At 68.2% G+C, this 57,671-nt stretch carries 39 protein-coding genes, 1 tRNA gene and 3 pseudogenes (2 of these 43 cut by a window edge); 25 read left to right on the top strand and 18 right to left on the bottom strand.

Going from position 1 to position 57,671, the window contains the following annotated elements; genetic code table 11:
• Both ACFVVU_RS26820 and ACFVVU_RS26815 read left to right on the top strand, forming a co-directional pair.
• Window positions 1-2,067 carry the 3' portion of a hypothetical protein gene (locus tag ACFVVU_RS26820; protein WP_387792686.1) on the top strand. It extends 51 nt beyond the left edge of the window, so 2,067 of the gene's 2,118 nt are visible here — the last part of the coding sequence; the start codon falls outside the window, past its left edge; it ends in the stop codon at window positions 2,065-2,067.
• A 547-nt stretch (window positions 2,068-2,614) separates the two neighbouring features.
• Window positions 2,615-2,848 carry a hypothetical protein gene (locus ACFVVU_RS26815; protein ID WP_387792685.1) on the top strand — a complete coding sequence of 78 codons (234 nt, stop codon included), beginning with the start codon at window positions 2,615-2,617 and terminating at the stop codon, window positions 2,846-2,848.
• A 252-nt stretch (window positions 2,849-3,100) separates the two neighbouring features.
• Here ACFVVU_RS26815 and ACFVVU_RS26810 read toward each other — a convergent pair whose 3' ends face one another.
• Window positions 3,101-4,402, bottom strand: coding sequence for a hypothetical protein (locus tag ACFVVU_RS26810; RefSeq protein WP_387792683.1), 1,302 nt, complete (start codon window positions 4,400-4,402; stop codon window positions 3,101-3,103).
• A 426-nt stretch (window positions 4,403-4,828) separates the two neighbouring features.
• Here ACFVVU_RS26810 and ACFVVU_RS26805 point away from each other — a divergent pair, with 426 nt between their 5' ends.
• Entirely contained in the window at window positions 4,829-5,737 is a 909-nt protein-coding gene (locus ACFVVU_RS26805; protein ID WP_387792681.1) for a hypothetical protein, read from the top strand.
• A 29-nt stretch (window positions 5,738-5,766) separates the two neighbouring features.
• Here the strand turns inward: ACFVVU_RS26805 and ACFVVU_RS26800 are convergent, their stop codons facing one another.
• A complete protein-coding gene (locus ACFVVU_RS26800; RefSeq protein ID WP_387792679.1) occupies window positions 5,767-6,129 on the bottom strand; it encodes a hypothetical protein in 363 nt (120 codons plus the stop codon).
• A 301-nt stretch (window positions 6,130-6,430) separates the two neighbouring features.
• Here ACFVVU_RS26800 and ACFVVU_RS26795 point away from each other — a divergent pair, with 301 nt between their 5' ends.
• The gene (locus ACFVVU_RS26795; protein ID WP_387792677.1) at window positions 6,431-7,282 is read left to right on the top strand and encodes a hypothetical protein; all 852 of its coding nucleotides are present in this window, start codon (window positions 6,431-6,433) and stop codon (window positions 7,280-7,282) included.
• Window positions 7,283-7,499: 217 nt separating this feature from the next.
• Here ACFVVU_RS26795 and ACFVVU_RS26790 read toward each other — a convergent pair whose 3' ends face one another.
• Entirely contained in the window at window positions 7,500-11,078 is a 3,579-nt protein-coding gene (locus ACFVVU_RS26790) for a ricin-type beta-trefoil lectin domain protein (protein ID WP_387792675.1), read from the bottom strand.
• A 618-nt stretch (window positions 11,079-11,696) separates the two neighbouring features.
• Here ACFVVU_RS26790 and ACFVVU_RS26785 point away from each other — a divergent pair.
• From ACFVVU_RS26785 to ACFVVU_RS26770, 4 genes are all read left to right on the top strand, one after another.
• Window positions 11,697-19,046 (top strand): RHS repeat-associated core domain-containing protein, encoded by a 7,350-nt coding sequence (locus tag ACFVVU_RS26785; protein WP_387792674.1) that lies wholly within the window; start codon window positions 11,697-11,699, stop codon window positions 19,044-19,046.
• Entirely contained in the window at window positions 19,046-19,606 is a 561-nt protein-coding gene (locus ACFVVU_RS26780; RefSeq protein WP_387792672.1) for a hypothetical protein, read from the top strand. Before ACFVVU_RS26785 ends, ACFVVU_RS26780 begins: the two co-directional genes overlap by 1 nt.
• Window positions 19,607-19,735: 129 nt before the next feature.
• Complete coding sequence (locus tag ACFVVU_RS26775; protein ID WP_387792765.1) at window positions 19,736-20,356, top strand: Hint domain-containing protein; 621 nt, start codon at window positions 19,736-19,738, stop codon at window positions 20,354-20,356.
• Entirely contained in the window at window positions 20,353-20,859 is a 507-nt protein-coding gene (locus tag ACFVVU_RS26770) for a hypothetical protein (RefSeq protein ID WP_387792771.1), read from the top strand. Before ACFVVU_RS26775 ends, ACFVVU_RS26770 begins: the two co-directional genes overlap by 4 nt.
• A 240-nt stretch (window positions 20,860-21,099) precedes the next feature.
• On the opposite strand, the pseudogene ACFVVU_RS26765 reads toward ACFVVU_RS26770, so the two are convergent.
• Window positions 21,100-21,399: pseudogene (locus ACFVVU_RS26765) on the bottom strand (ISL3 family transposase); the annotation flags it as partial.
• Here ACFVVU_RS26765 and ACFVVU_RS26760 point away from each other — a divergent pair.
• The 4 genes from ACFVVU_RS26760 to ACFVVU_RS26745 all read left to right on the top strand — a co-directional run bounded on the left by ACFVVU_RS26760 (window position 21,310) and on the right by ACFVVU_RS26745 (window position 25,355).
• Complete coding sequence (locus tag ACFVVU_RS26760) at window positions 21,310-21,777, top strand: hypothetical protein (protein WP_387792770.1); 468 nt, start codon at window positions 21,310-21,312, stop codon at window positions 21,775-21,777. The pseudogene ACFVVU_RS26765 and the gene ACFVVU_RS26760 overlap by 90 nt on opposite strands.
• Window positions 21,778-22,001: 224 nt before the next feature.
• Entirely contained in the window at window positions 22,002-23,006 is a 1,005-nt protein-coding gene (locus ACFVVU_RS26755; protein ID WP_387792671.1) for an SEC-C metal-binding domain-containing protein, read from the top strand.
• Between the two features lie 493 nt (window positions 23,007-23,499).
• Complete coding sequence (locus ACFVVU_RS26750) at window positions 23,500-24,945, top strand: hypothetical protein (RefSeq protein ID WP_387792669.1); 1,446 nt, start codon at window positions 23,500-23,502, stop codon at window positions 24,943-24,945.
• A gap of 113 nt (window positions 24,946-25,058) precedes the next feature.
• Window positions 25,059-25,355 carry a DUF2255 family protein gene (locus tag ACFVVU_RS26745; RefSeq protein ID WP_387792668.1) on the top strand — a complete coding sequence of 99 codons (297 nt, stop codon included), beginning with the start codon at window positions 25,059-25,061 and terminating at the stop codon, window positions 25,353-25,355.
• Here the strand turns inward: ACFVVU_RS26745 and ACFVVU_RS26740 are convergent.
• The 4 genes from ACFVVU_RS26740 to ACFVVU_RS26725 form a co-directional block, all read right to left on the bottom strand.
• A complete protein-coding gene (locus tag ACFVVU_RS26740) occupies window positions 25,318-26,919 on the bottom strand; it encodes a restriction endonuclease (protein ID WP_387792666.1) in 1,602 nt (533 codons plus the stop codon). The genes ACFVVU_RS26745 and ACFVVU_RS26740 overlap by 38 nt on opposite strands.
• Before the next feature lie 382 nt (window positions 26,920-27,301).
• A complete protein-coding gene (locus tag ACFVVU_RS26735; protein ID WP_387792664.1) occupies window positions 27,302-27,997 on the bottom strand; it encodes a restriction endonuclease in 696 nt (231 codons plus the stop codon).
• 222 nt (window positions 27,998-28,219) lie between these two features.
• On the bottom strand, window positions 28,220-28,669 hold the full coding sequence (locus ACFVVU_RS26730) for a hypothetical protein (protein WP_387792663.1): 450 nt from the start codon (window positions 28,667-28,669) through the stop codon (window positions 28,220-28,222).
• Window positions 28,670-28,722: 53 nt separating this feature from the next.
• Window positions 28,723-28,929: a hypothetical protein gene (locus tag ACFVVU_RS26725; RefSeq protein ID WP_355364130.1), complete on the bottom strand. Its 207-nt coding sequence runs from the start codon at window positions 28,927-28,929 to the stop codon at window positions 28,723-28,725.
• 512 nt (window positions 28,930-29,441) lie between these two features.
• Here ACFVVU_RS26725 and ACFVVU_RS26720 point away from each other — a divergent pair.
• From ACFVVU_RS26720 to ACFVVU_RS26700, 5 genes are all read left to right on the top strand, one after another.
• Window positions 29,442-30,263, top strand: a complete 822-nt coding sequence (locus ACFVVU_RS26720; protein ID WP_387792661.1) for a restriction endonuclease — start codon at window positions 29,442-29,444, stop codon at window positions 30,261-30,263.
• A 182-nt stretch (window positions 30,264-30,445) separates the two neighbouring features.
• Complete coding sequence (locus ACFVVU_RS26715; RefSeq protein ID WP_387792659.1) at window positions 30,446-31,024, top strand: DUF6932 family protein; 579 nt, start codon at window positions 30,446-30,448, stop codon at window positions 31,022-31,024.
• Between the two features lie 20 nt (window positions 31,025-31,044).
• On the top strand, window positions 31,045-31,926 hold the full coding sequence (locus tag ACFVVU_RS26710) for a hypothetical protein (RefSeq protein WP_355364138.1): 882 nt from the start codon (window positions 31,045-31,047) through the stop codon (window positions 31,924-31,926).
• 213 nt (window positions 31,927-32,139) lie between these two features.
• Window positions 32,140-33,498: an AAA family ATPase gene (locus ACFVVU_RS26705; protein ID WP_387792657.1), complete on the top strand. Its 1,359-nt coding sequence runs from the start codon at window positions 32,140-32,142 to the stop codon at window positions 33,496-33,498.
• Window positions 33,499-33,542: 44 nt separating this feature from the next.
• A complete protein-coding gene (locus tag ACFVVU_RS26700) occupies window positions 33,543-34,238 on the top strand; it encodes an HNH endonuclease (RefSeq protein ID WP_387792655.1) in 696 nt (231 codons plus the stop codon).
• A 258-nt stretch (window positions 34,239-34,496) separates the two neighbouring features.
• Here ACFVVU_RS26700 and ACFVVU_RS26695 read toward each other — a convergent pair whose 3' ends face one another.
• Genes ACFVVU_RS26695 through ACFVVU_RS26685 form a run of 3 tightly spaced genes read right to left on the bottom strand, consistent with a single transcriptional unit; the run spans window position 34,497 to window position 35,334 of the window.
• Entirely contained in the window at window positions 34,497-34,658 is a 162-nt protein-coding gene (locus tag ACFVVU_RS26695) for a restriction endonuclease (protein WP_387792763.1), read from the bottom strand.
• A gap of 7 nt (window positions 34,659-34,665) precedes the next feature.
• Window positions 34,666-34,917, bottom strand: coding sequence for a hypothetical protein (locus ACFVVU_RS26690; protein ID WP_387792654.1), 252 nt, complete (start codon window positions 34,915-34,917; stop codon window positions 34,666-34,668).
• A 6-nt stretch (window positions 34,918-34,923) separates the two neighbouring features.
• Window positions 34,924-35,334: a hypothetical protein gene (locus ACFVVU_RS26685; RefSeq protein ID WP_387792652.1), complete on the bottom strand. Its 411-nt coding sequence runs from the start codon at window positions 35,332-35,334 to the stop codon at window positions 34,924-34,926.
• 330 nt (window positions 35,335-35,664) lie between these two features.
• Here ACFVVU_RS26685 and ACFVVU_RS26680 point away from each other — a divergent pair, with 330 nt between their 5' ends.
• Window positions 35,665-37,899, top strand: coding sequence for a hypothetical protein (locus ACFVVU_RS26680; protein ID WP_387792651.1), 2,235 nt, complete (start codon window positions 35,665-35,667; stop codon window positions 37,897-37,899).
• Window positions 37,900-38,182: 283 nt separating this feature from the next.
• Here the strand turns inward: ACFVVU_RS26680 and ACFVVU_RS26675 are convergent, their stop codons facing one another.
• Window positions 38,183-38,947: a class I SAM-dependent methyltransferase gene (locus ACFVVU_RS26675; protein ID WP_387792650.1), complete on the bottom strand. Its 765-nt coding sequence runs from the start codon at window positions 38,945-38,947 to the stop codon at window positions 38,183-38,185.
• A 319-nt stretch (window positions 38,948-39,266) separates the two neighbouring features.
• On the opposite strand from ACFVVU_RS26675, the gene ACFVVU_RS26670 reads away from it, so the two are divergent.
• Window positions 39,267-40,058 carry an IS5 family transposase gene (locus ACFVVU_RS26670; protein WP_387792648.1) on the top strand — a complete coding sequence of 264 codons (792 nt, stop codon included), beginning with the start codon at window positions 39,267-39,269 and terminating at the stop codon, window positions 40,056-40,058.
• On the opposite strand, the gene ACFVVU_RS26665 is transcribed toward ACFVVU_RS26670, so the two are convergent.
• From ACFVVU_RS26665 to ACFVVU_RS26655, 3 genes and pseudogenes are all read right to left on the bottom strand, one after another.
• Window positions 40,015-40,560, bottom strand: a complete 546-nt coding sequence (locus ACFVVU_RS26665; protein ID WP_387792646.1) for a hypothetical protein — start codon at window positions 40,558-40,560, stop codon at window positions 40,015-40,017. The two genes, ACFVVU_RS26670 and ACFVVU_RS26665, sit on opposite strands and share 44 nt — an antisense overlap.
• 270 nt (window positions 40,561-40,830) lie before the next feature.
• Window positions 40,831-42,864 carry a hypothetical protein gene (locus tag ACFVVU_RS26660; protein WP_387792762.1) on the bottom strand — a complete coding sequence of 678 codons (2,034 nt, stop codon included), beginning with the start codon at window positions 42,862-42,864 and terminating at the stop codon, window positions 40,831-40,833.
• Window positions 42,865-42,873: 9 nt separating this feature from the next.
• A pseudogene (locus ACFVVU_RS26655) lies at window positions 42,874-42,999 on the bottom strand (Arm DNA-binding domain-containing protein); the annotation flags it as partial.
• A 543-nt stretch (window positions 43,000-43,542) separates the two neighbouring features.
• Here ACFVVU_RS26655 and ACFVVU_RS26650 point away from each other — a divergent pair.
• A tRNA-Pro gene (locus ACFVVU_RS26650) sits at window positions 43,543-43,654 on the top strand.
• Between the two features lie 394 nt (window positions 43,655-44,048).
• On the opposite strand, the gene ACFVVU_RS26645 is transcribed toward ACFVVU_RS26650, so the two are convergent.
• Together ACFVVU_RS26645 and ACFVVU_RS26640 are read right to left on the bottom strand one after the other, a co-directional pair.
• Window positions 44,049-44,234 carry a hypothetical protein gene (locus ACFVVU_RS26645; RefSeq protein WP_387792760.1) on the bottom strand — a complete coding sequence of 62 codons (186 nt, stop codon included), beginning with the start codon at window positions 44,232-44,234 and terminating at the stop codon, window positions 44,049-44,051.
• Window positions 44,231-45,235, bottom strand: a complete 1,005-nt coding sequence (locus ACFVVU_RS26640; protein WP_387792768.1) for a hypothetical protein — start codon at window positions 45,233-45,235, stop codon at window positions 44,231-44,233. The genes ACFVVU_RS26645 and ACFVVU_RS26640 overlap by 4 nt, the downstream gene beginning before the upstream one ends.
• A 52-nt stretch (window positions 45,236-45,287) precedes the next feature.
• On the opposite strand from ACFVVU_RS26640, the gene ACFVVU_RS26635 reads away from it, so the two are divergent.
• On the top strand, window positions 45,288-46,424 hold the full coding sequence (locus tag ACFVVU_RS26635) for a Fic family protein (RefSeq protein WP_387792644.1): 1,137 nt from the start codon (window positions 45,288-45,290) through the stop codon (window positions 46,422-46,424).
• A gap of 197 nt (window positions 46,425-46,621) precedes the next feature.
• Here ACFVVU_RS26635 and ACFVVU_RS26630 read toward each other — a convergent pair whose 3' ends face one another.
• Window positions 46,622-46,900: a hypothetical protein gene (locus ACFVVU_RS26630; RefSeq protein ID WP_387792642.1), complete on the bottom strand. Its 279-nt coding sequence runs from the start codon at window positions 46,898-46,900 to the stop codon at window positions 46,622-46,624.
• A 174-nt stretch (window positions 46,901-47,074) separates the two neighbouring features.
• Between ACFVVU_RS26630 and ACFVVU_RS26625 the strand changes: the two are divergent.
• The 4 genes and pseudogenes from ACFVVU_RS26625 to ACFVVU_RS26610 form a co-directional block, all read left to right on the top strand.
• Window positions 47,075-47,320, top strand: a pseudogene (locus ACFVVU_RS26625) (transposase); the annotation flags it as partial.
• 334 nt (window positions 47,321-47,654) lie between these two features.
• The gene (locus ACFVVU_RS26620) at window positions 47,655-49,031 is read left to right on the top strand and encodes a serine/threonine-protein kinase (RefSeq protein ID WP_387792640.1); all 1,377 of its coding nucleotides are present in this window, start codon (window positions 47,655-47,657) and stop codon (window positions 49,029-49,031) included.
• Between the two features lie 162 nt (window positions 49,032-49,193).
• Window positions 49,194-52,295 (top strand): helicase-related protein, encoded by a 3,102-nt coding sequence (locus ACFVVU_RS26615; RefSeq protein WP_387792639.1) that lies wholly within the window; start codon window positions 49,194-49,196, stop codon window positions 52,293-52,295.
• Between the two features lie 52 nt (window positions 52,296-52,347).
• A protein-coding gene (locus ACFVVU_RS26610; protein ID WP_387792637.1) for an Eco57I restriction-modification methylase domain-containing protein crosses the window boundary here: on the top strand, window positions 52,348-57,671 show its 5' portion. The gene runs 322 nt beyond the window's last position; only the first 5,324 of its 5,646 coding nucleotides appear in the window; it begins with the start codon at window positions 52,348-52,350; the stop codon falls past the right edge of the window.

Genomic DNA, 57,671 nt, shown 5'->3' with positions numbered 1-57,671 from the left:
GCCGCAGTCCAGGCGGGCCGCATCGACGGCGGAGTCCACATCCACCACGTGGCCTCGGAACCTCCCGCGCGCCCGGTGCCGCGCCAGCTGCGCCCCGTGCCGGCGACGTGGACCGACCGTGACCAGTCGATCGCGGACCTCGGCCAGGTGGTCGCTGCGAGTCCGGACTTCGCGTCTCCGCTTGCCGTGATCACCGGGCCCGGCGGGGCCGGGAAGCGGGCCCTCGCGCACCGCTGGGCCCACACCCTGACCGGCTCCTACCCCGGTGGGCAGCTGGTCACGGACCTGCGCGCGACCGCGCCCGGCGGCGCAGCCCCGACCACCGAGACGCTCCGTACCCTTCTGCGCGCCCTTGGGCACGGCACCGATGCCCACCTCCCGTGGCAGCAGGACGAGCTGGAAGCGATGCTGCGGTCGGAGGCGGCCGGGCGGCGGCTGCTGCTGGTGCTGGAGGACGCCGCGACCGCCGACCAGGTCACCCCCCTCCTGCCCGCCGGGCCCGACTGCCTGGTGATCGTGACCAGCCGTACCGCGCTGCCCGGCCTCACCGCCCACGGCGCCGTCCACCATCACCTCGCCCCGTTCGCCCCGCAGGCGTCCCGTGCCCTGCTCACGCGCATCCTCGGACCCGAACGTGCCGGAGAGGACCCTGACGCCCTCGACCGGATCGCCGATGCCTGCGGCCACCTGCCCCGACCGCTCGCCCTGGCAGCCGCCGACCTCGCCCACACCCCCCGCCGCCCTCTCCCCGCCGCCGCCCGGGCCGCCGCCGACCGAACGGACCGCACCGTGACCGCCGCCGCCACCGCCTACGGCGCCCTGCCGGACGGCGCCGCCCGCTTCTACCGCCTGATCGCCGCCGTCCCGGCCCCCGACCTCGACGCGTCCGCAACGGCCGCCGCCACCCGAATCAGCACCGGCGAGGCCCGCGCGCACCTGCGCCTCCTCGCGGACCGCGCCCTGCTGGAGCGGGCCGGCGACGTGCCGGGCCGCGGCGAGGTCTACCGGATGCCCCCCGAGATCCGCCGGCACGCCCGGCAGACGGCCGCCGCCGCCGACGGCCCCGCCGCAGCGGACACGGCGACGCTCTCCTACCTCGACCACCTCCTGCGCACCGCCACCCGAGCCGAACGCCTCCTCGCGCCCCACCACCGCGAACTGCCGCGCACCTACCACCACCCGCCCGCAGCAGAGGAGGTCGAGTTCGCCGACCCCGACGCGGCGCGGACCTGGCTGCGCGCGCACCTGCCCGCGCTCCAGCCCGCCAAGGACACCGCCCGGCGCCTGCGCGCGCACGCCTTCCGCTGGCAGATCACCCACGCCTTCTGGCCCCTGTGGCAGCTGGACCGACCCATCGACGCCTGGATCGTCCACCACGAGGACGGCTCCGAAGCCGCACGAAGGTGCGCCGACCCCCAGGCCCAACGGGAGATGGCCAGCTCCCTCGCGCTCGGACTGACCTACGCACAGCGGTACGACGACGCGCTGGAGCAGTACCGCCTCGCCCTCGCGCTCGCCCAGACAGCCGGCGACAGTGAAGGCATCGCGCAGTACACGGCCGGGCTCGGAGCCGTCCTGCACGACGCCGGCCGGCTCGTCCTCGCCGCGCCCTACCTCGACGCGGCCATCGACCTCTACGACGAACTCGGCCACCCCAGAGGCGCCGCCCTTGCCCGCACCATGGCCGGCTCGATCGCCGCCACCCGGCGCGACTTCACCACGGCGCACCAACTCCTCGACCGCGCCCGCCGCGACCTGCTCGCCCTACCCCACCCGGACCGCCGCAACGCCGCCCGCGCCCTCGCCCGCAGCGGCGAGACCCACTCCCTGCAAGGCGACCACGACCAGGCCCAACACCTGCTGTTCCAGGCCCGCGACGAGTTCACCACGATCCCCGACGCCCACTGGGCCGCCCGCGCCACCGAATACCTCGGACAGGCCGACGACCGCGCCGGCCACCACGACCAGGCCACCGCCCGCTACCGGGACAGCCTCGACCAGTACGAGGCCTTGGGCAGCACCCGCGACGTGGACCGCCTCCGCCACCACCTCCGGGCCAGGCCGTGAACCGGACCGCCCTCCACACCGCCCCCGAGGCCGCAGCCCGCCGCCTACGGGAGCAGCAACCCACGGCACCGAAGACGGCCCCGAGGAGGAGCTCTTGCTGGTGCACTCACAGTCGGTCCCCGGCCACGGAGTCGGGTGTGGACGTGACCCGGGGGAGGGGTCGGCCGTCGGTCACCGCGCGGAGAGGGCCGGGCATATCACGGCAGGCGACGGCGCGCCACGGAAACCGAGATCATTCGCTCATGTGATTGAACCCGCCCTGGTAGCTGAGGCAGGGAGGGGCCGGTTGTGGGCAGACTGCGGCGAGGTCGCTCGTCCGAGCGGCTAACCGTGCCCCGAGCAGGGCGGAACTAGTTTTTGCGGACGAGACCGACCTGCTCGGGGCCCAGCTCAGGAGAGCGACATGAACCGTCGTACCCCTGTCCACCTCGCCACTAACCCGGCGGGTGGTGAGCCGCGATCTCTCGCGGCCCGATCTGGAGACACGCCGCCCAGCAGCGGGAGGGAGCACCGGGGCCTGACCCGACTGATTGGGTACGGCAACGGGGTGGCCCTCACCGCGGTCGGCGTGGGGCAGGGCGGTCTGGTCATCGACGGCCCGCTCACGGTGTTCCTCACGTCCGCCGCCATCGGGGCGGCGGGAGAGCTGACGGCGTGGGGAAGCGCCGGCGCCCGGCGGCTCTTCGCCGATGTCGCCGAGTTCCGCAGGCTCCGCCGGCAGAGCGGACTGCTCCCCGGCGCCGAGGATTGGCCCGTGGGCGAGGACGAGCAGCGGAAGTGAGGCACAGCTCTCGTCCCTCCTAGGACTCGGGGTCCTCTGTCCAGCCGGGCGGAGGACCCCGTGGCAGTTGGCGCGCGCGGATGCCGGAGGTGGCTCTATCACCTCTGGCATCCTGCGCGGGAGTGAAGTGTGGCGATGGTGAGTTCGTGAGATGGCATGCGGACTTGGCCGACCTCGGACTTGTCGGCGTGATCGGACCAACGAAACGGTACGGAAGCGTGTTACCTCCGAACGTCTTTATCCGGGCGCGATTCATCCGTTCGAGTGAAACTGTGCAGGACCGTCTTGATTTCGCCTTGGATGGCTCGGGCTTCCTTGTGAAGCCCGGCGAACGGCCGGGATCGGGTGGCCGGGCGGTGTGCCTGCCCCGGCCAGCTCAGTTGAGCGGGTCGCCGTTGTTGACCAGGGCCTCATCGTGCAGGCTGGCGCTTGGGACCAGCTCGCCGACCAGCCGGACGACCTGTTCAAGGAACTGCTCGACCTCCAGTAGGACCGAACCATCCCGGCGCAGCGCACCGCCGCCGAGTAGCAGAAGTAGGGCGGGCACGGGCGGGTGCCCGCCCTACGAACCAGTGCTCTCCCCTGCGCACCCGCAGTACGGCCAGGGAAGCGCAGAGCGGGGCCAGGACAGGCGTGGAGCAGGACGGGCCCCTCGGCCTCGTCCCTGACGATCTCGGCACCATTGGCCCTGATGAACTGCCGCTCGAACTGGTGGATGCCGGTGCTGTTGAGGACAGGTAGGGCCGTGATATCGAGTCGATCCGGGGGGTCCGGCCACAGCCGTACGGCCAAGCCCGCCCGCTCGAAGGGGTGTGCCACGGTGGCCCGCGGGTGGTGCACGAGCTCCAGCAGCACCCGCAGAGGGGACGTCAGCAGGGTCGGGCCCGCGCCGATCGGCATCCCGCTGCCAGCTGGCCTGGTGCCGTAGTGGATCGTGGGGAGCAGGATCGGGCGGTGCTCCTCCAACGCATGCTGCCCGTCGGTCTCGTCGCCCACGGCGAGCCAGAGCGACAGGTCGGGGGGAAAGAGCTCCGGCGACCGCAGCAGCGGGAGGAGCGGGCGGTTACTGCCGGGCTCCGCTGGAAACGGCTGCTCCTCCCGCCCGTACCGCTTATCCCGCTCCTGCCGCTTCGCTTCCAGCCCGGGGAACGTGTGCTCGGTCAGAGGGTGGCTCGCGAGTAGCAAGGTCTTCACCCACCAGGCGGCGAAGGCGAAGACTTCCTTCCCGGAGAGGACCGCCTGCCGGCGCCACACGGCCTCGACGGCGGGCCGACCCGCGTCCTCGAAGATGGTGCCGAGCTTGCCGTTGCAGTTCTTGGAGCCTTCCCAGCTTCCGCAGACCTCGTAGAGCTTCACCGGCTGCAACTCGTCCAGCTCGCGGCGCCCGCCACCGTCCTTCGCTCGGCGTAGAAGGTACTCGTCGCCGACCTGCGCGGAGAACGGGCCGTCGCCGTTCTCCTGCCACATTTTGTTCCACCAGAGCGGATAGACGTGTTCCCCTGCGCCTTTGTTCGAGAACGGGCTTTCGCAGAAAACGCAGATCTTGGTCTTCACGGCCACCAGCATAGGCAGTTGGGGAATTCGGCTCGTTCGACTTCGCCCGGTCCGGTCCCCTGATAGGTGGCCGCAGGGGTCGTGCGGAGGGCACCTGTCGTGGGCTTTGGGGCCTCACCTGAACCACGGTCCGTGCAGCACCGCGTTCAGCACCGCTCCGGCCACGCCGGTGGAAACGACGCCGACCGTCGTGCGCAGCGCCAGGTCAACCAGTTCCCGGGGCCGACTCGTTCGCCGTACCGGCAGCACGGTAGGGCGCCGGCGGCGCGGCGTACGGGCACGGTGGTACATGAAGCCTCCAATGGTGAGTGTTCTGGCCTGCGCCGACTGGGAGTTCGGGCATCGCGGCCTTCTGTCCCCGTTGTCTCACAGCAGCCGTTTCTGATCCCAGCTCCTAGGTGCCGATCTCGGTGTAAGTTCCAGGGCGTGATGAATGGTCAGGCCAGCTGGGTATCCGGGACGGCGGAAGATCTGGTGGTCGACGCCCGCGAACTGGGCGTTCAGGCGAGCCCGAGGATGATCACGGACTACGTGGAGGTCGGGCTGCTCGCCCCTCCCCAATACCGCAAGACCACCCAGCGCGGCAGCGACCAAAGAGTCTTCCCACCCGAGCAGCGCCGCCTCTTCTACGAACTGTGCCGGGCAAAGCAACGGTCCACCCTGCCGCGGGTGCCGCACCGCACCATCATTCCGGTGGTGCTCTACATGTGGCTGACCGACGACACGGTCATCCCCGTCGAGCAGGCGAGCCGGGCCCTACGCACCCATGCCCTCGCCACAGGTATCAACGCCGAGGCCCGGCGCCGGCAGAGCGCGAACCAGGTCATCGAACAGTTCGCCCATCCGAGTGCCACCATGGCGCAGCGCCTGCGGGTGGCTCAGCTGATCCGCAGCGGCGAACAGACACAGCGCCCCGACTGGAACGCGCTCGCAGATGCCCTGGCCGTGCTGGCGAGCCCATGGCGCGTGGAAGGTCCGCCCGAGATCGTTCGTGGCCTCGGACCGCCTCGGATGCCGATCACTACCGACCACGTCATCGCGATGTGGGAGGCCCGGTGGGCGGTCACCCAGAAGCTGCGAACCGAATCCGTGCCCGCCGCCAAGCTTCTGACCGCACGAACTGCGGCACGGCAGAGCTGGGCCGAATACTGGGTCGACCGGCCGGCTCTGATGCGCGAAGCGGGCAACCTCGCACACATCTTCGATATTCCGGACGATCAGGAGCAACTGGCTCGCCAGCATGTCACCGGCTACCTCACTGTCCTCGGCGATGTCTTGGGGGAGCTGCGGCCAGCATTTGAGCGGGCCGCCCTGAGGATGCATGCACGCTCATGAGCTGCTTCTTCGAGTTGTGCCTACTCTCCTCATAGGAAACTGTCCGAATCGGGCGGTTCGGACAGTAGATCGGCCTCTGGGGGATCAGGGGAGCGGGTCTGCGTCGGAGTTGAGCCCGAGAACGGTCCACCAAGGCCGTTCGGGCTGCTCCTTCCATTCGTGCAGCCGATCGCGGTGGAGGACGGGGCCAGTTTCGTCAGCCCGGTCGCGGTGGCCGCGCGGGCGCAGGCAGCGGCCGAGGCCGGGCCCGGTGTGGGCTTCCGCCGGGCCTTGGTGCCCGCGTCGTAGTCGCTGTTCGGACCGATGGCGAAGGTGCTGATGCCGGGCAGGCCCGAGGTCATGGCGTCGGTGATCCACCCGGCGAGGCGTTCGCCTTCGAGGCGGGTGAGCATCTGGGCGAAGAAGGTGACCAGTCCGGAGGCGGTGTCGAGTCCGGCTGAGGGCGCCCTGGGCGACCGCAGGCTTCCGGAGAACCTGCACTGCCCACCGCCGGGCCCGCTCCGCGACTACCTCATGGCGGCCCGGAGACTGGAGGAGTACGCACCGACCGTGACGTCCAACTGTCCACAGCTGCATCGCGCGTTGCGTCGCCAGCGGCTCCTCGCCTTGGCGGTTCGGCGGAGGGTGTAGCGGTCGGGGACGGAAGACGGTTCGATCACGGGCCGGGTGATGTGTCAGGATTCCTCGTTCCCTTTGCTGCCCTGGGAGATGGTTCTGATCATGCGTCGCTCCACCGTGCTCGCCGTCGCCCTCGCGGCCGTCTCGATCGTCGGCCTGGTGGGCTGCGGGGAGGGCCCGGCACCGGCCGCCGTCTCGACCGCGAGCCCGGCCGCACCCGCCACCGCCGCACCGACGTTCGAGGCCTCGACCGCCGCCACGACGACGGCCTCGCCCACCGCTGCCACTACGGCGGGCGGGGAGATCGACCCGGCGCAGGCGCTCGTGTTGGCGGAGAAGACCCCGTACGCGGCCACCCAGGATTTCAAGTCCGAGGGCGCGGCGATGGCCACGGTCGTGAAGGGCCGGGTCAATCTCAACGGTCCGGTCCGCACCGGCGAACTCCACGAGACAGCGAAATCGGGTCCCGTCACCGTCCTGGGAGGCGACGGCGAGGACCCCAACATCATCGTCGCCGACAACGGCACAACCTATCGCAGGAGCGAGGACGGCTGGAGCGTCGACCCGCAGGGCGACCGGATCCCGGACTACCACAGCTACGCCAAGCTGCTCCTTTCCCTCGGCCCCTCGGCCTACAAGGGCGTGGAGAGCTGCGACGGCACGCCGTGTTTCCACCTCTCCGGCGCGGTGGATCTGGAGCGGATCAGGACGGTGGAGGTTTCGCTTTACCAGATACTAAAGGCCAAGCGCGCCACGGAATTCCAGCTCGACCAATGGATCGACGCCCAAGGTCGCACGGTCCGCTACGACCGGCTGGTCGAGTTCGAGGGTCTCCGGGTCCGCACTTCAGGCACATTCCGGAACTTCGGCCCGGCCGAGAAGGTCCACGTCCCGCCCCTGGGCGGAGCGGTCGGCCCGGGCGCCTAGTGTCCTGCGCCAGGAATTCGTTCAAGATATGACGTGATTCGTTCGAGGATTTCGTCGGCGGTCCTGTAGAGCTCGGCGTCGTGGCCGACGGGCCGCCCGCCCCTGCTGCCCTTCTGCGGCGGTGGCCGTGGGATCACTTTGGATGGTGCCGGGGCGTGAGAAGGGCCTGCCCGTCCGCGCTCTTCGGAGCGTGGACGGGCAGGCTTTCGGCAGGTGGTCAGATCTTGGGTTCGAGGTTCAGGGTCCACTGCTGGTTGGCCTGGAGGCCAGGGCAGTCCCAGATGCCGAGACGGGTGCCCTGGTTGGCGTTCCAGCCTGGGCGTTCCAGGCAGCGTGCGGTGGCACTGGCCGTGGCGGGGAGGTAGATCCGGCCGTCGGGAGTCGTCGCCCACTTCTGGCCCGGCTGGTTGTTGCAGATGCCGAGGATGACGTTGGTTCCGTTGGCGAGGGAGGGATCCTGTGCGGTCAGGCAGTAGCCGGCGGCGCGGATCGTGCCGTCGATGCCGAAAGTGACGCGCTGGTTGGGCGTGTCCCAGCAGTTCCAGACGGCGATCTGGGCGCCGTCGCGCGGGCCGCCCTCGGCGTCGACGCACTGCCAGGAGACCTGGTTGGAGTGCACTGAGACACTGGTGTTGGCGTATCCCATGAGGGAGTAGTTGGAGAAGCCGTCGACCTTGCCCGGGGTGCCGGTACCGTAGCCCGGGAAGATGGCGATGGCGGCCGTGTTGTCGATGACCCAGAGATCGGCGTAGCCGTCACCGTTGAAGTCGGCGGCGCCGATCTTGGGGTGGCTGTTGGCCGTGATGCCGGTGCCGAGGAGGATCGGCCGGCCGCTGTTGGGCTTGGTCAGTGCGCTGAAGTCGGACTTGCCGTCTGTGGCGCGGGTGATCGGGTACGCGAAGACGTCGCCGGTGGCGCGGTGTCGGGCCCACAGGGTGGCCTGGTTGGCGTCCTCGAAGCCGGGCGTCTTGGTCAGGCCGTTCGCGGCGCCGGGGTTGATGAGGTCGTAGTCGTCCCAGCTGCCGCTGTTGGGCGCGGTGGGGATGAGCAGGGCCGGAGAGTTGACGTCGTTCCACTTCAACTCGCTGGCGTCGTGCAGCCAGAGGCGGCCGCCTTCGACAGTGAGCACGGAGGTCTGGCTGATGATCTTGACCTTGGTCGGGTCGGTGGGAGCCTCCGGGTCGCCGCTGGTCAGTTCGCCGTCGGGGGTGCCGATGGCGACCATCTGGCTGATCTCGGACCAGTCGGTGGCGAATGGTCGGCTGGCCGGGCAGGTCAGGCCGGAGGCCGGGACGGCCGCGCAGGCGGTGGCCTTCTGCCGGGTCAGCGTGCTCTTCTGATAGATGTCGTACCGGCCGGTGCCGTCGTTGTCGATCAGGTAGAGGTACTTCTTCAGCTCGGTGTCGCGGGTGTTGTGCGCGATCAGTTGGTCCAGGTTGCCGGACTCGTTGAGCGTGCCGCGGTGGGTGACCTGGTAGTCGGCCCAGCTGGTGGTGGTGTCGTTGACGTCCTTGCGCGGTGCGCTGACGCCGGTGGCGGTGATCGCGCGCGCCGGGTCGTTGTTGCCGCTCAGGGTGCGCAGGTTGCCGGCAGCGTCGGGGATGACGATGTCGGGGATGCGGTCCCCGTCGGTGTCGCCGAAGGTCGGGACGGAGTTGGGCTTCCAGGGGGCGTAGAAGTTGTAGTCGGCACGCTGGCTGTAGTTGCCGGCGACGTCCATGGCCCACGCGTAGACGGTGTTGGTGCCCCAGCGGGTCGGCGTGAACTGGACCGGGGCGCCCGGGCCGTAGGTGCCGGACTGGCCGCACTGCCACCCGACGACCGGGGTCGGATCGCTGCTGAAGCGCACGCAGGCGATGCCGGAAGCTTGCAGGCCGGCACCGGGCGCCGGGTCCTCGGCGTTGACGTAGAAGGTGGCCGGATTGGTGTCGTTCGCGTAGCGGGTGGGGTGGTCGTTGGGCGTGCCGGACGGCGGGAAGTCGGTGGAGCTGATGCTGAGGCGGGGGTTGGTGCGGTCGACGCGGAAGTAGCACCCGGCGCTCATCGGAGAGGTGAGAGCGCCGTCAAAGGCCTCGGCGTACCAGCCGTACTGGTGGCCGTCGGCGAGCGAGCTCACTGGCAGGGTGTAGCCGGGGTCGTTGTAACTGCCACCCCAACCACCGTTGACGAGAGCAAAGTTGGAGTCGTTGTCGTCCCACATGTGAAAGCGCGTGTAGACGCTCTGCCCGGTGGGGGACCAGGTGTTGGCGATCAGGCTGATGTTCAGGTTGTTGCCCACCCAGCCCGGGTTGTCCCACGGCCGGACGCCGCCGCTGGTGCACTCGGCGGTGGTGCGGTCGTGGGCGAAGCCCGGCCCGGGGCTGGTGCGCGGGTACCAGACAGTGGGGGTGATGTCGTAGGTGCTGGCGATGCTGGGGTTGCTGGCGATCTTGTGGCGGTAGAGCTTCTCCCATTCGGTCGCCTGCGGGGCGATGCCGATGGTCCAGATCTGCCACTTCTCCGCGGCGGCCCGCTGTATCCATCCGGTGACGTCGACGGCCAGCGGTCCGGTTCCGGTGACGCGCTGGGTCCCGACGTAGTCGCAGCCCTCCATGACGATGTTGCCGTTGGTGCCGCACGGCTGGTTGTTCCAGTCGCTGGTCTCGCCGATGGTCCGGCTCTGCGGCGCGGAGTAGACGCCGAGGTCGGTGGGGGTGCCGGGGCTGGAAGCCTCGCTGACCTGGCCGTTGAGGGCGGCGGTGTAGATCGTGGGCGGGAACTGGGCTCCGTTGGGGGTGGTGGAGAGGATCGGGTTGATCCGGATCTTGAAGTACGCGCGCTCCCGGCCCTCGACATCGCAGTTCAACTGAGGGTTGCTGCTGTGGTAGCCGCAGTAGCCGGTGGCGAGGTTGGTCTTCTTGTCGTAGTTCCTGGCGGTCTTGTAGGCCTCCTGGACCTGGACCGAGCCCTCGGAGTAGCTGGCGGCGGCGGTGAAGGTGGGGTCGAGGTACCAGGGGCCGGTGCCGGAGCCCAGGGCGGCCTGGTCCGGGGTGAGCTCCAGGGCGCCGTTGGTGACGGCAGTGGTGATCGCGGCGACGTTGGCGCCGACGCCGGGGCCGTCGGCGGTGGAGGCGGGTGGTGGCGGGGGCGCGTCGGGGTCGTTGCGGGCGGCCGCCGAGCGGCCCGTCGCGGCCGACTTGGCCGGGGCCGCGGTCGGCGCGGGCCGGGAGGAGTCCCACTGCAGGGCGGGGGAGGAGTGGAAGCGGACGGTGCCCTGGTCGTCCTTGACCTCCACATCGCCGGAGTCGGTGGTGGAGACGTTCAGTCCCGCGGCTTTGATCGGGAAGCGCAGGGTCTTCAGGGCGGGACTGGCGGCGGCCTCGGTGGTGCGGACGACGATGACGTCGCGCCAGCCGCCGTCGGTCAGGGCGGTGAGCTGGAGGTCGACGCCCGGCAGGACGTCCGGGTAGGTGGCGGTGGCGCCGTTGAGGGTCGGCTTCGGGAGGGTGAACGGGGCATCGAAGGAGAGCTTCTTGCCGTCCTCGGTGGAGAGCGTGGCCATGGGGCCGCTGCCGCCGCCGGAGAAGGTGAGCGGGGTGGAGGAGACGGCCGGGGTGAGGGTGCCGTCGGGGTTCGCGCGCAGCGTGGCGTCGAGGTCGGCCCAGGTTCCGGACTTCTTGGTGCGGACGGGTGCGCTGTTGTCGGTGGTGGTGAGGGTGCCGTCCGGGTTGGCGACGGTCCGGGAGGTTTCGGTGGTCATCGCCTCGATGACCACGGGCTTGCCGGTGGACTTCGCGGTGGTGATGGCGTCGAGCATGGCCTGCTGCTCGGGGGTGCGGGCCGGCGGGGGGCTGATCGGTACGACCGTCGCCTCGGTTCCGCCGGCGGGAGCCGGCGCGGCCGCTGCCGTAGGGATGGCAGTCCCGGCCAGTAGCCCGAGGCCGAGCGCGAGGCTGGTGCCGAGTGCTGCGAGGACGCGGTTCGGTGACCTGCGAGGGCTGGTGCGAGGTATCCCGTTCGGCGGTGATTGGGTGTTTCTGATGGACGACATCGGTCCCCTCCGGTGAAGCCCGCCCCACCCGGGCGGCGCGTACGGAGACGAACGATGCTGGCTGGCCTGGGGGATCGTCAAACCCCCAGGCTGCTTTGTCACTACATGTCTCTTTGGTGCGACAGGCCCCTGGTAACAAAGGTATAAACCAATTCCGGTTCGCCCGATTCGTGGTGGCAGACCACGGTCGGTGATCACTAATGTCCGTGCCCGATCGGTTACGGAGGGGCGTGGTCCGGTCCTGAGGCTGCGTCATGCCCTCTGACGGAGGGGACAGAAGTGGAACTTCGTTATGCCCTGGGGCGGGACAGGGGAGCGAGGCGGCGCGGCCGTCGATCTCCCGGTCTAGCCGCCCTGCTCGCCCTGACTTTGACAGGAGTGGTGGTGCCGCCCGGTGTGGCCTGGGCGGCGGCACCCGAGTCGGAGGACCTGATCTGGTCCCCGGCGCAGACACCGCTCGGCGCTGACACGCCGTCGGTCGCGGGCCGCGACTACCTGCCGGACGGGAAGGGCGCCGCGTCGGCAGCGTCGCGCCCGGAGACCTGGACGCCGGCCGTGGCCGCGCCCGTGGTGCCCGGCAAGGCCACCGTCCGGCTGGGCGCCGACGGGACGGAGGCCAAGGCGGCCCGGGCCGCGACCGGCGGGGTCTCCCCGGCCTCGGGCGGCACCGGGCCGACCCGGGCCGGCACCCTGCCGGTGCTGCTCGCGCCCGTCGGCGACGGCACGGCGCCGACCGCGTCGCCGTCGGCCCGCGAGGCCGGCGCACCGCAGGCCACCGCGGTGTCCGTCGAGGTGACGGACACCGCCAAGGGCCGGGCCGCCGGCGCCGGCAGCGCGCTGGTCGCGCTGACCGACGTGGACGCCACGCCGTCCGCCGAGGGACGGCGGACCAAGGTCGTCCTGGATCTGAAGGGCCTTGAAGCCGCTGGCTGGTCCGACCGGGCCCGCCTGGTCGCCCTGCCGGCCTGTGCGCTGACCACCCCGGAGCGGGAGGAGTGCCGGACCAAGACGGCGGTGGAGTCCACCGTCGACGCGAGCGGCAAGCTCTCCGCCGACGTGGTCCTGCCGTCCTCCAGTACCACCGTGTCCGCGAAGTCGGCTGCTCCGGCGGCGGCCCCGATGGTCCTGTCCGCTGAGCCGACCCCGTCCGGGGCGGGCGGCAGCTACGCGGCGACTGCGCTGGCCCCGTCGATGGAGTGGAGCGCCGGCTCGAACGTCGGCAGCTTCACCTACAACTACACGATCCAGATCCCGCCGACCATCGGCGGCCTGGCACCGTCCGTGGTGCTCGGCTACAACTCCTCAGCCGTCGACGGCCTGACCTCGGCGACCAACTCCCAGTCCTCCTGGATCGGTGACGGCTGGTCGTACGAGCCCGGCTTCATTGAGCGCTCCTACCGCACCTGCGACAAGGGCGGCGACAAGGGCATCAAGGACTCCGGCGACCGCTGCTGGGGCGGGCAGAACGCCACCCTCTCGCTGGCCGGGCGCTCCGGCACCCTGGTCCGCGACGACACCACCGGCGTCTGGCACCTGCAGAGCGACGACGGCTCCAAGGTCGAGCAGCTGACCGGCGCCCCGCACGCCGCCGGCGAGCGCGAGTACAAGGACACCGAGTACTGGCGGATCACCACCCCGGACGGCACCGAGTACTACTTCGGCAGCAACCACCTGCCCGGCGGCGACGCCACCGACCCCGCCGCCCAGTCCGTGCTGACTAGCCCGGTCTACTCGCCCAACCCGGGCGACCCCTGCTACAGCGCGTCCACCGGCAAGGGCTCCTGGTGCCAGATGGCCTGGCGCTGGCAGCTCGACTACGTCGTCGACCCGCACAAGAACCTGATCACCTACCGCTACGCGCCGGAGACCAACCACTACAGCCGCGGCGGCGGGAAGAACAACGGCTCCGGCACCCTCACCTCCTACGAGCGCGCCACCACGCTGACACAGATCGCCTACAACCAGCGCTACGACGAGCAGAAGGCCGCCAAGGGCACCCTCACCCCGGGCGCCCTGGTGAAGTTCGACGCCACCGCCGAGCGCTGCAACCCCGGCGGGGCGATCACCTGCGCGGAGAGCCAGCGCACCACCGCCAACGCGGACTTCTGGCCGGACGTGCCGGTCGACCAGATCTGCGCGTCCTCGGGCACCTGCACCAACTACGCGCCGACCTTCTTCTCCACCAAGCGGCTCACCTCCATCACCACGCAGGTGGCGACCGCCTCCGGTCCCGTCACGGTGGACAGCTGGGCGCTCGGCCAGACCCTGGCGGACCCGGGTGACGGCAGCAAGCGGACCCTGCAACTGGACTCCATCACCCGGAGCGGCAGCAACGGCCGCCCGGACACGGCGCTCAAGCCGGTCACCTTCGCCTACAAGATGATCCAGAACCGGGTGGACGGCACGGACCCGGCCTCGTTCTGGTTCATGCGCCCGCGCATCAAGGAGATCACCACCGAGACCGGCGGCCGGATCAACGTCCTCTACACCGACCCCGAGTGCTCGCGCGTCAACAACCACATGCCGGCCTCGGCCGACAGCAACACCATGGCCTGCATGCCGGTCAACTGGTACCCGCCGGGCCGGATCCCACTGCCCGGCCAGACCGAGGTGCTACCGGTCAACGACTGGTTCAACAAGCCGATGGTGCGCACGGTCACCGAGCAGGACCTGGTCACCAGCCCCTCGGTCACCCGGACCACCGAGTACACCTACCACGGCACCGCCGCCTGGCACCGGGACGACGCCGAGTTCACCGACCCCAAGGCCCGTACCTGGGACTACTTCCGCGGCTACCAGGCGGTCACCACCACGACCGGCAGCGCCTTCCCGGGCGAGGCACCGAAGACCCAGAAGAAGGTCACCTATCTGCGGGGCATGGACGGCGACTACAAGGCCAACGGCGACACCCGCAGCGTCGAGGTCGCCAGCCCGCTCGGCGGCACCGTCAAGGACAGCGACTGGCTGGCGGGTACCCCCGTTGCCACCGAGGTCTTCGACCAGGCGGGCGGCACGGTGAAGGCCGTCTCCGGCAGCGTGCGCTCCGGCCAGCAGGAGACCGCGACCCAGAGCCAGAGCGCCGGCGCACCGAAGATCTACGCCCGCTACCCGGACTCCCAGGTCACCGACATCAGCAGGGCCCAGCTGGCGGACGGCAGCTGGCGGACCACCACCAAGGTCACCACCACGGACCCCGCGCACGGCAACCGGGTGCTGCACACCGCCGACAAGGGCGACGGCACCGCCGCCACCCCGGAGCTGTGCACCACGCTGACGTACGCGGTCTCCGACAACCCGCTGCTGATGATCCTGCCCGCCCAGCGGACCACCGTGCAGGGCCCCTGCGGCACTGCTGCGACCGCGGCGAACACCGTCGGCGGCAGCCGGACGCTGTACGACGGGCGGCCGTTCAAGCAGGCCGGGACCACCGGTGACGCCTCCGGCGTCCAGGTGCTCGACCACTACGACGCGGCCGGCAACCCGGTCTACACCCACGGCGGCAGCACCACCTACGACGCCTACGGCCGCACCGTCACCACCGCCACCCCGGACGGGTCGGTGTACGACGCCGCCGGCGCGCAGCTGAGCGGCGCCACGCTCACCCCGGCCGTCACCACCACCACCCGCAGCCCCGCCACCGGACTCTTCCCGACCACCGTGACCACCACCGGCCCGCTCGGCGCCGGCTGGACGGCCGTGGTCAGCCAGGAGCCCGGCCGCGGCCAGGCGCTCAGCGAGACCGACACCAACCAGCGGACCACCACCCAGCAGTACGACGGCCTCGGCCGCCGCACCGCCGTGTGGATCCCCGGCCGCGGCCTCGACGAACTGCCCAACCAACGGTTCAGCTACGCCGTCAACGGCACCGCCGGCCCCTCGGTGATCACCAGTGAGTGGCTACAGCGCTCCGGCGGCACCTACTCGGGCCAGCGCGAGCTGTTCGACGGCCTCGGCCGCATCCGGCAGGTCCAGCGGACCAGTGACGCCCGGGCCACCGGCCGGCTGATCACCGACACCGTGTACGACTCGCACGGCTGGGTGATCAAGACCTCGGCGCCCTACTACGAGGCGACCACCGCGCCCAGCACCGCGCTCTACCTGCCGCAGGACTCGCAGGTGCCCTCGCAGGCCTGGACGTCGTACGACGGCCTCGGCCGCCCGGTGCGCGCCGAGTTCCGCTCCAACGCCAACCTCCAGTGGGCGACCACCACCGCCTACCCCGGCGCGGACCGGGTGGACGTGACCCCGCCGGCCGGCGCCTCGCCGACCACCACGATCACCGACGCACGAGGCCGCACCACGGCGTCCTGGCAGTACCGCACCGCGACGGCGACGGGCAACCCGGCCGACGCCGACATCAGCACCTACACCTACACCGCGCTAGACCAGCCAGCCACCCACACCGACCACTCCGGGAACACCTGGAACTACACCTACGACCTGCTGGGCCGACAGACCTCTGTCACCGACCCGGACGCCGGTACCTCCCGGATGTACTACGACGCCAACTCCCGGGTCGACCACACCGTCGACGCCAAGGGCAACACGCTCTCGTACACGTACGATCTGATCGGCCGCAAGACCGGCCAGTACAACGGCGGCGTGGCCCCGGCGAACCTGCTCGCCTCCTGGACCTTCGACACACTCGCCAAGGGCAAGCCCACCTCCTCCACACGCTACGTGGGCGGAGCGAGCGGTGCGGCGTACGTCAACGCCGTCACCGGCTACGACATCGCCTACCGGCCGACCGGCACCGCCGTGACCATCCCCTCCGCCGAAGGCGCCCTGGCCGGCACCTACACCACGGAGGCGACCTACGACCCGGTCCTCGGGCTGGTAGACACCATGACGCTGCCAGCAGCGGGCGGGCTCCCATCGGAGACCATCGGCTACTCGTACAACGAGACCGGCCTGATGACCTCCAGCAAGAGCCTCAAGAAGTCCGTGGTGGCCGAGGTCATCTACGACGCCGCCTCCCGGCCCGTGCGCACCACCGTCGGCACCTACGGCCGCCAGGTCGCTTCCACCCAGCAGTACGACTGGGCGACCGGACGGGTCATCAACTCCTTCGTCGACCGGCAGAACGGCACGGTCTCGGCCGACCAGACCAGCTACACGTACACCCAGTCCGGCCGGATCACCTCGGTGACCAACCTCCAGGAGGCCCGCGACCGGGACCTGCAGTGCTTCACCTACGACGGCATCGGCCGGCTGACCAACGCCTGGGCGGACACCGGCGGCACCCACACCACCGCCGACTGGACAGACTCCTCCGGCGTCAAGCACGGGACCGGCAGCTCCAACGCCGTCCCCGGCACGGGTGGCTGCGACAACGCCACCGGCCCGGCGGTGGTCAGCCCGGGCGGGCGCACCGTCGGCGGTCCGGCGCCGTACTGGAACACCTACAGCTACGACGCCGCGGGCAACCGCACCGGCCTGGTCCAGCACGACATCACGGGCAACAGCCTGAACGACACCACCATGACCTCGGTGTTCGGCGCCGCCGGAACCCGTAACACCCCGACCATCGCCCCCAACACCGGCGGCGGCACGGGTGGTCCGCACGCGCTGCTGAGCTCGGTCACCAACGGCCCGGCCGGGAGCAAGACCACCCGCTACCAGTACGACGAGGTCGGCAACACCACCGCGATCACCGACACTTCCGGCACCACCAGCCTGGCCTGGAACGCCGAGGGCAAGCCGACCACGGTCAGCAAGACCGGCACGGCCGGTGACACCACCTACGTCTACGACGCGGACGGCAACCAACTGGTCCGGCACAGCCCCGGCAAGACCACGATCCTGGTCGGCACCGACGAGCTCACCCTGGACACGGCAACCCAGGCCACCACCAACACCCGCACCCTCGCGGGTGGCGGCGGCCTGACCTTCACCCGGGTCACGGCCCCGGTCGGCGGCGGCACCGTCGTCATCCAGGCCGCCGACCCGCACGGCACCAACGGCCTGCAGATCGGCACCGACACGGCCATGACCGTCACCCGGCGGCCCACCGACCCCTTCGGCAACCCCCGCGGCACCCAGCCCGCGGCCTCCGCCTGGGCCGGCACCAAGGGCTTCGTCGGCGGCCTCAAGGACGACATCACCGGCCTCACCAGCCTCGGGGCGCGCCAGTACGACCCGGCGACGGGCCGCTTCATCAGCCCCGACCCCATCCTTGACCCGGCGAGCCCACAGCAGTGGAACGCCTACGCCTACTCCTACAACGACCCCGTCAACGCCAGCGACCCCAACGGCCTCTCCGCAAGCTACTGCGTCACCGAAGCCTGCGCCAAGGCCACCCAAGCGGAGGAGGACGCTGCGGCCCCCATTGCGGGTGCCCCCACCGCCTCCGGCACCGTCGCCCCCGCCGCTTCCGACACGGGGGCGACTGGCGGAACGGGCGGGGACATCGGAGGCAACGGCTCGGCCTCGGTTGCCAAGGCCACCTCCACCCGGAAGACCTACGTCGCCATCACGATGACCGTCGCCGTACAGGACGACGGCTCTGGTCTGGCCCGCAAGCTCCTAAAGGCCTATGAGGCCGAGGTCAGCACGAAGCACCGCGAGTTCATGACGCTGAAGGACGAGAACAGCGCCCTCGCCGCCGCGTGCAAGGCCATCGGCCCCGCCTGCACAGACGAAGTCCAGGCGGTGATCGAGAGCATCGCGATGATCAACGGCTTCGGAGGGAGCGGGCAACTGGCTCCTGTGGGTGGATCCAGCCTGCTGATCAACTCCTGTGCTTTCCATAGCGCCTGCGGAGACGGCAACAACGGACACTTCGAGACGAACACTGAAGGTTCGTTCGGAGACAAGAACACCTCGGGTCCGGGCGCATATGACATTGACTACGGAAGTGGCTGGTCACTGACGTGCCACAGTTTCGTCGCCGGAACACTCGTTCTGATGGCGGATGGCACCTTGGTCCCGATCGAGCAGGTTGAGGCAGGAGACCAGGTCCTTTCCGCCGACCCTCAACGGGGGATCAACCGGCCGGAGACCGTCACCGATGTGATCGCCACGGACTACGACAAGGAGTTCACGGACCTCTCGTTTCAGACATCCGACGTCGACGATCGCGCCACCGGCACAAGGCCGGCCGTTCTTACAACGACTTCGCACCACCCCTTCTGGAACACCGTCACCCAGCGATGGGAAGAGGCCCGCGATCTAACGGTCGGCGAACTGGTCCAGCAGTCAAACGGTGGCACGGCGGCACTGGCCGAAACTCAGAGCCGTGTTGGCGAAGCACGCACCTATGACCTCACTGTCTCGAACCTCCATACGTACTACGTCTTGGCCGGAACGACGGCAGTCCTCGTCCATAATTGCGAAGCGGCTCTGCTCGCTCGAGCCTATGAGCTATACGGAACCCGAACCGACAAGGAAACGACTGTAGCAGTTGCCCAGGTTCGAAATGTAAATAACCCTAAAGTGGTCGAAACGTGGGTGGCGACGGAGCGGGTTGGTTTGCCTGAAGAGTGGAAGAATGGAAATGCCCCCCTGCGTGGAGAGCGCTACGTTTCCGGAGCTGGACACGCCGAAGCTGCGATCATGAATAAACTCGGAAGTGATTGGGAGGTCGTAGGTATGGCCTCGTCGACTAGGATGTGCCCATCCTGTTTCAGTCAGGCGACAGGCCCGCTGGTAGGCCTATCGCCCAGTGAGACCGGGAAGGGGAGTGGGCAGTCGAAGAATACGCCCTGGAGGGTGGTTACAAGGAGGAGCGGCTGATGGAATTGTGGATGCTGGCCGGCGGATTGTCTCTCGCCAGGATGCGACCAATTCTGGAGGTTTCCGGAACCTCTCGGATGGAAGAAATTGATGACATCATAGTGTCGCTTGGCGCTTCTGATGTCCGTGAATATTCCGAGAAAATTGCAAAACTGGAGAGTTGGCGGCGAGAGATCGGACCGTTGGAAGACTCCTCGGCGCCGACGTACTTTCAGTCCACTGCCGCCGGTGTGGCGATCCTGGCAATTTCTCGCGAAATTTCCGCATCCGATCGCGAATGGAGGATCGAATCAAGTGTTGGAAATTTCTGGAGCTCCTGTGATGACCTACTTCATGCTGGTGGCGGGTACTTGAGGCCTGAGTTTCGTGGAGTCAGTACAACGCTTCGCGGGGTTGAGAATATTTGGCGCGAGGGGGACCTTCAAGTTCTTTCCGTGGGCGGGCCTGATGCGATAAATGCATACAATGTGCGCCTCGCGAAGATCCGCTCTAATTATGCGAAGCGTCGAGAAATTGCGCAAGTTTTTGCAGAATGTGCAGGCTGGCATATTTCTGCGTGAACCCCCAGTATGGTTTTTTAGGTAGAGTGACGTAATGGGGCCCCGGCTGGAAGAGATTCCGGCCGGGGTTCCCTGCTTTTCCTGGGTGTCGAACCTGAACGGAAGGTCGAATTTCAGTAGGGCAAGCCCCTGGCGCTCGTCGGTGACCGGGAGTTCACCGACCTCACGGTCGAAGCTCCCAGGGAGGATGGTCGGCAAGTCGGTGCGAATCCCACCCCCCTGACGACGACCGCACACCACCCGTTCTGGAACACCGTGACCCAGCGATGGGAAGAGGCTCGTGACCTGCGGGTCGGAGCCCTGCTCCAGACCCCATTTGGGGGATCCGTGGCGCTGACGGGGATAGGGATACGCGTGGACGAGGAGCAGACCTATGATCTGACGGTCTCGAACCTCCACACGTACTATGTACTGGCCGGCGCCGTGCCTGTTCTGGTCCACAACAAGCCGCCGGACAGTTGCTCCCTGACTACTTCGCCGAACATGCCGGTCGTTAACAGTAAGACCATTTTCAAAGCCAAGGACAATTCGTTTCGTGTGGACATTGAGAACCAGAGCCCGGGCAAGCCTGGCGCGGCAATCCACCTTCAGTTCATGGGGCGTGGCGCAGACCCGAGAAAGTACTACTACGAACCCGCCACTGGGAACTGGATCACTGAGAATGGTGAAGCCCTTTCATCGCGATTGGCCAAGCAGGTTTCGGAAAGCTCTCTCAACAAGGCCTTCAAGTATCTGGGGTTGAATCGGTGAAGATGAATTCCCTGATGGCGTCGCTGTGGCAGTCCGATGCGGAGGCGGCGGACCCGGGACTTCCGGAGGATCTGCAAGCCCTTGTCACGAGCGGTTGGCGGACCGGCCCGGCTGGCGCGTTGGTCCTCGCCGGCTGCTATGAAGACGGGGGCGGATGGCGTCAGGACTGGGAGGCTGGGATAGTTCCGCAGCACGAGTTGGAGGTGAATGATGTATATATTCCGTGTGACGACTTCCCCGAAGATCGGGAGATCTTTCTAAGATGTTCCGTGGCTCGATCTCGGAAATTCGCCGATGCTGCACTGAGGGCGGCCCACCCCTTGATTAATTCCGGGCTGCTTGTCGCCGTAATTTCGGTCGGAATTAGCGAGGACTATCTGATGCATGGCGCCACCGTGAAGTTCGCCACTAGGCGGAGTGGATTCCCTGAATACTATGGCGATCTCGAGAGATTCTGTGATGAGGCTATGGCTCTCGTTGAATTTCGCGACTTTGTGAAGTAGCGGTCGTCTCTTCTGTGGAGTCGCACGGTGAAGAGGGAACCCCGGCCGGAGGGAATTCCGGCCGGGGTTCCCGGTGCTTTGCGTGCGGGTCTCCGTCAGGCGGGGACGTGCAATGGAGGTGGGCGGTGGTGAAGAGGATGGTAGTGAGGTGAGGGCGCCCACCAGCAGCGGAGCGGTCCCTGCACGCCGGCATTTGGAGCGGCGCCGCCACCGACCTCGCCGACTGCGGTGCCCTGGCTGTCTACCGGGGGTGTTGAGGGCGACGTCGAGGCGGCGGGCGCATTCGAGCAGCCCGACGCCCTGGCCGAGTAGCGCGTGGACCCGCTGCCAGCGTTCGCGGGTGGTCTGCTCACGCACGCCGCCGGGGCGGGCGGGGTTCACGGCTGTGGCCCAGCAGGCCGTGTGGGAGCGAACCTCGGCCGGGACCTTGCCGCACAGGTTGCTCCACAGGTGCCACCTGTCGCTGACCTGCACCGCTTCGGGCAGGGCCTGGCGGATCGCCTCGCCGTAGGAGCCGGAGCCGTCGCGGCAGACATCCTGTGCCGGCACTCCAACGAGCGCGGCGTCGCGGACGACGACGATCTCCTGGTCTCCACAGAGCTCCTCGGTCGCGACGACCTCGACTACCACTGGTGCAGCAAGTGCGGCGGCTACGCCGTCCGCAGGCTCACCGACACCCAGCTCTCCTACTGCCGCACGGCACATCGCCTCCATGACCTTGCCCAGGATCTCGACCTGCAAGGGGCCGGCCACAACCGCACCGACCTCGAGACCACCGCCGCAGAGCTGGCCGCACTCGCCGACTGGCACCCGATCGGCGAGCGCCACTGGTCGGGGCGCGGCTCCGGGAAGTGGCGCAGAATCGTCGGCGACCTGCAGAGCAAGGTCCAGGCCCTACACCGTCGCGACGCGCCCTGACCGCCGCGCCGCCGGCAGGAGCCGCGGCGAGGTGTTCGGCCCAGGGATCACTTTGAGGCCGCAGACGATGAGTAATCGTGGGCGCCGACGGGCTGCTACTCCAGATGGGCGCCAGTGATGCAACTGCTCTCGGTGGTGGTTGCGGTCCTTGGTTTCCCGGGTGCTTGTCATAGATCGCCCATATGCTCACTGCGAGGTGCAGCGAAGATCATCTAGGAGCGGCCGTGAAGCCCGGAGACATCACCATCCCCCAGCGCCTGGGGCATCTCAGTCGTGACCCTCGTGGGTATCCAGTGATCGCGACGGTGGACCGCGGCAGCGACGGCGTCGACTTCGGCTCGATCGACGAGCACCGCAAACTGGTCCTCGCAACCTTCGACTGGTGCGCGGTCTGCGGTTTGCCGTTCCGCGCCGAGGCACGGTGGCAGTTCGCCATGCATATACCGGAAGGAGGCAGCGTCGACGCCATCTGGAGCGGCGAGGCCCCGGTACACGAGATCTGCGGTGTCTACGCGGCACAGGTCTGTCCGTTCCTGTCGTCTCCGGGCGCACGCCTGGGCGACGACGGCCGCCGAGGGCAACGTCGACAGGCCAGCGTGCTCGCGGCCGGCTACGCGAACACGGATGCCGTGGAGATCAAAACCTCCGGACTGCAGGACGACATGCACGTCGTGCACTTCTCCCACACCTCCGCCGTCGACAGGTTCACCTACTCCGACCGCAGCGAACTGCACGACCGCTACCAGGAGTTGCTGGCGGCGGAGACGCACATCGAGCTCTCTCCCAGCGAGAAGACCCTGGTGGACCGTTTCAACGCCACCAGTACGCCGCCAGGCGAGGACGCCCCCGGCGCGACGGTCACCGGCGCGGCCGTCATGGCGGGGGCGCGATACGCCCGCCACGTCTTCCGCCTGAGCGGGATGAAGACCTTCCAGGGGCCCTCGTACGCCACCATCGCGGCGGCGTTCCTCGCCGACGGCGGACTGCGCAATGCGGCGGAGACGTTCCCCTATGAGTCCGGTCGAGCGGCGGCACAGTGGCTGCTCGAGCAAGGTGACCGCCTTCCGGCGGCGCTTGCCCGCTGGCGGGCGGACGGCATGGCGCAGACGACCGGCCGTACGGCTCCCAAGGCCAGGCCCACGGGGCCGGGGCGTGCGGTCCCGAAGAACGCCGCGTGTCCCTGTGGCTCCGGCCGGAAGGCCGGCCGTTGCCACCCGGCGGGGTTGTGAGGAGCTGAGTACGCCGGGAGTGGCGGCGGATCCTCTGCGGCACGTCGACCGGGCTCAGAGACACCGGCCGCCCCGGCATGCCATGACCGCGGAGTGCACACGCCCGACACCTGATCAAGCCTTTGAAGTCGTCCACCGGTGGACCGTTTCCAGATCGCCGCTCGCTCTCGGCGCGTCGCTCGGCCCGCGACCGGTCAGGCGGCGACCTGGACGGCGGAGGCGTCCGTGCGGCTCAACAGGGCAGCCTCATGAGCCGCAGGGCCAGCCAGGTTTCCGAGTTCGAGACGTATCCGGCTTTCGAGGCGGACACGAGTGCTGCCGTCGGGTACGGTGATCGGCAGACTCGGGTCCGGGCCGCCGACGGCATCGGCGGAACCAGCCACGGTCGACACCTTCGCCACCCGTCCGGGGACGCGTCAGCAGCGCGTCAACCAGCGGAACTCCACGCCTGTGCGGCAGCACCTGGCCATCCCCTTCCTCCGGAGTCCTCCGCATGCCCCTGCACCATCCCACCGCCGTGCCCCGCGACTTCTTCTGCGAGCACACAGCCAGCAAGAGCCGCGTCCTGGCGCTCGTCGGCCACCAGGACGGACCGGACTCGCTCCAGGCCGTCCTCACCTGCCGAGAGCCCGAACTCGCCCAACTGACAGCCGAACTGCTCCGCGCTCTGCGTTCAAACTCCGACGCCTCGGAGGAACACGTCGAGCACCTGTGCCGACAGCTTCCTGATGCGCCCGCGGCCTCCCTCCGGCAGGCGGTGGCCCACACACGCGCCGGAACCTGGCCGTCCGCCGCAGGATCACTCTTCAACTGGCCCGCACACTCGGACGGCTTCGGCGACAGGAGGCCCTTCGACGACCCGGAGGTCGACCTGGACGGCGCGGAGGAGGAAGGAACCGATGGTCGGATCGTCCGGACACCCCACCACGCCCGGCTGAGCGATCTCGCCGGGCCGGTCGTACGCCTCGCCGTCCTGCGGGAATTCCACGTCCACGACCGGAAGGCTCTGCTGGAGGCCGCCACCGACCGAGGCTGGAGTCCGCTGCCGGCCTCGGAACTGGACGAGGACGACCCGCACGACGTGGTCGGAGCGGTGATGTGGCTCGCCGACTCCGGATCCGAGGTCGAAGGCGCCGACAGCCTCCTCGACCTCGGCAAGGCGCGCCGGCTGCGGTCGGACGAGGGCCATGAAGTGGCCCAATGGAGCCCGGAGCCCGTTGTGGAGGACTTCGGAAGGGGCTGGCTGCACCGGGCATCGGAACAGCCCGGCGACAGCGACCCGACCGAGGAGGGCGTGGACTTCGCGGCGCTGTTCGCGTCGGAGCCGCTCCACTGCGACGACCCTGAGTGCGAGGACGAGGGCTGCCTGTGGCAGCTGACCCCCCGCACCGCGGACCTGCTCCACACCGCGCTCGCAGTCCTCGCCGATGAGGCGTACGACGATGCCGCGGAACTCGGCGACGAGCGCCTGGTGGAAGGCGCGCACGAGGGCAACTGGGGCGTGTTCGCGCGGATGCCGAAGCTGACGTTCGCTGCGGACCTCCAGTGGCGCCGCCGGTTCGCCCGCGCCGCCGACGACCTCGCCGACGACCTCGAACACGGCCGGTGGCCGCAGCCGACCTGCACCGCCGAAGAACTCGCCCTCCACTTCGCCCTCGACGACGCCCGCGACCTGCACGACGAACTCGGTGAAACGGACGATCCCGACCACACCGCGCTGCCGGTCCACCGCGACGACTACGACTTTGACGCCTGCACGGACATGTTCTTCCAGGACACCGACGTCCTCATGCTCTACAACGCCCGCTTTGACGGCATTGAGGACCCGGACGGCGAAACCAACCAGCAGATTGGTATGGGCGACCTACGCGCGGCAGCCTGGTTCAACCCGTTCGGGAACGTGAAGATCCGCGACCCGCACCGCGGCTTCCGCCGCTGAACGACCCCTGCGCCGCACAGGGTGGTGGGGCCAGGGACGAGGGGCGGTTTCCAGCGGTCGTTGCAACACACGGCCAGCGTGATGTGCGATGGCCCCTGCCTGCGCACCCACACATGCAGGGGCCATGCAACCGCTGGTTCTGCGGCGAGAGCCGCGATCAGGGCGGCATCCATGCTGGCGGGGTCGACAGAGAGGTCACTCTCGATGAAGCGGACTTCGGTGCCTGCACCGGAGCCGACGCTGCGTACCGCCGCACCTACGACGGGCGCTCTCCGAGCATCATCGAATACATCCTCACCCCGGCCGCGCGCGAGTCAACCCTCAAACTCCCGCCCCGCCGAGCGCTCGCCCGGAGTGGAGCGAACGGCGCCTCTAGGTTCGACGCTTGGGGGGAACTGGGCCGGGGATGACGTCGAGATTCAGGTGCTCCTTGAAGAGGTGGACCAGGTTGGCTCCGTCGAGGAGCTCGAGTCGGCCGTGGTCCTGGGCGAATGCCTGGCTGGCTCTGCCGAACCAGGAGGTGGTGACCAGGATGCCCTTCGCCGCTCGCTTGTGCTCGACGACGCCGGCCAGGGCCGAGACGGTCTCGAAGGGCACCACGTTGCGGCTGCGCTTGGCCTGGATGACACACAGCCCTTTCATCACCGGGTCGGTGTTCATCACGACGGCGTCCACCCCCTCGTCCTTGGAAGGCTGCGTGTTCCACCCTTCCATGCCGATGGCTTCGAAGAGCTGACGGACCAAGTGCTCGAACTCGAGGGGCGAAAGGTCGATCAGCACCGGTCGGCTGTCAAGGCCGGCAACCACGTCCATGCTGTCCATCAGCCTGAACTTCGACAGGTCGAACGTCACCAGCGGGCGCACCGGTTCCAACTCGTAGGGGTTCGGGGAGACGAGAGCCCGAAGCCGCTGGAGACACAACCGGGGTTCCACCTGCGTCAGAACGAGGGCCTCGAACTCCTCCCTGCTCGCTTGCAGGGTGATCAGGCACGGATGAACACCGCGTCCCGTGGCACGGTCGATAGTGTCGACGTGGCAGTTGAGGGCGATGGACCGGATGACCCGGTCCGGGTCGGAGACGAATACGTCGTTCAGAGTGCGAAGTGCGCTCTGGGCGAGCACCGACGCGTACAGTTCCTTGCGCTCCTTCTCGGGCCGCGGCACAGGAACGATCTCGTCCCGCGTCTTCACGTACTTGAAGGAACGGGCCGGCGGCACCACGTCCTCCAGCGGCAGGTCCAACTGCACAAGGAGATCACCGGTGTCGGCCTGGTAGGACACCTGGTGCCGCTTTGGGAAACCGAGGGGATAGACAGACGCAGCCAGCACCTGGTCGACGAACCATTCCACGGCCTCGACGTCTCCGGCCCGGTATGCCGCTTCCCGCTCTGCTAACGCGGCGTTGAACGCGTGGACCCGCTCGGCAGCCTCTCGGACCTTCGAGTTGTGCGCAGCCCGGCGCTCCGCGAGCTTGGCCACCCGCTTCTTCTCTCCTCGGGCGTGCTCGCCGAGCGCTTCGTCGAAGCGCCGCCGGGCTTCCTCGACCGCAGCCTCGTAGCGCGGGCTGGCGAATCCCAGCGAGGCCAGCAGGCCACGCCGAGCGGGCGGTTCGAAGTCCTCCCACCGTGGTGCCGCCACCGCACGGTCCAACTTGCCAGCCACGAATACAGCAGGCGTGAACTGCTGGCGAAGCGCGCTGAACGACAACGGAGTCGCGTGTCGGACCGACCGGGTGAGAAGCGTCCGCAGCTTCTCGGCATCGTCCTCTGCCACGCTTGTGAGGTCCACCGCCTCCTGGGCCCGCGCCACCGCGTAGGCAGCACGCTGCTCCCGCTCAGCCTGCTTGGCACGGGCCTCCGAGGCCTTGCGCTCACGCTCCGCCTGCTGCTGGAACCTGCGCTGCTCGGCTTCGGCCCGCCGCGCCTGCGCCGCATAGTCCGGCTGCCGCTTCGGACGCGCCGACCCTCCCGCCACTGGCCCTCCTCATGCTCATACATCTTGTGCCGCTACCACCTTGCCCTAACCGACCCGGCGCCATACGGCAAAGTCGACTAAACGGTGATCCAACGACTGGCCGTCCGGATGCCGGCTGATCCGCTGGCATTCGCCACAGCCGACGAGCCCTACGGGGGGTGAGTCGAAGGATCCAGAAGGTGAGGAACTCGCCGTCCCAGGAGGAGTACTTCCTGTTCCCGGGCCCCGTTCGGCTTCGGCGATGGCGTCGCCAAGGGCCACGGCTCGGTGATGTCGTACTGGGTCGTCCCGTGCCCGTGATGATGTGCTCAGCCTCGGCTTGGGTGGCTTCAGTGGGCGGGGGCGAGGACGGGCTTCCTCGCCGACCGGGCGCCGGCGGGGCTCAGGCTGCGGCGCGATCCGCTTCGTCGTCGATGGCGTCGTAGAGGTAGGTGCCCTGGGCCCAGTCGCGGAGGATCTGCCGGTTGACGAGGATGAGGTCGTGGCGGGCGGCGAAGGCGCGGGCGTCCCGGGTGAAGCCGTTGAGTCCGATCATGATGGGTACGTCGGCGTGGTGTTCGGGTCGGGCGGTGCCGTTGAAGGTCTGGACGTCCCGGGAGCCGACCGGTTTGCCGTAGTGCTTGCACTGCACGACCACCTTGCGGCCGAGGTGGTCCCAGGCGATGACGTCCGCGCCGAGGTCCCCGGCCCGGCCCGAGTGCTGGACCCGGGTGAAGCCGTCGCGGACGAGCAAGGCTGCGCACGCCCGCTCGAACTCCGTGGCATCCATCGTGTCCAGGTGATGCATCCCGTATGTCAGGACGGCCGGGGCCTCGTCGTCGAAGTCGTCGTCCAGGTAACGGACGTACCCGCGCGGGGCGAGGAGGCGGGCCACGAGCAGGGCAGGAACCAGCGCGAGCGGGGCGACGATAAGAGCCGACCACCAGGGGTGGTCGGCGATCCAGCCCCAGATGTCCACGCTGAGCCAGCGCCAGAAGGTGGTGCTCAGCCACTGCCAGACCACCTTGGCGACGGCGATGGCGAGTACCGCCCCGGCGATGGCCTTCAGCAGCGGATCGAAGGTGCCGTCATGGCGCACTGTGCGGCCTCTCGTGTGTCATCTCGGGGTGCCGGCGCCGGTGCCGGACCGGCCGGCTTGCGGGGCGGCGAACTCGTCGCCGGGGCCTTCGGGTCGGCAGGTGTAACAGTTCGTGGAGGGCGACGCCGTGCTCGGCCCACAGGTGGAGCCGGTCGCGGTCGACCCAACGCACCTGGTGCTTGTCGCCCCAGGACTTGGCGTCGCGGGTGAAGGAGCCGTTGGTCACCACGACGGCGATGTCGGCACCTGAACGGTCCCGGCGGCGCCTTTGACCTGGTACATCACTGGGGAGCTGATTCTTGCGCCAACCGTGGTGTGCTTCGCCTGCAGCACGATCCGGCCCAGCGCCGGATGCCGGCCGGTCACGTCGGCGGCCTGGTCGCCCTGCCGGCCGACGTGCCGCGCCGTCCAGCCGTCGCGGACCGGCAGATCCCGCAGCGCGAACTCGAACCCCTGGTCGTCCAGTGCGTCGATGCCGCTCAGGCTCAGCGGTAGGCCGGCCCCCCGTGCTGCGCGGGCCCGATCGGCGGAGCGGCGCCGCACCCAGCACACCGCCGCGACGACGAGGGCGGTGGCGGCAAGAACGATGAGGACGGGCCAGTACCGGGCACCGGCGATCGCGGCCTTGGCGAGCAACGTGGCCACCGCCAGGGCGGTGACACCGGCCGCCATGCGCTCGGTGGCTCCCCGGGGCCGACGCAGCCACCGGCGTCGACTGCGGGCCATCACGGCGCCGTTGGGGCGGAGGTGGCCGTCGGCGCCGGACTGTTCGGTGGAGCCGCGCCGGTATCGCCGAAGCCGATGAAATAGTTCCACAGCCACACCAGCGCGCAGATACCGACGACCGTCCAGCCGCTCACCTTCTTCACGCGCGGCCGCGGGTTGCGGCGGATGTGGCTACGGACGACGTGATATCCCTCGGGTACCGGCATCGGATGGGCCTCTCCCGTCGACGGCCCGCCCCTCGCGGCCCGTTCCGCTCTCTGATGTAGCAGCGCCCTCCGACACGAACTGACGGAACGTCGGCAATCGATCACGAGCCGTATCGGGATTCGGACACGGACCTCGTGCCCGCACCGGCTCCCCAGCAGGGCCTTGTCCACGGCAGCGGCCAAGGTCACCGGAACCTCGGCACAACGGCGCCCTTGATGAACGAGTCGGCAGCGGCGGCGGCAGTCACCCTGTGGACCGGTTGTCAGCTGGACGAACGCCCGGCTGCGGCGGCGCGGTGGCGTCGTCGATGCATCTGGCGAAAACCGGCGGCGTACGCCGGGGGAGCCCGAGTGGGCGTTCGCGCCGTGGTCCGGTCAGCGACCGCACGTCATCCACTGGCGCAACGAAGCCGCGAATGGGCCGTCGAATCGCGGAGATTCATCAGAAGCGTGAACCGGGACCGCGGGCGGGCCCTACCCTCTCGTCGGACGGGAAGGGAATGGTGACAGGTATGACTTCCGGCGAAGGACGCTCGCGCCGGCAGGACGGCACGGGTACCGACGACGGCGACAGCGGTCTCGCATTCCTGATTGGCTTCGTCGCGCTCGGCGTCGTCGTGCAGACCGTAGCCTGGCTGTGGGGCCATCCGCTGGCCGCTGCCGCGGTGCTCGGCGGTGCCGCCACGGTGCTCGTCGCTCTGCGTGTGGCACTTCGGCGCACCGCCCTCGGCCCGCCGGTACGCCGATTCCTGCAACCGCTGTGGGCCCTGGTCCGCGCCGGCATTGCCGCGCGATTCACGCTCGCCCGAACCAGGGCCGCCGCGTCCGTCACCGGCCGCATCGAGCAGTGGGCCCATCGGCCGGTGCGTCAGACGACGCCCGCTGAACCCGCCGCGTCCTACACCCGGCGCTCCCTCGACCACACGCTGGAGGCGTTCGAGGCCGCCACACCGACCGGCTTCGAGGAGATGTGCCGCGAACTGCTGGAACGCGACGGGTTCACCGACGCCGTACGGACCGGCGGCGCCGGGGACCTCGGTGCCGACGTCGTCGCCGTGGACGGCCTCGGGCGGCGGGTGGTGCTGCAGTGCAAGCGGTACGCGGCCCCGCTGGGGTCGGAGGCCGTCCAGACGTTCAACGGGACCGCCCGGCCCGTCCACGGCGCCGCGGTCCCGGTCGTCGTGGCGCTCAACGGCTTCACCGAACCCGCTGCCGCCTTCGCCACCCAGCAGCGCCTCCACCTCGTCGACCGCGAACGCCTCGCTCGCTGGGGCGCCGGCCAGCACCTCTACCAGGTCCTCGACATCGATCCCGGAGCAGGCCGTCACACCTGACAGCCGAGACCTGGCAAGGAGGCTCCCTGCCCGGTATCCGCAGCATCTGGGGCGCGGGGACTCCGGCGAACGGCGACAAGCCACAGATCCGTGAGATCACATCTCCGCACGATCTTCCGACCAGGTGGCCACCGCCGGCCGATCTGCGGCTAAGGTCACTCCACGACCGGTAAGGGGGGCCCGTGCTGCCAGACTTCAACGACCGCGGGCACCTGCCGCCCGGCCGCTACCGGCTGACCATCACGCAGGCTGCCGAAGCCTTCGTCCACGCGGAGCGCTTCCGGGCCTCCACGAGCCGGGTCCAGGTCTGGCAGGGCTTCCAGGAGTACCTCTACCAGTTCATCCATCTGGAGGAGCGGTTCGCGCCGCTGCTCCAGGGCCGCCAACTCATCCACAGCGTGTGGCTGGGAGGTAGCTTCGTGAGCGCCAAGCTGGATCCTCACAACGTGGACGCCACGTTGCTGATGAACCCGGACGCCGAGCGGGCCATTCGAGGCAATCCCGGCTCGAAATGGCTGACGACCGCCTTCAAGAGCTGGAAGGCTATGCAGGACCGGTACGGCGTGGCCCCGCTGCGGATCCCGTACGTGCCGGTGGCCAGAGTGTTCCAGCCCCAGGACTTCGCAGCCGAGGAGCTGGAGTACTTCCGCGACCGCGGTCGCTGGGACGATTGGTGGCAGCGATGCCGCCTTCCCGGGGAGGGCGAGCCGAGCGTGCAGAGCGCCGCACCGGTACGAGGCTACGTGGAGGTGACCCTGTGACGGCCGAATGGCGTGAGCAGATGCGCCGACTCCACGGCGAGAACACCGCCCGCCGTCTGGAAGAGGAAGGCACGGAGGACCGGGACGACGACCTCGTCGAGAGCGACCTGCGCCGCGCCAACCTCGACCACCTTCAACGCTACGACCCCCACGCCCAGGCCGAGGAAGAGCTGCAGATCCGACTCACCGGAGACCACGCCGCCACCGGCGCTCTCCAGTTCGACTGGGGCAACGCCCTGCTGCGCCCGCTCCAGGACAGCGTCTCGGCGGCAGCCCACCGCCAGGTCCCCCTGGAACTGACGGGCCTGTCCCGCGGCAGCACCGTCATGCACGTACGCCCCCGGCCGGCCCCCGATCCCGAACCGGACGACGACGGCCTGCCGCTGGACATCTCACCGGCCGACGCCGGCGTGCGCACACTCGTCAACCTCCTGCGCGCCCTCGAAGACGAGCAGGACGTCCGGGCCTGGAGCGAGATCCTCGACCCGGTCGACGCGGTCGTCAAAGCCCTCGACAAATTCGACCTCGGCATGAGCATGAAATGGCTCGCATCCGACGGCGACGTCCGCACCGCCACCCTGACATCCCGCGGCCGGGCGTACGTCGCCCGCCTTCGCGAGACCCACACGGCCACCGACGTCCAACGCCTGTCCGGCCGGATCACCGAACTGCGCAGCTCCGGCGTGGTACGGATCAAGACCGGCACCTCGAAGAAGTCACCGGCCTGGGACGTGAAGTTCGACGACCCCGAGCAACTCTTCGCCATGCGCCTGGCCCTCGGCGACCAGGTCCGCTTCGTCGTCGAGCAACGCCGCACCTTCGACGCGATGAGCCGCACCCGAGCGACCGAGTACCGCTTCCTCGACGTCGACCACGGCCCAGAAGCCCTGCCTGACAGCTGACCGAGATTCGCTGCCGCGCGGATTTCGCAGCCCGATCCTCGGGAGCCTGATCCAGGGATGCGCCTGCGGAGCCGGTCAAGGCCCCACCGGACCGTAGCGGCGTACCACCAGCGGCAGGACGGAAGCCCTCCGCCGACGCAGGGCACGGATAGAGTCGACGCAGCGGCCCACGACCGGGACGTGCGACGGAGGAAAAGGGCTGGAGGACGGGGCATGTACCTCAAGAACGTGCGGGTGCGGAACGTCCGCGGCTTCCACGGCGCCCGTGAGGTGGACCTCGACCTGACCCGGCCCGACGGCTCCTACGCCGGATGGACGGTGCTGGCCGGCCGCAACGGCTCCGGCAAGTCCACCCTGCTGCGCGCCGTCGCCCTGGCCGTCAGCGGCCCGAGCGCGGCGCGGGGACTGGTGACCGACTTCGACTCGTGGATCAGCGACGAGCAGTCGCAGGCCGTCGCGGAGGTGTGCCTGCACCCGGACCCGTCGGAGGACCGGTTCGACAAGGGGCGGCCACCGGCGAATGTGTTCTGGGCGGGCCTGCAGTGGACCGCGCCGGACACCGCCGTCATGTCCGGCAGGCACGCCCAGCCCGCCCTGAGCACGGTGACCTATAGCAAGGCACCGACCGCTGCCCAGCGCGGACCGTGGGCGGACAACCCGGTGGGCTGGTTCTGCGCGGGCTACGGGCCGTTCCGTCGGCTCGTCGGAGGCTCGGGGGAGGTCCAGCGGCGCATGGCCGGGGCGGGCGCCGTGGCCCGGTTGACCAGCCTCTTCCACGAGGACGCCTCGCTGGCCGAGGGCGTCAGCTGGCTCATCGAGCAGCACCTGCGGTCCCTGGAAAACCGCCCGGGGGCCGCCGAGCTGAAGCGCACCGCCCTGGAGATCCTCGGCGACGAGCTCCTGCCCGACGACTACACCATCGGGAACGTGGACTCCGACGGCCTGTGGGTCGCGCACGGCGGCCGCTCCTTCCCCCTGCGGGAGATGAGCGACGGCTACCGCACCGTTGCCGCGCTCGTGGTCGACATCCTCAAGCAGCTCCACGACACCTATGGTGCCCTGCGCGTCGAACGCGACAGTGGCCATCCCGTCGTGACCGTCCCCGGCGTCGTGATCATCGACGAGATCGACGCGCACCTGCACGTGTCCTGGCAGAAGCGCATCGGGGGCTGGCTCAAGCAGCACTTCCCGCTGGTGCAGTTCCTCGTCACCACCCACAGCCCCTACATCTGCCAGGCCGCAGACCCCGCCGGGCTGATCCGACTGCCCGGACCCGATGTCGACGAAGCCCCCGAGGTCGTCGGGACGGACCTGTACGACCGGGTGGTGTTCGGCAGCGGCGACGACGCGGTGCTGTCCGAGCTCTTCGGCCTCGACACCCCGTACTCGCAGCGCGCGGACGAAGCTCGGGCGCTCCTGGTCGCACTGGAGATGAAGATTGTGGCCGGCGGGGCGAGCGAGGAGGAGCGGGAGCGCTACCGGCAGCTGAAGCGGACTCTGACCAGCTCGCCGGCCGCCCGGGTCGACGAGGTCGCCGCCCGCCTGCACTCCCTGACCGGGCACGTCGCGTGATCCGGATCCACCGGGTCCCCCTGACGGAGCCACCGCGCTCCCGCATGGCCGAATGCACCTGCGACATCGTGCTCGCCGAGAAGCCCGCGACGCGGGCGCGAGAGCTCTGGAAGCACACCACGGTGCGACGAAACGTGCACGCGCCGCTTCGGGACGTCCTCGCGGACATGGCGGCCGGGCGAGAGCGGTGCATGTACTGCGGAGACAACCAGGGCACCGACATTGACCACTTCGAGCCGATCGACCGGCACCCGATGCGCGCCTTCGACTGGACCAACCACGTCCTCGCCTGCTCGCTGTGCAACAGCCACCTGAAGGGCGCCGCGTTCCCCCTCGACGACGGCGGGAAGCCGCTGCTCATCGACCCCACGGCCGAGGACCCGACACCGCACCTGCGCCTGGTCCTCGCGGTCGGCCAGTACCACCCGCTAACCCCCAGAGGCGAGGCCACCATCGACCTGTTCGACCTGAACCGAGGCCTGCTGGCCAAGGGCCGGGTGAACGCCTACCACGTCACCAAGGCCTGTGTCGCCCAGTGGGCCGGTGCCACCGCGAAGGGCGACCACGACGACGCCGCTCACTGGGCCGCGGTCGTCAACGAACAGCCGATGGCCGACGTCGTCCAGGCCATGCTGCGCCAGGCCCTCGACCCCGCGGCCGAGATCGTCTTTGACGACGACCCCCAACTCCTTCCCCACCTCCGCGAACCCGCACTCCGAGCGGCACTGCTCATCCGGTAGGACGCCGCGGGCAGACCGGTCACTGTTCGGACGCGAGTACGGCGTTGCGCGCCCGCACGGCCGCGGGGCTGGTCGTTGAACCCGGCCGGGAGCCGGTCAGTTCGCCGTGTTCGCCTGCCAGCCGCGAGGAGGATTCGGCAGGCCGATCAAGGTGTCCAGTCCCAGGTACTCCAGGAGGAGGGACTTCAGCTCACGGCCGTCGACCAGATGAAGGCGCTTGCCCTTGCCGGCCGCAGTGTCGTAGCTCGCCTTCCCGAATCACGAGGTGGTCACCAGGACACCGCGAGACGCGTTGGTGAGATCCACGGCGCCGAGCAGGGCGCGCACGGTCTCCACCGGGACGGCGTTCTTGGTGTGCTTGGCCTGGACGGCGACGGCGGTCACCCCGCCGCCGTCGCGCTTGACCGTGACCGAGTCCAGGCCGTCGTCACGCGAGTTCTGGGTCCGCGAGGTTCTCGTAGCTCATGGCCTCGGAGAGCTCATGTACGAGCCGCTTGAACGCGTACGGGTCCATCTGCAGCAGGTCGGGCCGGCTGTCGAGCGGGCCGACGATGGCGGTGTCTGCGGCGATCTTGAACCGGGCCAGGGCGACGTCGACGATCGGCGGCACGGGCTCCGGGTCGTGCGGGTGCCGGGAGACCACCGCGCTCAGGTTGTGCAGGCAGCGCTGCGGGTCCAACCTCGGTTAGTCCAGGACGGGCTCGGCGAAGTCCGCGCGCTCTACCACCATGCTCACCCACGCACGGGCGCACGACCCGCCCCGTGGCGGGGTCTGTTGTGGCGACGTGCCCATTTGAGGAGGAACTGTGCCCACCAGCCGTGCTGGCGTCACCGAGAACGCCTCGTCCAGCGCCCGCAGGGCCAGCCGCGCCAGCAGTCGTCGGTAGGTTTCCTGGAGGTCGGCTTCCTTGACCGGCTGCGGGACGACCTCCCCTCGCTGGGCGACGAACCGGTACCCGGCGACGTCCGGCACCGCGTCCTGCGAGGGCAGTGCCACGTCGACGAGCAACTGCCCGGCTTCCGGCACGCACCCCATCGCGGTATCCTCCCGGCGCTTGCGGGCACCGGCGAGCGGCGGCAGAGACTGCTCCCGCAAGACCGGATCGGGCAGAGCGTAGATCCGTCCATGACTCTCAGCCTGGCTGGCCTGCTGAGCGTCTGCCCCCCGATCCCGATGAGAGTTGGGGGCAGCAGGAGGGCGAGGCAGCCGCCGCCCCACTGCATACCGAGCCCGTCGATCTCGAAGGCGACGAGGAGTAGGAGGCAGACGACGCGCGACGCTGGATTGGTTCCTCTTCGGAGCGAACGTGCTGGGGTACCACGGACGCGCTCCCGCTGTGGTGCAGTTCGCCCGGAACAGGCGCTGTCGGGGCCGTTGTCCGAGCTGCCGGATAGGCTCCTTGGTCGAGACTGATAGGGGAGTTGAGTGCGCGACTCTGTACTGACTGCTGATGTTCCGCTCGGCCCGTTCGACGGCCATCTTGTGCCTGTCTTCGCGGCGAAGGGCAAAGCCTCCAAGCTGCACGCACATCTGCGGTGCCCCCGGCTTCGCGCGGACGGGGCGGTGGCCTTCGAGGCGCCGCTGAACGCCGTGACGATCGCCCGGATGTGCTCCGTCTGCGCGTACCAAGGGGATTGGGCCCGGCCGGACAGCGGCGTCGGCCTCTTCCTGCGCGCGCTCGGCGGCTACCGCGGGCTGCTCTCCCAACTGCAGGAGTACACGGAGGCGGATCCGGACGACGAGGTGACGCAAGAGGAAGCCGAAGGCGCGGCGGAGGTTCTGCGCGCCGAGCCGGTTTCCGAGGAGGACGAGACCTACGACGAGAACCGGGATGCCCACGACGACGCGGAGCACCTGCGGGGCCAGGTGCTGTCCAGGTGGCGTGATGCCGCGGACAGCCTTCACCTCGCCGAGAGCGTCGTCGCGAAGTTCCCCTGGCTCACCGACTGGGCTCAGCCGAAGGCGGCACTGAAGGAGGAGTACCTCCAGACGCTGCGCGAACGAGCGGGACTGTTCGTCGACGCGGCCGCACTGGTGGAAGCAGCGGCGGCCATGAGCCTGGAAATTCCCGAACTCCCCACGAACGACGAAGCGTTCAGTGCCATTGGCGACAGGAGGGAGGTCGCCAGCCGGCTGCGGTCGATGTGGTCCCGCTGGCAGGGGGCAGCGGCGGACGCATGGGGGCTGCCAGGCGACCGCCTGGTCACGCATCAGGCCATCGGGGGAGTCAATTCACGGCGCAAGGGGTACAGCGAAGCCCGCCGTGCGGCAGACCGGCTGCTGGTTTCCTGGGAGGAGGAGGCGCGCCGGGTCGCGGGCGCGTCGGACCCGGGCGTGACGGTGACGCTGACCGCACACCTGCAGGAACCCCGGGATGAGGACCCCTACTCGCAGCAGCGTGAGCGGGGGCTGCTGGGCAGCCTCGACAACTGGACGATCGGCGTCCTGCTCACCTACCTGACCAGCGCCGATTGGGGGCGGCGCCGGCTCACTTTCCGCGCGCCCCAGCTGATCGTCGAGCAACTCCTGGCCCGCACCGCGCTCGTGCGGTGCGAGCCCGAGCCTCCCGGCGCCCCGACGGCTGCCGGCGAAGCGAGTCCCCTGGGGCCGGGAGTCTTCGACGACGCCCCCGTGCACCAGCGCCGTCCCCTCACCGCGGAGCACCTGCGGCTGCTCAGCACCGCGCCCGGTGCCGAGGACCAGCTGTACACCGTGTTTTCCACCGATGCCGGTATGGAGGTCGTGCCCTTCAAGGAGTTGGAGCGGCGGGCGGCCCGTGGCTGGCGAGGTGTCCTCGTGGCTAGCTCTGCCGACCTGCCTGCGGCACTGATCGAGCCTTGGTCCGAGGCGATCGGTCATCGTCCCGAGGAGCCCTCCGCCCTGTGGCGGGAACGGATGCGCGAAGCCGACGACCCGTTGTTCGGCGAGCGGCTGGGTCTGGCAGTCGGCGCCGAGCGCGCCGCCTGGCTGGTCTTCAGCGACAGGCCCTGGGCGCGGGAGTTCAACCTGCGGCTGCTCGCGGTGGCCCGCGGCGTGCCCGACCTGCGCACTCTGGACTCCGGATATGACCGGGCCGGGCGTTCGCGCAGCCTCCCCAGCGCGGTGTGGCACGGACTCCTGGCCCACGGCCAGGACTTGGACCTCGAGCCGTTCGAAGCGCCCGACGACAGCACCTGGAGGCGCAGCGGGAGCGGTATCCCGTTGGGGGTACTCGCGAAGGTCCAGGTCTACGCGGTCAACGCCGACCCCCGCTACCAGGGCAAGGGGCACTCGCCGTTCTGCTCCCATGTCCGCGAGCGCGGTGTCGTCGCAGACGACGACCTGCTCACCATCGCGGACTTGCTCGGTGACACGAAGTTCGACTGGTGCAGCAAATGCGAGGGCTTCGCGATCCGCCGCCTGACGGACACCCAGCTCGCCCACTACCGCGCCGCCCACCGGCTCCACGACATCGCGCAGCAGTTGGACCCCGGCCGGGGCGGGTACGATCCCGGCCGCCTCGGACAGCTAGTGGAACAGCTCCTGGAACTCGAGAAGTGGGACCCTGACGCTGGCGACCACTCCTACAGCGAGGACTCCCGCCGGTGGCACCAGATCGTCCGCAAGCTGCTGCTCCGGGCCCGCTCCGCCCACGCCGGCCAGCCCTGCACCCTCCCTTGACCGATCGCCTGACGAGGCACCCATGGACAGCAGACCGGACGACCCCCTGTCCCCGCACGCCCTCGGGCCGTAGCTGCTCGAGCGGCTCACCGCCCCGCTGCGGCAAGCCGGATGGATGCGAGACGAGACCTGGTGTGAGTGGCTGTTGTCGTTCCGATAGTGAGCGGTGCTGCTCGAACGGGTTTGCTCGATCGGGATGGATGTCGGGGCCGGAGGATCCGGCGTACGGGTCATCCCGACGCTGAGGATCGAGGGCGATGGTCCTCGGAGCGAGCTGGCTCCACTACTCGGGTCGCCGACGCGCGAGGTGGACGGTGATGTCAGCGGCGATCTCGACGGTCTCGGGCAGGACCTGTGCGATCGCGGCGTACGCCTCCTCTTGCCTCGAGGGCGGCAGTTGGAGGTAGGCCGAGATAGTCGACAGGTGCCCTACGTAGTCGGGCGCGCTCAGAGTCAAGCGCCGATTGATGACGGACTGCTGCACGTCAGAGAACAACTGAAACCGTTGGAGCTCCGTACCCGGCCACTGCATCTCCTCGCTCGGATCGGTTCCGTCGGGCGAGGGAATGTCGTCGCTCTCCAGGAAGGGCGCCCGCGCCGCGCGCACGGCCTCCGCGAGGGCCGGGTCGGCCAGCTGAAAAGGACCTCCGCACGAGGCGAATACCCCGTCCGGTTCCAGGAGCGCGGCCACTCGCGGCCACCGGCCCTCCGGGCGTGTCCAGTGCAGCGCCGCTGCCGCGTAGACCAAGCCGTAGGTCTCGCCGGGCTGAAGATCTTCGAATGCAGCCCGGACTGCCCTCACACACGGCGGCATCGTCTTGCGCAGCTCGGCGAGCATGGCTTCGTCCGGCTCTGTTGCCGTGACCGCGACCCCGCGCGCGGCGAAGAGGCGGGTTGCTTTGCCGGTCCCTGCACCGATCTCCAGTGCGGTCCGGACGGGCTGGCCCGCATACCTCATCACCATGTCAACGAGCTCTTCGGGATAACCGGGCCGGAACCGTTCGTAGGCTCCCGCGATCGCGCCGAAGCTCAGTGCACGAGCAGACATGCCAGGAATCCTGACACGACCGGGGCAGACGGTGCTTCGGATTTACTCACCGACTGTTGCCGCTGCGATCTCGAGGGGGATCCGATCAAGCGGGAGTCTCGATCGGGTGACCGTGGCGGGTACCGCGCATGAAAGCAGGGCCTCTTGGTAGCTCAAAGGGTGTCTACGCCAACGAGCGATCCAGGAGACCCTGTTGTCGCAGTTCTACGGCATCGCGGGAGCGGGGTCTACTTCGGTCACTCTCACGTGTGACTGCCTGGCACACCGGTTCGGGAACGCTGGCGATCACGGGGTGCGCGAGCGCCGCTACCCCACGGACATGTCGGACGCCGAGTGGGCGGTGGTGCGGCCGCTGCTGCCGATGCCGGGCTGGCTACGGGGCCGGGGCGGGCAGCCGGAGGCGTACTGCCACCGCGCGATGCTGGACGCGATCCGCTACCTGGTCGACAACGGCATCAAGTGGCGGGCCATGCCGGCCGACTTCCCGCCCTGGGACCGGGTCTACGCCTTCTTCCGCCGCTGGCGCGACCTGGGCCTGGTCAAGGAGTTCCACGACCGGCTCCGCCGCAAGGTCCGCGAACAGGCCGGGCGGGATCCGGAGCCGAGCGCGGGCGTGATCGGCTCCCAGTCGGTCAAAGCGGACGCCGTCGTCGGCGCCGACAGCCGCGGCTTCGACGGCGGCAAGCTGGTCAACGGCCGCAAGCGGCACGCCGTGGTCGACACGCTCGGCCTGCTGCTCGCCGTGATGGTCACGAGCGCGGATGTCGGCGACCGCGCCGCCGCGCAGGTCCTGCTCGCCCGGGTCGCGGCCTCGCATCACCTGCTGGCTCTGGTCTGGGCTGACGGCGGTTACACCGGCAGCCTCGTCCAGTACTGCCTCGCCGCCCTCGCCCTGGTCCTCGCCATCGTCAAACGCAGCGACGACATGCGCGGCTTCGTCGTGCTGCCCAAGCGCTGGATCGTGGAGCGGTTCTTCGCCCACCTGATGCGAAGCCGCCGCCTGGTGCGCGACTTCGAGCGATCCACCAGCACCGCCGAGGCGGTGATCTACTGGTCGATGACGCAGCTCATGACCCGCCGCCTGGCCCGGCCACGCCCGACGCGAGCGTGAACCGGCCCGATGCCGGCTCGGCCAGCCGCCCCCGCGCCACCAGCCGCTTCGCCTTCGACCGCAGCGCTTCTACCTTCCCCGGCACCGGATCCAGACCGAAGCGGACGGCCATCTCCTGGCACGTCAGCGGCCCCTGGCCGAGCCGGTCCCGGTCCGCGAGAGCCCGCAGGATCCGCTGGTAGTCCACCGACAGCGCCGACCAGGCCAACCCCGCATGCCACACCGGAACCATCGACTTCGGCTTCGCCGCCTCCGAAGGCCAGGTCGGCATCGGCGGGGCACCGCGATCCGGCAGGTCCTCGGCGGCGTCAGGACCGTCGGCGGCGCCGCCGCCCGGGGACAGCACCTCACCGACACGTGAGCGGGCGATGACCCACTCGTTCCACTCCCGCTCGACCACGGCCAGCTCCGCGTTAATGCGGTCGGCCTCCTCCCGCAACTCGTCCATGCGACGGCGAGCGGTGAGCTCACGCTGTTCCAACAGCCCCACGACCGACGGCATCCCCGACCTCCACCAGAGCGACGACTCGACACGTCACCACTCCCCGAGACCGCCGACCCTATACATGACCAGCGAAAACGCTGCCCTCAAGCCCGGAATGGCAACAGCTTCTGAGGTGTGAGGTCGCGGGCGACGGCCGTACAGATCCCGCTGACCGCTGTGTCCGGTGCGTTGTAGAACGCGAGCCGTAGGCCGGCGCGTGACTCCCGTTCCCGTGAATATCGAGTCGTATGGTCCGCTGGTGCCTCCCAAACCCGTGAACAACTGACGTCACGAGTCGCGAACAAAGCCAGGCGGGCATACGGGATGATCGGCCGGTTCGAGCGATGTTGCCTCCTTGCGGTCGAGATCCTTACAGATGGCTATGGCCAACGTAGATGGCGCGGTGGGGCTCCACAGCCGGGCTGTACGATCCCAGCTGGCGGTGGCGAGGGTGCGGCCGTCGGGGCTGAACGCCACCGAAGTCACGCGGCTGGTGTGGCCGGTGAGGGTAGCGGTGTTCTGGTGGGTGGCCACGTCCCACAGCCGCACCGTGCTGTCGTCGCTGGCGATAGCGAGGGTGCCGCCGTCACGACTGAACGCCACCGAAGTCACAGGGTTGATGTGGCCGGAAGCAGCGGTGCTCTCGCCGGTAGCCACGTTCCACAGCAGTACCGCATCCCAGCTGGCGGTGGCGAGGGTGCGGCCGTCACCACTGAACGCCACCGAAGTCACAGGGGTGGTGTGGCCGATGAAGCGGTGATGCAGGGGAAAGACGGCAGCGGCGCTGAGGGCGGTGGCGGCCTCCAAAGTCCGTTTGGTGCGGTAGGCAACGACGGCGGAAAGGGAGGCGACGTCCGGGTTGATGTCGAGGAGCGCGGTGGACATGGCGGCGAGCCGCCGGGACTCTGCGACTTCCTCGGCGGTGACCGCTGCCTGCAACTGCCGGAAAAGCACTCCCGAAGCAGCCAGGGCAAAGACGAGCAAGGCCGCCAGAACAGCTTTAAGGAGCCTACCGCGCCGTGCAGCGGCCTGCTGCCGGCGTCGGCCCGCCTCCAGGAATGCCGCGAGCTCGGCGGGCAGGCGACGGGATCGGCGGGCCAGATCCATGCCTTCGGCGAGGAGTGTTCCTGCGGGAAGGTCCTGAGGGTTGTGGTGCTTCTGCCAGCGGGTGTGCTGGGCGCGGGTGCGGTGGAGCCAGTCGTAGAGATGGGCGTCCTGCTCCATCCAGCGGCGCAGGGCGGGCCAGTCGCGGATGAGGGCGTCATGGATGAGCTCGGCCATCGGTGTCCCGGCCGCTGCGCTGGCCGGCCCCGGCTCGTGTGTCCGGTCGGTGGTGATGACGCGGTGCCGGGAGAGTACGGTCAGGACTTCGTCGACGGCTTCCAGTGCCTGTGGCGTGTCGTCGTCAGCGGCGAGTTCACGCAGTTCGCCGAGCGAGAGCTGTTGCCGTGCTGCCGGGATGTTCAGGGCCTGGTCGGCGGGGCGGACCAAGGCGGTGAGGGCCCGTTGGGCGATGCGCTGCTGTTGCTCGTCGAGTTCGCGTAGAGCAGTGTCGCACCAGCCAGCCAGGGCCCCGGTTACAGCGCCGATGCGGCGGTAGGCGTCGTGGGTGAGGCGGCCGTCATGGTCGAGTCGGCTTTCCCAGAGTCGGCTGAGTGCGACTTCCAGCAGTGGCAGTACGGTGACCGGGGCCTCGAAGCCGACAGCGGTATGGGGGGCGAGGTCCAGGACATCGGAGACGATCCGCTGGGGCAGACCTGCTTCGAAGTCGGTCTCCAGATCGCTGGCGGGCCCGGTGACGATCTCGGCCAGTTCCGCGCCGGTCAGTGCGGCTGGCACGTTGAGCACGCCGCGCGCGTCCAGTACGACCTGCAGCAGTTCGGCGGCCAGGGCCGACATCCGGGGGTAGAAGTCGTCGCGCATGACGAGGACGAGGACCGCACCGGATGCGGGGGCAACGAGAATCGCCCGGGCCAGGGAAGTGAGCGCGGTGAGGGTCTTCGTCCGTGATTCGTCTGCGGGCCAGGAGCGGACGGCGGCGTTGAGCGCGTTGCGCAGGGTGGACACGGCCCGGTAGACGGTGACCCGGCCCCGCTTGGCCTCCAGCTGGGCGGAGACCCAGGCGTCGACGTGCTCCGGGCGCAGGTCGAGGAGCCGGAGGTGGCCGAAAGCGGGGATGAGATCCCGCTCGACGCACGCGGCGTAGCCGGCGTACGTGTTCGGCGCGAGGTACGGCTTCCTCGTGGCCAGCCACTCCCGCAAGTAGCTCGCGACGGTGGTGCGGCGGTTCTCGTAGACCCCGCGCAGCTCACCGTCCAGCACCGCCCTCATCTCGCGGGCCGCCTCGGCGCGGGTGGCGAACCCACCGCGCCGACGGGTCTTTCGCTTCCCGCCCTCGGGGGCCAGGTCGACGCAGTACGTCCACGACCCGTGACCCGCCTCCTCCAACAACCGCACACACCACGGACCCAACTGCCTCCCGTGCCGTCCGAACAACCACACCGCCGGTACACCCGACCACGCTGCGCACGCTGTCCCATGAGCTTCCCCTTCTCTCGGACTGGGTGGTGCCTCTGGGGCAAGAGTGGCTGCTGTGTCGGGTGTGGCGGCAGAGCGTGCGGGGCGGTGCGCGAAGCACTCAGAACCAGACGGCGAAGACACGCTCAAGACGACACACCGCCCGGAAGATCACCATCCGTAGCCAGTTGGTAAGCGACCGTGATTCGCCCGCAGGAACCGGTGCTGCAGGCCGGCCGGCATCGTCGACGCAGCGGCTATCGGGATCGCACGGCGGTGCTTGCTGAAGGGCCGACAGATCTCGGTCACCGCCAGTAGCTGCGGCGGGGTCGCTGGCCCTGGGACCACTTTGGGACCACGCGGGATGAGTGCTCATGAACGCTGATGGGCGAAAACGGGCGCTTGTGCGCAAAGTAAACACTGAGTCACCGTCAGCAGTCTGTGGCGCCACTTTCGCTGATGGTCTCCAACTCACGTGCACCTCGGGATAGTTGAGCATCAAAGAAGCCGAGAGCTTGAGGTCTCGGCTGCCGACACTAGTTGAACCCCTTGACTGGGGGTCAAGGGGTCGCAGGTTCAAATCCTGTCGTCCCGACTGTGAAGTCGGTTGTGAGAGCGGGCACTTGGGAAACCAAGGGCCCGCTCTTGCTGGTTTTCGGGGCCCGTTTTTTGGTCCCGGGTGGTCCCAAAATGGTCCCCAGGTTTGGCCGCAGGTGCGTCGCCACTCGTTGCTCCAGTGGCTGGTGTGTGGATCGTTCTTCGATCTCAAGGTGAAGTGCGAGACCTCCTTGCCGCTTTGCTGGAACGAGGCGCGGTGGCGCACTTGACCTTCGGTCAAGTGCGCCGGTCGCGGGTCAAGTGCGTCAAACTGGTTCATATCGGGGCATTTCTAAGGCCTTTCTGGCGCCTGTTGCTTGCCGTGGCGTGACTCGGGCAACATCGGAGCGGCTTGTCAGCGGCCAGTTCGAAGCGATGGCAGTTACGGTGTGTTACCAGCGGCGGGTGATCTGGCCGTCGCGTTGGAGTTTCTCGAGGTGATGAGTGAGGGCTCGGCCGGATTCCAGGATCCGGAGCACGTCGGGGTGGAAGTAGCGCTGGGTGGTGGTGATGAGCCGGTGGCCTGCGATTTCCTTGAGGACGTGCGGGAGGATGCCGGCGTCGGCCATCCAGGTCAGGCCGGTGTGGCGCAGGTCGTGGCGGCGCAGGTGTTCATAGCCGAGGTCCCGGGTGACGTCGTCCCAGTGGGTGACGTCGCACAGGACTGCGGTGCTGATGCGACCGCCGCGCGGGCCGGTGTAGAGGCGGGCGTCCGGGGCGCCTCGCGTTGCCTGGAGCCGCTTGATGTGGTCTGTCGGCGGCAGGTCGGGAGCCACTTGTCGGTATCGACGTCGCGGGCCCGGACTCCGGAGACCTCGCCGATCCGTGTGGCGGTGCAGGCGCTGTGGACGACGACATCACCCCATCCGCGGTAGCGATTGTATGAGGCCGCGACCAGGGCATCGGCGAGTTCGGTGAGGGCGCCCCAGTCGCGCAGGGCGAGGGAGCGGGGGTCCCGCAGTTCGTCTTCGACCTGCTGATACTCGCGCTGCCAGCTGGTGATGTGGGCGGGGTTGCGTTCGAGGATGCCGTCCACGATGGCCTGCTCGAAGATACAAGAGAGCATGGCGAGGGTGTTCTTGATCGTGGAGCGACTGCAGCCATCGGCGATCCAGCTGAAAACCGCCGCAGTGATGAGAGCTGTGGTGATCAGGCGGAGGGGGAGTCTCCCGAGCTCGGGCTCGATCCGCAGGTGCCAGCCGGCGAGGTATGGGGCGTGCGTGGTGGTTTCCAGGCCGGCCAGGATGGCCGAGAGGCGGAGGTTGACGTAGTCAGCCAGTGGCATGGAGGCCAGGGACGGGAGCACGGGGCTGCCGGTGGCATCGGCCAGGACGGTCAGCCATTGGGTGACCAGTGTTGGGTCGAGCCCATTGTCGACGGCCCCTGCCAGGAAGCTGGCCCAGGCCTGCGTCTGGGCCGGGGTGGCCTGGGCGGCCGGCGGGCGGGGGTTGGTGAGCGGTGAAGTGTGGTACTGCGAGCGCAGGGCGCTCGGCGAAGCCGGAGGGTCGGCGGTGGTGATCTCGCTAAACGGATCCGGGGCGGCTGATTCCCAGAGAGCATTGACGTAGTCATGCACCATGATTGCGCCGATTCTGCTTGATTGTTTGATGCCGTCATGGTGTCATTGCATCATGCTCTATGGTGTGCCATCGCTGCAGGAGATCGACCAGTCCGTCCTCGCGGAGATCGACGAGATGCGCGACCGGCTGCGTCTCCATCTGCGCGCTTCGCGTCGCTGGGAAGGGCAGCTGCGGCGTAACCTCACCGCGCGGGCGATCGCCGGATCGAACACGATCGAGGGCTACGCCGCGAGCGTGTCGGACGTCGAGGACATCATGGTCGGCGAAGCCCCGATCGATGCGAACGACACCGTCACGGCCGAGATTGAGGGCTATCGGGAGGCGACGACCTACATCCAGCGCCTAGCCGAAGCGGGCGACGACTTCGCCTACAGCAAGGGCCTGCTCAACGCGCTGCACTTCATGATGCAGGGCCACCACCTAGTGAAGCGGCCCGGTTGGTGGCGAACCGGACCGGTGTACGTCACCTCTGCCGAAGAGCCGACCATCGCCGCCTACACCGCCCCTGATGCCCAGCAGCTGGCAGCACTGACTGGCGAACTGGTCGAGTGGCTTAACGAGGGCGACCTGAATGCTCCGGGACTGGTGCGGGCCTCGATGGCGCACCTGAACCTGGTGACGATCCACCCGTGGTCGGACGGCAGCGGGCGGATGTCCCGCGCCCTGCACACCCTGGTCCTGGCCCGTGAGGGGATCATGGCGCCGGAGTTCTCCAGCATCGAGGAATGGCTCGGCCGGGCCCGCAACACCTACCGCTACTACGACATCCTCGCCGACGTCGGCGGCCCCGTTTGGACCCCCAACCGCGACACCCTGCCCTGGATCCGGTTCTGCCTGCGCGCCCACCACCAGCAGGCCCAGAGCGTCGAGCGCCAGGTGAACACCACCCGCGAGGTCTGGATCGCCCTCGACGAAGCCGTCGAGCAGCGTGGCTGGCCCGACCGCATGCTCTACGCCCTCTACCCCGCGGCCATGGGCAACCGCCTGCGCCGGGCCACCTACCAGGCCGACGCCGAGCTCAGCGAGCAGCAGGCCCAACGCGACATCCGCGAACTCGTCCGCGCTGGCTGGCTAGCGGCCAAGGGTGAAGCGCAGGGCCGCTACTACACTGCTGGCTCGGACCTTCCCGAAGCCATCGTTCGAGGCGTACGGGAACCGCGGCCCCTTCGCGATCCCTATGTCTCCTGAGGTTCATCCAGCGGGTTCCAGGCTGATCGGGAGGGAAACCCGTGCCGAATCAGCCAATGGTGGTCGTGCCTCTGGGTCTATTCCGAGGGTGCGTTGACCAAACGCCGGACCTTCTCTGCTCATTTTTAATACTCGCCCATCCCCTCCTCTCCGGAGCACACGGCACAAGCCAAGTGTGGTCCCTGGTTCCAGCTGACCTAAAGAGTGGTTGGCCAGAAATTGATGTCAGTGGACGCGGCAAACCCCCTGTGGGCGGTCGTGAGGCCTGCCTGCTGGCGGACAGGGAAGGTCTCCACTGACGGAAAGATGATCTCCCCGCGGATGTTCCGGACCCATGATGCAGAGTGGATCCGGTGAAGAGTGATGAGAAGATCATGGAGATACTCGAGGCCTATGACCTCAGTTGCCGCAATGCCGCGAAGCTGTCCGGATGCGATCACCACACGCTTTAGTGGTATGTCCACCTTCGCGGCCATGGCGTGGACCCGACCGGGCGATTGAACTGATCGACGGGTTCCTGCCGAAGGTCGAGGATCTCGTCGAGCGGTCGCACGAAAGAATCGGTGCGGACGTTGTGTGCAAGAAGATCGCAGCGATGGGCTTCGGCGGCACTGACCGAAACCCGTACGACGCCCCGGTGCGGAGGGCGACAGGTCTGGCTGAAGCTTTCCCTGACCGCGATCGACCTGCTCGTCTGGGCCCGAATCTTGCTGCTGGACGGCGATTTGGCCACCATCGAGCCCAAGAAGCTCCGCTACCGCCTCCTGCACGCAGCCGCCCGCATCACATGCGGAGCCCGCTGCTTACACCTGCGGATCGCCGCCACCTGGCCCTGGCGCCATGAACTGACCAGCACGTTCAGTCGCCTCGTCGCACTGCCCCGACCGGCCGCCTGACAGACGAACCCGCCAGCGACGACCGACGACCCGAGGACCCAAGGAGCGCCCGGCCATCGTGCCGAGCCCTCGGCAGGTTCACCGCCCGACAGCAGCCCCGCGACCTCCGATACGCGGATCGCCACAGCTCAACGAAGCCGAAGCGAAGCATGGAGGCTAGCCTCGATCTTTCGAGACGGTCCGCCGATTGTCGGTTCGCATCCCCTTCCCATCGCGCCCCCGTACACTGATCGACGAGCTGGATGCGTCCGCGGCGGGAGGGGTGATCGCCTTCGGCTGACGTGGGCACCGCTGATCACGTCGGCTGATGCTGAGCACAGGTGGGGATGTACAGGTGAGTGTGAAGGCTCTGGGGGACGACGACCCTCTGGTGCTCGGGCCCTTCCGGCTGCTCGCCGTGCTCGGCCAGGGTGGCATGGGACGGGTCTATCTTGGTCGGAGGCTCGCGAACTTCCCGGAGGACTCTGAGGCGTCGGCCCAGTACTTCCTTGCGGCACAGGAGGACACCTCAGCTGACACGCTGGTCGCGGTGAAGGTGATCAAGCCAGACTCCTTCGCTGGTGATGCTCACGAGAGTGCTGAGGTCAAGCGCGCGCGCTTCCTTCAAGAGGTCACTCACCTGCAAAGCGTCATTGGCCCTCGGGTACCCGCCTTCCAGGGTGCGGACCCGGACGGTGGCCTTCCGTGGCTGGCCATTGACTATATTCACGGCCCCAATCTGTCTCGCCTAGTTCACTCCCGCGGTAAACCGTTCAATGTGGTCCAGGCAGCAGCGCTCGGTCTAGCTATGACGGAAGCGCTTCAGTGCATGCACGAGGCCGAGGTGTTGCACCGTGACCTGAAGCCGGCCAATGTGGTGCTCGGCCCGCAGGGACCGGTGGTTGTTGACTTCGGGCTTGCCGTGCTGGCGGACCGCAAGATGGATCAGGCGATCACCGCAACAGGAACCGCCATAGGCACGGTCGCCTATATGCCCCTTGAGCAATATCTCGACACCAAGCACGTTTCGAAGGCGGCAGACGTCTACTCGCTGGCGGCGACGCTGTTCTTTGCTTCTGTCGGTCGGCCGCCCTATCCCCACGGGCCTTCGTCGGTGGAGCCTCCTGCTTGGCACGGGGTCCCAGCCTTGATGCGGGCGGTCCTGGAGCCCGTTCTCGTGCCAGACGCAGAGACGCGGCCGAACCTGATGCAGGTGCGCGACATGCTGCTGGAGCTTCTCGTGGGGCAGGGCGTCGGCGAAATAGCAGCTGCGGCAGATCTTGTCGCAGTGGTGGAAGCCTCCGGACTGGTACCTGATCTGTCTGCGTTCCTTGACGATGGCGGCGATGACGCTCTGGCTGTCCCGGTGGGGCAGGAGGGTGGTGAGAGTGACCCATGGAGTGGTGACGACGAACTCTTCGCTCAGCTCTTCGGTGCGAATGTGAGCGAGTCTCCCTTGCCGACAGCCCCCAGCGGCTACACCCCCACCCTGCTTGACCCGGTACCCACACCGACAGTGGTGGACCCCGATGGCCAGCTGTCGAATGGATCGGCCGGGGACGGCTCCACCACAAGCTATCCGCTCGCACCCGCAGACCCGGGTCCGCAGCCCTCCGGAGCACCGCCCGCGCACGCAGGAGCTGGAGCAGGTTCGGAGGCCGAGGTGCCACCGGCTGCCCTGCGGGCCGCCAAGCGGCTCCGCAAGGCATACGCCCGCAAGGCGAGTTTCTGATAGAGGCGGCCCCTCCCGAGCCGACGATCACCCGGCGGACTGGCCAGATCTGCCGTGCCAGTCGGAGCTCGTGTGGCCGGCGGCTTAGGGTTGCTGTCAAGGCCAACCCGCCGGACACATAGGCCGGCACCAACACGACGAACCCAGGAAGGACCAGCGCCAATGCCCGACGCAGTGACCGGACCCCGCGTGGCTGAGGACGAGCAGCAGGCGGAGGGCGCCCTGGACACTGCTGTTGGGCTGGGTCTGGCAGCCGGCGCTCAGATTGAGGTCCGCGACGAGGAATGGCTGGTCCGCAACTCCCGTCTCATCCGTCCTGGCGAGTACCTCATCGAGGCGACCGGTTCCTCCCCGCTCGTTCGCGGTCAGGAAGCCCGCTTCTTGACCTCTCTGGACACTCCCAGGGCGTTGCTCCCCGAGGAGACCCGGCTCGAGCCCGATCTGACCCCGGAATTTCGCTGTAGCAGGCTTTTCCTGGAAGCCGTGATGCGCAAGACCCCATTGCCGCAGTCCGAACGGGGACTCGCGGTCGCCGACAGTTTCCTCCTCGACGCGATGGATTACCAGCTTCGCCCTGCAGAGAAGGCCCTGGTCAACCCCGTACGTCCCCGCCTGCTGATCGGCGATGTGGTCGGCCTCGGCAAGACGCTGGAAATCGGCCTGCTGCTCGGCGAGCTCATCCGTCGTGGCCGTGGTGAACGCATTCTGGTCGTCACCCCGCCACCCGTGCTCGAACAGTTCCAGCATGAGTTGTGGACCCGCTTCTCCATTCCCCTGGTTCGACTGGACAGTGTCGGTCTGGCCAGAATTCAGCACCGCATCCCGGCTGGCCGCAACCCCTTCACCTTTTACAGGCGCGTCATCGTGTCCATGGACACCCTGAAGGACCGCGACCGCTACCTCCCGCTGCTGCGGCAGGTGCACTGGGATGCTGTGGTAATCGACGAGTCGCACAACCTCATCGGGGACGATCGCGCGCAGGGGAAAAACCCGAACCGGCGACGGGAGCTGGCTAAGGTCCTGGCTGCTCAGACCGACGCGCTGGTCTTCGCCAGCGCCACCCCGCACAACGGCAAGATGCGGTCCTTCGCCGGGTTGGTCAACCTTCTGGACCCGACCGCCATCAAAAACCCCGGCAAATACTCCGCGGATGACATCAAGCACCTCTACATCCGACGTACCAAGACCAATCCGGAGGTCGCCCGCAGCCTCAAGGACCACTGGGCTCCACGTGGGAGCTCGCTTCCGGTTCACTGTTCCGCGACGGAGCTGGAAGAACAGGTTTTCGCCGAGCTTGCCGAGGTCTGGCTGCGACGGCCCGAGCAGGCGACCCTGGACGGCGATGAGCCGAAGATCTCTCTGCGGGGCGATGATCGCCTCTTCCCCTACACCCTCCTCAAGTCTTTCCTCTCCTCCCACCGTGCCCTGTTCGAGACCGTCCGTAAGCGGCTCGGCAATCTGAAGCACCCGCTGGACAAGCCCTCGGTCACCGACGCCGCCGGCCCAGAGCCGGTGGTGGACGCTGTCAGCGCCGAGGTGCACTCGCTGCGCCGGCTGGCCTGGCTGGCACGGCGGATCGAGCACGAGGCCCTGCCCGGCACCGGAGCTGCGCCGGCGAAGCTCGCTGGGCTGGTGGCGGTCCTGAAGGAAAAGGGAGTTGGTAAGGGCAAGCAGGTGCGCGCCGTCGTCTTCTCCGAGCGGGTCGAGACTCTGAAGTGGCTCGGCGAGGTCGTCCCACCACTGCTCGGGTGGACGGACCGTGACGCGGCAGCCGAGGCCGTGAAGGTGCTGTACAGCGGTGTCCCGGAGGACGATCAGACAAAGTATGTCGAGGAGTTCGCGCTGGGCAGCGCCAAGGTGCGTCTGCTCCTCACTGGGGACGGCGCCTCCGAGGGCGTCAACCTGCACCGAGAATGCTCGTTGCTGCTGCACTGGGACCTGCCGTGGAGCCTGATCCGGATCGAGCAGCGCAATGGCCGCATCGACCGCTACGGACAGTCGACCCCGCCGGAGTTCCGGGCGATGATCCTCAAGACCAGTGTGCCGGACGCACTGGATGACACAGCGATCGCCGAGAGGTTGTTGGAGCGCGAGCGCATCGTCCACCGGGATTTGGGCACCGTCGAAGCGGTCACGCAGTACCACGATGCGGATGTCGAGGAAGACCGGCTGACTAGGAAGCTGCTCACCAGTCCGCCGGAGGAGGCTGTCCAGAGCTTGGAAGCGACGGCGCCCGCACCTCAGAAGCCTGAGGTGGCGGACGACGTGGAACAGGCGCCGCTCGCCCAGAGCACCATGGGCGAGTTCGGCATGGACTTCTTCGCCACGGACGATTACATCGCCGAGGCGGCGGACGAGACCGCGAAGCCGGAGACCGTGGATGGCGACGAACTGCCTGCGCCGCGGCGGGCGGTGCAGTTGCGGATGTTCGACACCACACGGGAGTTCGTCCGCGCGGCTCTCGAAGAGATCGACGATCTGAAGACCTACAAGCTTGGAGTTGAGTGGGACAGCGCCTCGGACCTGAGCTTCGATACACCTGAAGACTTGTCCGTTCGCTTCTCGGCCCTTCCGGCGAGCTACCGGCGCGAGCAGGAGATCGATAAGCGCGTCCGGCTGACCTTCAGCCCCTCCGACGCGGCAGAGTCGCTCAAGCGCGCGCGGCAGTCCACCGACTCGCTCTGGCCGGACAGCTCCTATGTCAGCGATCTGCATCCGGTGGTCGACTGGCTGGTGGACAAGGTCCTCGTGCAGCTGGGCCGACAGACGGCCCCGGTCCTGCAGACCTCCGTGTCCGAACCCGTATTCCTCGTCCAAGGCGTCTGGTCGAACGTGGAGGGTCGTCCGACCGTCGTCTCATGGATGGCCGTTGACCGCTTGCGCCTTCCAGTGTCGGAGCAGCGGGTGCGCGAACTCACCCGTGAGCTTCTCGGCGAGCTCGGAGTCGGCCCGGGCATGGATGACCACCGGGCTGCCGGCAACATCAACGCCCTGCGCGCTCTGGTGCCGGTCGCCGTGGCGAAGGCGCGTGTGCACATGGACGAGCTCAGGGCTGCCAGCAATGCCAAGGTGGACGAGCCGCTCGACAAGTTCCAGGACAAGATCAACATTTGGGCTGAGGAGACCAGCGGATCCAGCGGGAGCAGTACTCGACGCGGCACCGTCGTCGCGGCTGCCGACGAGCTGACGGAGCGCGTACGCAAGCTCCGCACGTCTGGTGAACCGCTGCTGCGTGTCCTGGCAGTCCTGGAGCCCGGGGCATGAGCGGACACTCCACTATGAGCATTGGCAAGCAGCACGGTCAGCAGGAGGAAGCGTGACATACGACTCGCTGGTCAACCGGGGCGAGTACCTCTCCGCCTTCTATCTTGACGACGTCCTGCCTGGAAAGATCAAGAGCGGTCTGCTCAAGGAGTGGACTGAGCGTGAGCGGCAGAAGCTTCATACCCCTCGTCAGGGTCTGCGCGACCTCTCCGACAAGCTGCTCGCGGCACGAGGTCAGCTCGTCGACGGAGCCAAGCGCTACAACGGCTGCGACGACCAGACCGCGGTCGCAGCCCTGGCCGAAGCCGCTCGGATCCTGAAGGCAGCCCCCGAAGACGCGACCCCCACCGTGACCCTTTGGACTCCTGCCCATTTCGGCCTGGACCCCGAGGGGGAATGGCGCGGCGCACTTCACCAGTGGCACGATCAGCTCATGCTGGCGCTCGGGATCACCCCTGCCCCGCAATTCCGCACCATGCAAAGCGCCGCCGGTCGGCACGCGATCCCGCTTGCGCACGCCGAGGACGGGCTCGTCGTCATCACTGGTGGCTTCGCCACTGAGGTCGACGCGGCTCTGGATCCCTCGGGTGCCAATCGGCTGAGCGCGCCCGTCAGGGTGGCCACCGGGGAGCAGGTCACCACGGTCACCGCCCTGGCCCGCTGGCTTTTCCAGGCCGAGAACGCGCCCAGGTATGCCCTGTTGCTCTTCGGCAGCGTCGTCGTGCTCGCGGACTGCAACGTCTTCGGCCAGGGCCGCTATCTCGCTGTCAGCCTCGACATCGCGCTGCCCCGCAAGAAGGCCAAGGGCGCGACCGCTGGCGAGATCGACATCATCGCGACGCTCTTCGGGGCACCCTCGCTCCGGCCCGGCACGGATGGCGCCGAGGACGAGATCGCCAAGCTGATCGCCGCCTCCAACGAGCACGCGGTCGGTGTTTCCGCGGATCTGCGCAACGGTCTGCAGGAGTCGGTGCAACTGATCGCCAACGAGGTGCTCACGTTGGCCCGCGCCAAGGGAGTCGAGCCGGCGGACCTCGCCGAATGGCTTCCGCATGTGCTCAAGGAGCCCGGCGACCTGCCCCGGTTGCTGACCACCGAGGCCCTGCGCTACCTCTACCGGATCCTCTTCCTGCTCTACGCCGAAGCCCGGCCCGAGCTGAAGATCCTTCCGATGGACAGTGAGGAGTATGTCTCCGGCTACAGCCTCGCACGCTTGCGTGATCTCGTTGTCGCCGAGCAGCTCATCGACCCGCACTCGCGTGAGCGCTATCACTTCCACGAGTCCCTGGAACTCCTCTTCGAGAAGGTCTACACAGGTCACCCTGTCGCCGACACCGCTCGTGATCGTGGAGCTGTCTCCGAGCCCGCAGCTGACGAGCTTCTGCCGGACGATGGCCAACCAGGTGTCCGCATTGAGGCGCTGCGCTCAAGACTCTTCGACCCAGCGTCAATAAAGCTGATCGGACGGGTCCTCAAGGCGCCCGCGCACGCTGGATCGGAAGAGCGGCGAGGGCCGGATCGACTCGACCTACGGCCGCGCAACAAGACTCTGCACAAGGTGCTGCGGCTGCTCACCATCGCCAAGCCGCAAGGCGCGTCTCGGCGAGCGGGGTTCATCTCGTACGCCAAGCTGAGTATCAATCAACTCGGCGCGGTGTACGAGGGGTTGATGTCCTACACGGGATTCATCGCCGAGAAGCCGCTGTACGAGGTCGCGCCCAGTGGTGACCCCAAGGACGGCTTCTGGCTCATCACCGAATCCCAGGCCAAATCGGGCCGCTACCCTGACCCGGAGAACGGGGTCGGCAGCGTCTTCGTCAAGGACAAGGACCCCAGGACGCATGAGCTCGTCTCCCGCGTTCACCCGGTGGGCTCGTACGTGTACCGGCTGGCCGGCCGTGACCGGCAGACCAGCGCCTCCTACTACACGCCCGAGTCGCTGACCAAGGCGACTGTGGAACAGGCCCTGCGCTTTCGACTGCACCCCGAGGGTGACCCGGACCCGGCCAACTCGACGGTTACAGCGGCGGAGGTGCTGCGTTGGCGTGTCTGCGAGCCGGCCCTGGGTTCAGGTGCGTTCCTCAACGAGGCGGTGAATCAACTCGCAGACACCTACCTGCGGCTGGCGCAGAAGGAACGCGGACAGGACATTCCAGCCGAGGACTACCCGGCGGAGCTGCAGAAGGTCAAGGCGTACATCGCACTGCACAATGCGTACGGCGTAGACCTCAACCGCACGGCAGTGGAGCTCGCCGAGATCTCGCTGTGGCTCAATACCGTGCACCCGGGGATGAAGGCGCCGTGGTACGGGTTGCATCTGCACCGCGGCAACTCGCTCATCGGCGCGGCGCGCCGGGCCTACAGCGGCCAGGGGCTGTCGGCTGGCGGCTGGTTGAAGACCAAGGACCCGCAGCGACCGACGGCTTATCCGCTGGCGGGTGGGCCGATCCCGGGCAGGGCAGTGCACCAGTTCCTGCTGCCGGCCATGGGGTGGGGGAGCGTCACTGATGAGAGTGAGGCTGACCGGCTGGAGCCGGAGGCCGTCAGGGCACTGAAGGCGTGGCGCAAGGGCATCCGCAAGGGGCCGAAGGGCGAGGCGGCGAAGAAGACGGCGGGTCGGAAGAAGGCTGCTACTGCGCCGGCTGGAGGTTCCGCGACTGTTCTTGCAGCTGCTTCGGGCAGCGGGCATCAGCAGGTCACGGTTCGGATCGGAGTGCACCGGCAGGGCACCTTTGATCTTGGGCAGGAGATGTGGGAACAGGACACGCTGCTCAGTGGTGCGGGTCCCGGAGCTGACGTTGCGACGTCGCTGGCGGCACCGGAATTCGGCCGAGCTAAGCGGGGAACGGCAGCCATTAAAGCGGCAGCCAAGGCCGATCAACGCGCGGTCGCGCCGTACGTTCAGCCGCAGACGGGTCGGCTTCAGGCGCTGGCGCGGCGGGTGGAGTACCTGTGGGAGCTCGTCGTGAAGCGGTTGGAGCTCTCTGAGCAGGAGATCGCCCGGAGTATCGACGTCTGGGGTGCCTCGGAGGAGATGCTGGCTGAGCGGTCACTGCTGGGCGGCCGAGCGGTGGACCGCGACGCCGTACGTGTGGCGTTGCACTCTGTCGAGGGACCGTATTGGCGGCTCAAGCAGGTAATGGACGCTTGGTGCGCGCTGTGGTTCTGGCCGCTCGACAAGGTTGGCGAGCTGGACGGCACTGACGAGCTGTATGTCGGGCCGGAAGGCGAGGACCTGACGCTGCGAAAGAAGGGCCAGAGCGGGCGCAAGGTCGCGCTGAAGAATCTCGACGACTGGATCGAGTTCGCTGAGGCTGTCGTCGGTGCTGCGGACGTGGATCGTGATGGCGGCACGTTCTTTGATGTGGTTGAGGCGCGGACGCTCGCGGAGCTGGACGACTTCGAGGAGCAGCTGAACGCCACGATGGTCGACGCCACGGTGTGGGCCCGGGCGAACGACCTGGGGGAGCGGTTCCCGTGGAGCGGGACGGCCAGCCGGATCGCGGAACAGCACGGGTTTTTCCATTGGGAACTTGATTTCGCACACATTTTTAGTGATGGAGGGTTTGACCTACAGGTCGGGAATCCGCCGTGGGTCAAGCCGGAGTGGGATCAGGACGGGGCTCTGGCTGAATTTGAGCCCTGGTTCAAGCTGGAGGAAAAGTATACGACTGAGGCTCACAAAGAACGAAAGAACGAGGTTCTCGCACTGCCGGCAGCGAGGGCGGCTTTCCTGGGAGAGCTGGCCGACCATGCGGCAGTTTGGGAGTTTCTGAGTTCGGCGGACATGTACCCGGAGCTTGTGGGTACGCAGCCGGATCTCTATCGGGCGTTCATGTTGTTGTCTTGGAGGTGCGTCGGGGAACGTGGGATCTCGGGCTTGTTGCACCCCGCCACGCATCTGACAGGGACCAAGGACGGCAAGCTGCGGCGAGCCACGTATGGACATCTGCGGCTGCATGCCGACTTCGTGAATGCGAAGCACCTCTTTGCGCCGCCGGTTGGGCATACCACGCATTTCAGTCTCAATATCTACGGGGTTGAGCGTGAAATTCGATTCCAGCACGTCAACTGGTTGTTTCATCCGCTTGTTCTCGGAAAATCCATCTCCCATGATGGTGCTGGCGACGTGCCAGGAATCAAGCACAACGGCACCTGGGATCTGCGGCCGCACCGTGCCCGGATCACCATTGTGGATCGGGCGATCCTTGCGGACTGGCGAGATCTGGCAGGGGAGGAGAAATCTCTGCCACTCGAAGAAGTAAAGCTGCTCTTTCCGATCACTGCCGCCGAGCAGGACGCAATCGCTGCCCTGGCGCGGTGGCCCCATCGGCTAGGTGCAATGAAGCCACTCATTACTCGAGGATTCCACGAGAAGGATGACCGTGCGGCAGGGCATTTCAGCTGGGACTCTGGCCCTGCTGGCAGCCTCGGGCAGGTGATTCTGCAAGCACCGTTCTTCGGCGTTGCTACGCCGTTCGCGAAGCAGCCAGTGAATGGTGCAACGACTGCTCAGCAGGTGGAGTCATGGGATTCCGTCAGCCTCGCGCAAGATGCTATACCACGCACCAATTATCGCCCCACGCAGGATTCGGCGAAGTATGCGGCCGGGCTGCGTCAGACTTCTTGGCTTGATGGCGAGCTATTGGAGAAGATGCGTGACGACAAGGCGGTGCTCGAGGTTGCTGGGAATATTGCGGACGAGAGTAGCGCCGAAGGCGTGGATCGGGAGTCTGTAATCGAACAGGTCCTCATGGACTGGGCAACGCGCTCGTATTCCAAGTTTTGGCGTGTTATTTGGCGTGAGATGATCCCGTCGGATACGGAGCGAAGTCTCTTTGCGAGCCTAATCCCAGTAGGAGTGGCTCATGTGCACACTGCTCGGAGCTCGGCTCTGCCTACTAAGGCGGAAACCGTGCTCGTCGCGGGATTTTTTGCGGCGCTTCCGCTGGACTACCTCCTCCGTGCCGCCAATCGACGCATGGACGTTACGGACGCGCGAAGCATGCCGGCTCCCTCCAAGGGCCATCCCCTCGCCTCGGCTCTCCTCCTCCGTACCCTGCGTCTCAATTGCCAGACCAACGCGTACGCTCCCCTCTGGGCCGAGCTATATGACGAGGCCTGGAGGCAAGACACGTGGGCGTCCGACTGGCCGGGTCTGCCACCTCTGGCCATGGGTGTCACCCCCACCTGGACCGCCGTCACCCCCCTCCGCGCCGAGCGCTCTCGCCGCTCGGCCCTCGTCGAGCTCGACGCCCTCGTCGCGGTTTGGCTCGGCATCACCGCTGACCAACTGATCGCCATGTACGACGCACGCTTCCCCGTGATGCAGCAGTACGAGGCGAACATGTGGTTCGACGCGGCCGGACGCCGCAT

Source organism: Kitasatospora sp. NPDC057965 (assembly GCF_042887135.1).
Lineage (GTDB): Bacteria > Actinomycetota > Actinomycetes > Streptomycetales > Streptomycetaceae > Kitasatospora.
Note: the sequence above shows the minus strand (reverse complement) of the source record. Positions and strands in the feature narration are given on the sequence as shown.

What these genes read in the sequence shown, in the direction of transcription:
- ACFVVU_RS26745 (WP_387792668.1), top strand. Translation starts at nt 25,059, where the DNA reads ATGCAGGGGCCATGCAACCGCTGGTTCTGCGGCGAGAGCCGCGATCAG.
- ACFVVU_RS26700 (WP_387792655.1), top strand. Translation starts at nt 33,543, where the DNA reads ATGGCCGAATGCACCTGCGACATCGTGCTCGCCGAGAAGCCCGCGACG.
- ACFVVU_RS26640 (WP_387792768.1), bottom strand. Translation starts at nt 45,235, where the DNA reads ATGGTGCATGACTACGTCAATGCTCTCTGGGAATCAGCCGCCCCGGAT.
- ACFVVU_RS26635 (WP_387792644.1), top strand. Translation starts at nt 45,288, where the DNA reads ATGCTCTATGGTGTGCCATCGCTGCAGGAGATCGACCAGTCCGTCCTC.
- ACFVVU_RS26670 (WP_387792648.1), top strand. Translation starts at nt 39,267, where the DNA reads ATGTCGGACGCCGAGTGGGCGGTGGTGCGGCCGCTGCTGCCGATGCCG.
- ACFVVU_RS26705 (WP_387792657.1), top strand. Translation starts at nt 32,140, where the DNA reads ATGTACCTCAAGAACGTGCGGGTGCGGAACGTCCGCGGCTTCCACGGC.
- ACFVVU_RS26615 (WP_387792639.1), top strand. Translation starts at nt 49,194, where the DNA reads ATGCCCGACGCAGTGACCGGACCCCGCGTGGCTGAGGACGAGCAGCAG.
- ACFVVU_RS26675 (WP_387792650.1), bottom strand. Translation starts at nt 38,947, where the DNA reads ATGTCTGCTCGTGCACTGAGCTTCGGCGCGATCGCGGGAGCCTACGAA.
- ACFVVU_RS26730 (WP_387792663.1), bottom strand. Translation starts at nt 28,669, where the DNA reads ATGGCGGCCGGTGTCACCGCCCTGGCGGTGGCCACGTTGCTCGCCAAG.
- ACFVVU_RS26750 (WP_387792669.1), top strand. Translation starts at nt 23,500, where the DNA reads ATGCCCCTGCACCATCCCACCGCCGTGCCCCGCGACTTCTTCTGCGAG.
- ACFVVU_RS26800 (WP_387792679.1), bottom strand. Translation starts at nt 6,129, where the DNA reads ATGCTCACCCGCCTCGAAGGCGAACGCCTCGCCGGGTGGATCACCGAC.
- ACFVVU_RS26780 (WP_387792672.1), top strand. Translation starts at nt 19,046, where the DNA reads ATGGAATTGTGGATGCTGGCCGGCGGATTGTCTCTCGCCAGGATGCGA.
- ACFVVU_RS26725 (WP_355364130.1), bottom strand. Translation starts at nt 28,929, where the DNA reads ATGCCGGTACCCGAGGGATATCACGTCGTCCGTAGCCACATCCGCCGC.
- ACFVVU_RS26665 (WP_387792646.1), bottom strand. Translation starts at nt 40,560, where the DNA reads ATGCCGTCGGTCGTGGGGCTGTTGGAACAGCGTGAGCTCACCGCTCGC.
- ACFVVU_RS26720 (WP_387792661.1), top strand. Translation starts at nt 29,442, where the DNA reads ATGACTTCCGGCGAAGGACGCTCGCGCCGGCAGGACGGCACGGGTACC.
- ACFVVU_RS26790 (WP_387792675.1), bottom strand. Translation starts at nt 11,078, where the DNA reads ATGCTCGACGCCATCACCACCGCGAAGTCCACCGGCAAGCCCGTGGTC.
- ACFVVU_RS26630 (WP_387792642.1), bottom strand. Translation starts at nt 46,900, where the DNA reads ATGGCCGCGAAGGTGGACATACCACTAAAGCGTGTGGTGATCGCATCC.
- ACFVVU_RS26710 (WP_355364138.1), top strand. Translation starts at nt 31,045, where the DNA reads ATGCGCCGACTCCACGGCGAGAACACCGCCCGCCGTCTGGAAGAGGAA.